This is a genomic window from Arthrospiribacter ruber, assembly GCF_019343195.1.
Lineage (GTDB): Bacteria > Bacteroidota > Bacteroidia > Cytophagales > Cyclobacteriaceae > Arthrospiribacter > Arthrospiribacter ruber.
In genome coordinates this window covers 115343-173013 of the sequence record NZ_RPHB01000001.1, presented here as the reverse complement: position 1 = coordinate 173013, position 57671 = coordinate 115343, and the positions used below count along the sequence as shown (strand labels likewise).

The 57671-nt window shown below is 39.5% G+C and carries 49 protein-coding genes (2 of these 49 running past the window's edge); 23 read left to right on the top strand and 26 right to left on the bottom strand.

Going from position 1 to position 57671, the window contains the following annotated elements; genetic code table 11:
- Positions 1-1153 carry the 3' portion of a M24 family metallopeptidase gene (locus tag EGN73_RS00730; RefSeq protein ID WP_219286118.1) on the top strand. Its footprint begins 191 nt before the window's first position, so the window shows 1153 of its 1344 coding nt (coding positions 192-1344); its start codon lies off the left edge, out of view; its stop codon occupies positions 1151-1153.
- 71 nt (positions 1154-1224) lie between these two features.
- Here EGN73_RS00730 and EGN73_RS00725 read toward each other — a convergent pair whose 3' ends face one another.
- Positions 1225-3156 (bottom strand): transglutaminase family protein, encoded by a 1932-nt coding sequence (locus tag EGN73_RS00725; RefSeq protein WP_219286117.1) that lies wholly within the window; start codon positions 3154-3156, stop codon positions 1225-1227.
- Between the two features lies 1 nt (position 3157).
- A complete protein-coding gene (locus tag EGN73_RS00720) occupies positions 3158-4981 on the bottom strand; it encodes a transglutaminase domain-containing protein (protein ID WP_219286116.1) in 1824 nt (607 codons plus the stop codon).
- Positions 4982-5142: 161 nt separating this feature from the next.
- Here EGN73_RS00720 and EGN73_RS00715 point away from each other — a divergent pair, with 161 nt between their 5' ends.
- On the top strand, positions 5143-6222 hold the full coding sequence (locus tag EGN73_RS00715) for an endonuclease/exonuclease/phosphatase family protein (RefSeq protein ID WP_219286115.1): 1080 nt from the start codon (positions 5143-5145) through the stop codon (positions 6220-6222).
- Here EGN73_RS00715 and EGN73_RS00710 read toward each other — a convergent pair.
- Positions 6216-8486 carry an efflux RND transporter permease subunit gene (locus tag EGN73_RS00710; RefSeq protein WP_246611407.1) on the bottom strand — a complete coding sequence of 757 codons (2271 nt, stop codon included), beginning with the start codon at positions 8484-8486 and terminating at the stop codon, positions 6216-6218. The two genes, EGN73_RS00715 and EGN73_RS00710, sit on opposite strands and share 7 nt — an antisense overlap.
- A 149-nt stretch (positions 8487-8635) precedes the next feature.
- Here EGN73_RS00710 and EGN73_RS00705 point away from each other — a divergent pair, with 149 nt between their 5' ends.
- A complete protein-coding gene (locus EGN73_RS00705) occupies positions 8636-9430 on the top strand; it encodes a thymidylate synthase (RefSeq protein ID WP_219286114.1) in 795 nt (264 codons plus the stop codon).
- Between the two features lies 1 nt (position 9431).
- Here EGN73_RS00705 and EGN73_RS00700 read toward each other — a convergent pair whose 3' ends face one another.
- A complete protein-coding gene (locus EGN73_RS00700) occupies positions 9432-10265 on the bottom strand; it encodes an aminotransferase class IV (RefSeq protein WP_219286113.1) in 834 nt (277 codons plus the stop codon).
- A gap of 153 nt (positions 10266-10418) precedes the next feature.
- On the opposite strand from EGN73_RS00700, the gene sdaAB reads away from it, so the two are divergent.
- The 3 genes from sdaAB to EGN73_RS00685 are packed head-to-tail and all read left to right on the top strand — an operon-like array spanning position 10419 to position 13752.
- The gene (gene sdaAB / locus EGN73_RS00695; protein ID WP_219286112.1) at positions 10419-11096 is read left to right on the top strand and encodes an L-serine ammonia-lyase, iron-sulfur-dependent subunit beta; all 678 of its coding nucleotides are present in this window, start codon (positions 10419-10421) and stop codon (positions 11094-11096) included.
- 2 nt (positions 11097-11098) lie between these two features.
- Positions 11099-12442 (top strand): TolC family protein, encoded by a 1344-nt coding sequence (locus tag EGN73_RS00690; protein WP_219286111.1) that lies wholly within the window; start codon positions 11099-11101, stop codon positions 12440-12442.
- Between the two features lie 8 nt (positions 12443-12450).
- The gene (locus EGN73_RS00685) at positions 12451-13752 is read left to right on the top strand and encodes an efflux RND transporter periplasmic adaptor subunit (protein ID WP_219286110.1); all 1302 of its coding nucleotides are present in this window, start codon (positions 12451-12453) and stop codon (positions 13750-13752) included.
- Positions 13753-13823: 71 nt separating this feature from the next.
- Here the strand turns inward: EGN73_RS00685 and EGN73_RS00680 are convergent, their stop codons facing one another.
- Positions 13824-14477 carry an AAA family ATPase gene (locus EGN73_RS00680; protein WP_219286109.1) on the bottom strand — a complete coding sequence of 218 codons (654 nt, stop codon included), beginning with the start codon at positions 14475-14477 and terminating at the stop codon, positions 13824-13826.
- A 383-nt stretch (positions 14478-14860) separates the two neighbouring features.
- On the opposite strand from EGN73_RS00680, the gene EGN73_RS00675 reads away from it, so the two are divergent.
- The 4 genes from EGN73_RS00675 (at position 14861) to EGN73_RS00660 (ending at position 17587) form a co-directional block, all read left to right on the top strand.
- Positions 14861-15691, top strand: coding sequence for a beta-keto acid cleavage family enzyme (locus EGN73_RS00675; protein ID WP_219286108.1), 831 nt, complete (start codon positions 14861-14863; stop codon positions 15689-15691).
- Positions 15688-16335, top strand: coding sequence for an acetyltransferase (locus tag EGN73_RS00670; RefSeq protein ID WP_009033466.1), 648 nt, complete (start codon positions 15688-15690; stop codon positions 16333-16335). The genes EGN73_RS00675 and EGN73_RS00670 overlap by 4 nt, the downstream gene beginning before the upstream one ends.
- Before the next feature lies 1 nt (position 16336).
- On the top strand, positions 16337-17182 hold the full coding sequence (locus EGN73_RS00665) for a glycosyltransferase (RefSeq protein WP_219286107.1): 846 nt from the start codon (positions 16337-16339) through the stop codon (positions 17180-17182).
- A 162-nt stretch (positions 17183-17344) separates the two neighbouring features.
- The gene (locus EGN73_RS00660) at positions 17345-17587 is read left to right on the top strand and encodes a WYL domain-containing protein (RefSeq protein ID WP_343207061.1); all 243 of its coding nucleotides are present in this window, start codon (positions 17345-17347) and stop codon (positions 17585-17587) included.
- Positions 17588-17616: 29 nt separating this feature from the next.
- On the opposite strand, the gene EGN73_RS00655 is transcribed toward EGN73_RS00660, so the two are convergent.
- The 3 genes from EGN73_RS00655 to acnA all read right to left on the bottom strand — a co-directional run bounded on the left by EGN73_RS00655 (position 17617) and on the right by acnA (position 21824).
- Entirely contained in the window at positions 17617-18366 is a 750-nt protein-coding gene (locus tag EGN73_RS00655) for an EcsC family protein (RefSeq protein WP_219286106.1), read from the bottom strand.
- Positions 18367-18413: 47 nt separating this feature from the next.
- Positions 18414-18821: a DUF2116 family Zn-ribbon domain-containing protein gene (locus EGN73_RS00650; protein ID WP_219286105.1), complete on the bottom strand. Its 408-nt coding sequence runs from the start codon at positions 18819-18821 to the stop codon at positions 18414-18416.
- A gap of 228 nt (positions 18822-19049) precedes the next feature.
- Complete coding sequence (gene acnA / locus EGN73_RS00645; protein WP_219286104.1) at positions 19050-21824, bottom strand: aconitate hydratase AcnA; 2775 nt, start codon at positions 21822-21824, stop codon at positions 19050-19052.
- A 118-nt stretch (positions 21825-21942) separates the two neighbouring features.
- Here acnA and EGN73_RS00640 point away from each other — a divergent pair, with 118 nt between their 5' ends.
- Entirely contained in the window at positions 21943-22995 is a 1053-nt protein-coding gene (locus EGN73_RS00640) for an endonuclease/exonuclease/phosphatase family protein (RefSeq protein WP_246611406.1), read from the top strand.
- A gap of 43 nt (positions 22996-23038) precedes the next feature.
- Here EGN73_RS00640 and EGN73_RS00635 read toward each other — a convergent pair whose 3' ends face one another.
- From EGN73_RS00635 to EGN73_RS00620, 4 genes are read right to left on the bottom strand one after another with little or no spacing between them, the layout of a single operon-like run.
- Positions 23039-24007 carry an MlaD family protein gene (locus EGN73_RS00635; protein ID WP_219286103.1) on the bottom strand — a complete coding sequence of 323 codons (969 nt, stop codon included), beginning with the start codon at positions 24005-24007 and terminating at the stop codon, positions 23039-23041.
- A complete protein-coding gene (locus tag EGN73_RS00630; RefSeq protein WP_219286102.1) occupies positions 24007-24768 on the bottom strand; it encodes an ABC transporter ATP-binding protein in 762 nt (253 codons plus the stop codon). Before EGN73_RS00630 ends, EGN73_RS00635 begins: the two co-directional genes overlap by 1 nt.
- Positions 24761-25558: an MlaE family ABC transporter permease gene (locus tag EGN73_RS00625; RefSeq protein WP_219286101.1), complete on the bottom strand. Its 798-nt coding sequence runs from the start codon at positions 25556-25558 to the stop codon at positions 24761-24763. The genes EGN73_RS00630 and EGN73_RS00625 overlap by 8 nt, the downstream gene beginning before the upstream one ends.
- A gap of 20 nt (positions 25559-25578) precedes the next feature.
- Positions 25579-25944 carry a response regulator gene (locus EGN73_RS00620; RefSeq protein ID WP_246611405.1) on the bottom strand — a complete coding sequence of 122 codons (366 nt, stop codon included), beginning with the start codon at positions 25942-25944 and terminating at the stop codon, positions 25579-25581.
- A 493-nt stretch (positions 25945-26437) separates the two neighbouring features.
- On the opposite strand from EGN73_RS00620, the gene EGN73_RS00615 reads away from it, so the two are divergent.
- Positions 26438-27814 carry a TIGR00341 family protein gene (locus tag EGN73_RS00615; protein WP_219286100.1) on the top strand — a complete coding sequence of 459 codons (1377 nt, stop codon included), beginning with the start codon at positions 26438-26440 and terminating at the stop codon, positions 27812-27814.
- A 134-nt stretch (positions 27815-27948) separates the two neighbouring features.
- On the opposite strand, the gene floA is transcribed toward EGN73_RS00615, so the two are convergent.
- The 3 genes from floA to proS form a co-directional block, all read right to left on the bottom strand.
- Positions 27949-28968, bottom strand: a complete 1020-nt coding sequence (floA, locus tag EGN73_RS00610) for a flotillin-like protein FloA (RefSeq protein ID WP_281422207.1) — start codon at positions 28966-28968, stop codon at positions 27949-27951.
- 3 nt (positions 28969-28971) lie between these two features.
- Positions 28972-29433, bottom strand: coding sequence for an NfeD family protein (locus EGN73_RS00605; RefSeq protein WP_219286099.1), 462 nt, complete (start codon positions 29431-29433; stop codon positions 28972-28974).
- A gap of 337 nt (positions 29434-29770) precedes the next feature.
- A complete protein-coding gene (gene proS / locus EGN73_RS00600; protein WP_219286098.1) occupies positions 29771-31252 on the bottom strand; it encodes a proline--tRNA ligase in 1482 nt (493 codons plus the stop codon).
- Between the two features lie 128 nt (positions 31253-31380).
- Here proS and EGN73_RS00595 point away from each other — a divergent pair, with 128 nt between their 5' ends.
- From EGN73_RS00595 to EGN73_RS00585, 3 genes are all read left to right on the top strand, one after another.
- Positions 31381-32808, top strand: coding sequence for a hypothetical protein (locus EGN73_RS00595; protein ID WP_219286097.1), 1428 nt, complete (start codon positions 31381-31383; stop codon positions 32806-32808).
- 83 nt (positions 32809-32891) lie between these two features.
- Positions 32892-34382: an OmpP1/FadL family transporter gene (locus EGN73_RS00590; RefSeq protein ID WP_219286096.1), complete on the top strand. Its 1491-nt coding sequence runs from the start codon at positions 32892-32894 to the stop codon at positions 34380-34382.
- Positions 34383-34837: 455 nt separating this feature from the next.
- Positions 34838-36433, top strand: a complete 1596-nt coding sequence (locus EGN73_RS00585) for a hypothetical protein (protein ID WP_219286095.1) — start codon at positions 34838-34840, stop codon at positions 36431-36433.
- Positions 36434-36446: 13 nt separating this feature from the next.
- Here the strand turns inward: EGN73_RS00585 and EGN73_RS00580 are convergent, their stop codons facing one another.
- The 3 genes from EGN73_RS00580 to EGN73_RS00570 are packed head-to-tail and all read right to left on the bottom strand — an operon-like array spanning position 36447 to position 38615.
- Positions 36447-36974 carry a shikimate kinase gene (locus EGN73_RS00580; protein ID WP_219286094.1) on the bottom strand — a complete coding sequence of 176 codons (528 nt, stop codon included), beginning with the start codon at positions 36972-36974 and terminating at the stop codon, positions 36447-36449.
- A 2-nt stretch (positions 36975-36976) separates the two neighbouring features.
- Positions 36977-38077 (bottom strand): BT_3928 family protein, encoded by a 1101-nt coding sequence (locus EGN73_RS00575; protein ID WP_219286093.1) that lies wholly within the window; start codon positions 38075-38077, stop codon positions 36977-36979.
- Positions 38070-38615, bottom strand: a complete 546-nt coding sequence (locus EGN73_RS00570) for a DUF1599 domain-containing protein (RefSeq protein ID WP_219286092.1) — start codon at positions 38613-38615, stop codon at positions 38070-38072. The genes EGN73_RS00575 and EGN73_RS00570 overlap by 8 nt, the downstream gene beginning before the upstream one ends.
- Positions 38616-38629: 14 nt before the next feature.
- Between EGN73_RS00570 and folP the strand changes: the two genes are divergently transcribed.
- Together folP and cdaA are read left to right on the top strand one after the other, a co-directional pair.
- The gene (folP, locus tag EGN73_RS00565) at positions 38630-39514 is read left to right on the top strand and encodes a dihydropteroate synthase (protein ID WP_219286091.1); all 885 of its coding nucleotides are present in this window, start codon (positions 38630-38632) and stop codon (positions 39512-39514) included.
- The gene (gene cdaA / locus EGN73_RS00560; protein WP_219286090.1) at positions 39511-40392 is read left to right on the top strand and encodes a diadenylate cyclase CdaA; all 882 of its coding nucleotides are present in this window, start codon (positions 39511-39513) and stop codon (positions 40390-40392) included. Before folP ends, cdaA begins: the two co-directional genes overlap by 4 nt.
- A gap of 40 nt (positions 40393-40432) precedes the next feature.
- Here the strand turns inward: cdaA and EGN73_RS00555 are convergent, their stop codons facing one another.
- Genes EGN73_RS00555 through EGN73_RS00540 form a run of 3 tightly spaced genes read right to left on the bottom strand, consistent with a single transcriptional unit; the run spans position 40433 to position 46050 of the window.
- Entirely contained in the window at positions 40433-41311 is an 879-nt protein-coding gene (locus tag EGN73_RS00555) for a YicC/YloC family endoribonuclease (protein WP_219286089.1), read from the bottom strand.
- A gap of 17 nt (positions 41312-41328) precedes the next feature.
- The gene (locus EGN73_RS22450) at positions 41329-44958 is read right to left on the bottom strand and encodes a biopolymer transporter Tol (RefSeq protein WP_246611404.1); all 3630 of its coding nucleotides are present in this window, start codon (positions 44956-44958) and stop codon (positions 41329-41331) included.
- A 48-nt stretch (positions 44959-45006) separates the two neighbouring features.
- Positions 45007-46050 (bottom strand): NAD(P)/FAD-dependent oxidoreductase, encoded by a 1044-nt coding sequence (locus EGN73_RS00540; RefSeq protein ID WP_219286088.1) that lies wholly within the window; start codon positions 46048-46050, stop codon positions 45007-45009.
- A gap of 53 nt (positions 46051-46103) precedes the next feature.
- Between EGN73_RS00540 and EGN73_RS00535 the strand changes: the two genes are divergently transcribed.
- From EGN73_RS00535 to EGN73_RS00515, 5 genes are read left to right on the top strand one after another with little or no spacing between them, the layout of a single operon-like run.
- Entirely contained in the window at positions 46104-46757 is a 654-nt protein-coding gene (locus tag EGN73_RS00535; protein WP_219286087.1) for an MBL fold metallo-hydrolase, read from the top strand.
- On the top strand, positions 46754-47449 hold the full coding sequence (pssA, locus tag EGN73_RS00530; RefSeq protein ID WP_219286086.1) for a CDP-diacylglycerol--serine O-phosphatidyltransferase: 696 nt from the start codon (positions 46754-46756) through the stop codon (positions 47447-47449). The genes EGN73_RS00535 and pssA overlap by 4 nt, the downstream gene beginning before the upstream one ends.
- Complete coding sequence (porU, locus tag EGN73_RS00525; RefSeq protein ID WP_246611403.1) at positions 47442-50702, top strand: type IX secretion system sortase PorU; 3261 nt, start codon at positions 47442-47444, stop codon at positions 50700-50702. The genes pssA and porU overlap by 8 nt, the downstream gene beginning before the upstream one ends.
- Complete coding sequence (gene porV, locus EGN73_RS00520) at positions 50699-51916, top strand: type IX secretion system outer membrane channel protein PorV (protein WP_219286085.1); 1218 nt, start codon at positions 50699-50701, stop codon at positions 51914-51916. Before porU ends, porV begins: the two co-directional genes overlap by 4 nt.
- Positions 51913-53184 carry a M16 family metallopeptidase gene (locus EGN73_RS00515; protein WP_219286084.1) on the top strand — a complete coding sequence of 424 codons (1272 nt, stop codon included), beginning with the start codon at positions 51913-51915 and terminating at the stop codon, positions 53182-53184. The genes porV and EGN73_RS00515 overlap by 4 nt, the downstream gene beginning before the upstream one ends.
- Before the next feature lie 32 nt (positions 53185-53216).
- Here the strand turns inward: EGN73_RS00515 and EGN73_RS00510 are convergent, their stop codons facing one another.
- The 3 genes from EGN73_RS00510 to EGN73_RS00500 are packed head-to-tail and all read right to left on the bottom strand — an operon-like array spanning position 53217 to position 55499.
- The gene (locus EGN73_RS00510) at positions 53217-54197 is read right to left on the bottom strand and encodes a glycosyltransferase family 2 protein (protein ID WP_219286083.1); all 981 of its coding nucleotides are present in this window, start codon (positions 54195-54197) and stop codon (positions 53217-53219) included.
- On the bottom strand, positions 54179-55105 hold the full coding sequence (locus tag EGN73_RS00505) for a hypothetical protein (RefSeq protein ID WP_246611402.1): 927 nt from the start codon (positions 55103-55105) through the stop codon (positions 54179-54181). The genes EGN73_RS00510 and EGN73_RS00505 overlap by 19 nt, the downstream gene beginning before the upstream one ends.
- Positions 55083-55499: a sugar 3,4-ketoisomerase gene (locus EGN73_RS00500; protein ID WP_219286082.1), complete on the bottom strand. Its 417-nt coding sequence runs from the start codon at positions 55497-55499 to the stop codon at positions 55083-55085. The genes EGN73_RS00505 and EGN73_RS00500 overlap by 23 nt, the downstream gene beginning before the upstream one ends.
- A 102-nt stretch (positions 55500-55601) precedes the next feature.
- On the opposite strand from EGN73_RS00500, the gene EGN73_RS00495 reads away from it, so the two are divergent.
- On the top strand, positions 55602-56207 hold the full coding sequence (locus EGN73_RS00495) for an IMPACT family protein (protein ID WP_219286081.1): 606 nt from the start codon (positions 55602-55604) through the stop codon (positions 56205-56207).
- Here EGN73_RS00495 and EGN73_RS00490 read toward each other — a convergent pair whose 3' ends face one another.
- Together EGN73_RS00490 and nhaC are read right to left on the bottom strand one after the other, a co-directional pair.
- Positions 56208-56810 carry a 3'-5' exonuclease gene (locus EGN73_RS00490; protein WP_219286080.1) on the bottom strand — a complete coding sequence of 201 codons (603 nt, stop codon included), beginning with the start codon at positions 56808-56810 and terminating at the stop codon, positions 56208-56210.
- Positions 56807-57671: the 3' portion of a Na+/H+ antiporter NhaC gene (gene nhaC, locus EGN73_RS00485; RefSeq protein ID WP_219286079.1), read on the bottom strand. It continues 617 nt past the right edge of the window; the window shows 865 of its 1482 coding nt (coding positions 618-1482); the start codon falls outside the window, past its right edge; the stop codon is at positions 56807-56809. The genes EGN73_RS00490 and nhaC overlap by 4 nt, the downstream gene beginning before the upstream one ends.

Here is a 57671-nt window from a genome sequence, read left to right as displayed (position 1 = left end):
AGTAGATGCCTGGGTGATCATTTGTCGGGAAAACAACAATGATCCCATTGCCCACCATATTGGAGGAGAGAATGCCGGAGGAACGGCCATGTTTCTTTTTTATCTCGAAAATGAAAAAGTCATATCCAAAGTCTTTTCACCTGTAGGTGAAGCTACGGCTCTTTCCGAACTGAAAATCCATGATGAAGTGATTCCCATTGAAAGGGGAAAATCGGCTGTGCTTCAAGGAGCAGAATATATCAAAGAAAAAAACTTCGGTAAAATTGCCATCAACAGCTCTTATGATGAGCTATTGGCTGATGGACTTAGCTATACCCAGAGAAAAACTCTCGAAGAAGCCTTGGGAAATCAAGCTGGAAAATTGGTTTCAGCAGAAGAATTGATCTATGAATGGCTGGCTGTGAAGCTCCCGGCTGAGGTGGAAATCATGACCAAAGCAGCAGAACTTACGGCTAAGTGGCAGGAGGAGGCCTATGCACAGGTGGTTCCGGGAAAAACAACTGATGCGGATGTAGCCAAATTCCTGAAAAAGAAAATGGAAGAGTATGGTGTTAAGGATGGTTGGTCTCCTGACCAAAACCCAAGTGTGAACTCTGGCCCTGATCGAGGTCACTCCCATCCAACAGATAAGGTGATCATGCCAGGGGATGTTATCCAGACAGATTTTGGAATCCGTGTTTATGACATGTGGGTATCGGATATTCAGCGCTTCGCTTACGTCCTGCGAGAAGGCGAAACCCAGGCACCTGATTCAGTGCAGTTCTACTTTGAGTCCTCCATAGGGGGTAATAGGATAGCATTGGCAGCCATGAAGCCCGGTGTTTTAGGTTATCAGGTTGACAAAGCTCAAAGAGATTGGATGGATGAAAGAGGGTCTGAGTATGTGATGTGGAGTACCGGACATCCTGTTGGCTATGTAGCCCATGATATTGGTCCTAACCTTGGAGCTGGAAATTTACCTGACCCATCAGTCCGCCCAGCTGCGATGAAACCTTTGAAAGAAGGAATGCTGTTTGCATTTGATGGATTTCATGCCTGGAAATTACCTGAAGGAGGCACCAAAACCATGTCAGTAGAAGAAACAGCCGTAGTGACCAGCGATGGAGCGCGGTATCTGATCAAACCTCAGGAGGAATTGATATTGATCAAATAATTCAATCGAAAAACAGCCACTTTATTCGGTGGCTGTTTTTTTACCTAAAAAACATGCTTTCCCCATTATTCCTAATCTGCTACTACTGCTGATTTTTTTAAAATTATAGGTTCCTGCAATTTCGAAGTGATCAAACCAAAGAAATATTTGAGTTCCGGGTAGAATCCCGCTGGAATTAAGGAATGTTTGAAATTGATGCTACTGCTCACTTTGATGGTTCCGCCCATAGGCTCCACTTTGTACGAAAATGCAGCTATATTACCCGGGACCATTACTTCTATTGGTTCAGGAAAATCATCAAGTTCATAACCATCTGGAATTTCTATTACAGTAGAATACATGTCATTAAATACATACAGCATATCAATGGGAAAAGTCCGGTAATCTGCTTTTAGTGGATTTTCTGACCAACGTACATAATTAAAAGGAGATACCATCAACAAGTCTTGGCCTAATTCCAGCTCTTGTCCAAGGACACTTATATCCATAATTCTTTTAGGTTCATATTTTTCAGTGATTTTCACCTCAAAAAATTCTCCCGTTTTATTAAAAACTTCCTTTTTAAAATCATCATCTCCAAGCTTTACTTTTGAAATTGCCTGACTGATGGCATCATATTCCGAAAACCTTAAATGAATTTGGGACTGCAACTTTCCACTTTCATTGACTTTAATGTTTCCAACCTGATTGATCCCAGAACGATGCTGTTGCGTCACCGGAACCAATCCAGAATTCTTATCTCTTAAAGCATATCCTTGGCTAACATGAAAGTAAAGAGGCAAATAACCAAATGGATAATTCTCATTGGAAGCGTCAAGGAAATACTCCTTTCCTTCGATTTCCGTTAATACCACCAACTGGTTAAACTGATCCAAAAACGGAGAGTCCAATAAATGAGATCGCCCATTCCCTTTACTGCTTATCATAAATGGAACTGCTGAGATGCCATTTGCCCTTAGCTGAGCCAAAAGCAAAAGATTAATATCTGCTCTGGAACCTTGCTTCTTTTCCAATAAAGACTTCAAATCCTGTGTAGGATAGTAACCCTGCCAATTGTTGAATTTGATTGAGTTCTGGACGTAGCTGTATACAGCTTTGGCCTTAGATAATTTATCTGAATTTTCGGTAGCATTGTAAAACAAACCACTAAGTGATTTGGAAGGCTTCAAGTAACTGCCAAATCGCTCCGATTCAAAAATAAAATCACTGAGTTCTTGCCAATTTGTGTATGTCTCTTTGAAACTTCTTCCTCCGCCCAAAGCAGAACTGGAAGAAACATATCCGGCCAATTGAAAGTCAAGTTTTTCGAGGTAATCCTGGTAATTGGTCATAAAAGGTTCCTCTTTTATGCTATGGAGGTCATTTAAAGTCCATTTGTATACTCCATCGTACTGCTTAGCTGTGGTTTTTAGGATCTGCTCACCCTGGGACATAAGTCTGTAATTCAGGTAGGATGGTATGCTGATACTATAGGTCGATTTTAGGGTTGGGATGTGGTTTTGAAAAATCCAGCTGTCCAGAAAAGTAATACCCTTGTCCTGCATGTTGTACTCAAATTCCAAAATAGACCCTGGTCTTACATCAGGGAAAGTAAACCTGACCTCTTTCCAACCGTTTTCTCCGTCAACATAAAAAAAATCAGCTTTTGAAAGCTTGGTTACTTCTTCATTATCTCCATCAAAATTGACCAGTTGGGCCGAAATTTTGTTGATATTTTGTATCCCATTATTCCCGGAAAAATACCGTATTCTTACGTTTCCGTTTTCCACTCCGCTTTCCTTGAGGATTTTCACTCTTTTGTGATAATGATTGTGAAGTACTCCTCCGTTGAAAATGTTAAAGGAATTTTCTTCCAAAACCACCGCATCTGCATCCGGTTCGAAAGCAACAAAAGTCAATTCCTTTTCAGCTTTTGTGATTTTACCATACTTCATATCCTGTGCATTTGTCTGCAATGAAATGACAAGTAAAAAAATCAGGTTTGCAATTAATTTCCTTTCCATATTAAAGCTTTTTCAGGATTATAGATCTTTTGGTTTGTTTGTGTATTTCAGCCAGAGTCTTGGCCTTTAGTTCTTTTTCAGCATCCTTTGGCAATGTCACTTCAAGTCTGTTCTTTACCATTATCTTCTGATTTTCGTGTCTCGCCTCTATTAAAAAAGTAAAGAATTCATGTTCGACATACTGTTCTCCTCCCCCTGATTCTATTTCAAAAGGTAGCTCCAAATTGATTTCAAGTGATTCTTCTGAACTGAAACTGCCGTTTTTGAGCATATCCAGATCCAGATGTAGAAAATTACCAGGCAGGATCATCCTTTTACCTGTTTGCTGCACATATTTCTGATAAAACCCTTCGAAATCAGCATATACCCTAGGAAGATTTCTAATATTTTCCCTTTCGGACTTGATACTGCTCAAGAATAAGTTATTTGCATTCAACGCTTCAATTAAATTTATCTTAAGCTCCTTTTCTCCCGCATAAAACATGGATTCTACAAAAGGTATTGCTGGAAATCCATCAAAGCGTGTTTTGCCTATTATTTGTCCATCCCCCATCTGATTGATCGCGATGGAATAATCACCTTGATAAGCATTGAACCTGGATTCTGCAAAGTCAGGGGTATGGTCCAGTACACCTCCTTCAGGTGTAATCACCAATACCTTCCTGTCTTTAGTGAAATTTCCTGAGAAACCAGGGGGCATAGTTCTGCTGGTAGATTCTACCCAGAATACTTCATCCTTAATCGGCACCCTAAGAAATGCATGATTAAACAAGTTTTGAGGAAATTCCTCATCCAGTTCCCGGTGATTTTCCCCTGCATATACCAGAGTGTACTGCGAGGGTATCCCCACTTCTTCCAACATGGCTTTCATCAAGGTAGTCAGCGCCTTACATTCCCCATATTTTGTATTGATAACATCTTCCGCAAATCTCGGCTCCCAGCCTCCAACGCCTAAGGTAATGGCAACATACCTGTAGTTTTCCTGAAGATATTTATAGAGAATAGATAGTTTTTCGAATTCATCGTCGACCCCTTCGACCATCTGATGCACTATTGTCTTAAATCTCGCAGGCAGCACTCCTTTACCTTCATTCAACATATTGATAAAAGATCCTAGCTTTTCCCAAGTTTCCATTCGGGAATAATATTTGTCGAGCCTGAACTGATCTGGCACCAAAATGACGGCAGGATTGGTTTTATCAAACAATTGCTGGGCTTCAAAATTCCCATAAGTCCAGCTTATTTTGGTAATTGAGTCCCCTTCTTCTACAATCGCTTCATCAATTATGTCAGTGATCTTGTACCGTAAACCTATTTGATTGGGATAAATGACTTCTAAATGTGCATGGGATACCTTTTGATAATAATATTCTACAATATTCCAGGGAGAGATAAAAAAATTATCTTTTGATGTCTTATGGATTTTATATTCTATTTCAAAAGGTGTTGAAATTCCTGAGGGTATAAATGAATTAATCTTTGTGTCTGAGTACAAATTTATTCCGTCGAGATGCGTTTTTTCTTTTAAGTCTTTGGCCTTGAATTTTTTAATAACTTTACCGGTAAGAGGATCCTTGACAATTGCCTCAAAATCCACCAACTTCATTCTCGGAGTAACTTCAATATTCTTAATAGCATGGCTCCAGCCTTCAGAATGGAGAACCCTCAATTTTTCTTGGATGTGGTAATCAACAGAATAATCTTCATTGATGATTACTTTGTGGTCTTTACTTATTGTTGAATAAAATTTATTTTCATCCTGAGAAAAAGATTCAGAACCAAGACTGAAAGCTACGGCCAAGAGAAGGCCAAAAAACTTGTTCATTTGCGCCGGGATTAGTGCAGTAAATGTATTCATTTAGTTCAATAAAAAAACTAGCCCAACTAAAATTTAACATCAAATTCTTTTACCCTATTTATCGCCATATTGCACGTTATTTGTTTAAAAAGCGTTTAAGACATAATTTCGCCACAAATAGCTCCTAAATGGTAAGATTTATCACTTCCTTATTTTTCATTTTTTCACTGACTTTATTTTACAGTGTATATATTTCTCCTGCATTTTTTCCGTATATCGGATTGATCACACTTACTATCCCTGTTCTTTTGGTCATCAATGCTTTTTTGTTTATAAGTCTATTATTTTCAAAAAGGTGGCTTTCAATTCTTCCTCTTATCGCCTTGGTGTTAGGATGGAAATTTGTAGGCGTCACTTTTCAGGTACCTTCCCAGAATAACGCAATCTCTGAAGATGGCCTTTCTGTACTGAGTTATAATGTGGCTCTTTTCGCATTCAAACGGGATAAAGACACACCCGCCAACCCACAAAATGTACTCAAATGGTTACAGGATCATGAAGCTGATATCAAATGCATTCAGGAGTTTTATCAGGATTATTCCACTCCCTCCCGTAATGCCATTAAAATCCTTGGTACTGAATCCGGTTATGAACACACCTATCAGATCATAGAAGGCAACCCAAGGAATAAATCTTATGGAATGGCAATATTCAGCAGGTACCCAATTGTAAATGAAGGGCGGGTATTTGACACCAAAAGAAATAATGGAGTAATATTCGCAGATATCAAAGTGGACAAAGATACCATTCGCATATACAATGCTCACCTTGAATCCATGAGCATCCAATCCGAAACGCTCAACAACCTAGACGGCATTAAGGAAAACTACAGGGAAACGCTAGGGAAACTGAAACGGGGCCAGGTGACCAGGGCCTCTCAGTTAGGGATTTTGGAAGAGCATATGAAAAACAGCCCCTATGTGAATATTCTTGTTGGAGATTTTAATGATGTCCCATATAGCTATACCTATTTCACTTTGAGAAAATTCATGGAAAATGCCTTCGAGTCAGCTGGCAGTGGATTTGGCTTTACTTACAACAAGGTCCTTTTTTTCCTTAGAATCGATAATATTTTTTATGAAAAACCGCTCAAAGCGCTAAGATTCAAAACCCACAAAGAGGTAGATTATTCAGACCACTACCCCATTTCTGCTATGTTTGACTGGCAAAAACCTTTAAGAAAAAAACAAGACCCAGAAGATCAATGATTCTTTTTATCCCATATTTTCTTGAGCGGTATCAGCATCAATGGCAGCAATAAAAGATCAGCCAAAAGCGCAAAAACCAAAGCCAGACTTATCAGAAGTCCAGAATAATAGGTCACACCAAATTGACTCAGTGTGAGCACAGAAAAACCAGTACCAAGTATCAATGTTGTCAATATGATTGCTTTCCCGGTCTCTAGGTAAGTGCGCTTGAGTGCGTATAACCAAGACTTTCCTTTTGCCAGTTCGATTCTCATCTTGGACATAAAGTGAATGCTATCATCCACCACAATTCCAAATGCTACAGTAAATATGATGGCAGTAGTCAGTTTGAGCTCTATACCCAAAAGCCAGATCACTCCGCACATCCACAACAGAGGGATTATATTAGGTAATAAAACAACCATTGAAATCCTCCAAGACCGAAAAAGAAATCCAGCTACCACTGCCACGATCAAGAATGCCACTCCTAATCCCCTTGCCATTTGTCTTGTTACACTTTCATGGCTAATGTCAATCAAATGGGAAGTTCCAGTAAGCCTTACTTCTACCAGATTTTCATCAATCTCCTCCACCAAAAATCTGTATAAATTTTCATTGAGCACATTACTTTTAAGACTACCCATGTCTGCAGTCCGCGTTGACATCCTTCCCTCTTTAGATTCATGGGAAAGTATTTGAACAGGACTTTGCTCCAAAGCCTGAGGTACAAATTCTCTAACCCTTTCAAACTGCCCCTGTGAAGGTAGCCGAAAAGCATTTTCACTCCCTGAATTAAGCGCTTTATTGATTCCTTTGACTGCGCTCAAAGGAGATAGGATTACAGCACTTTCATAGTTTTCCCTTACGAAATTTTCTAACTTTTCAAGTTCCAAAAGTACTTCCTTTTCCAGCAAATTATCGGCCTTTTCGCCAACTTTTAAAGAAAGCTCCAAAGGTTTGGATCCACCGAATTTTTCATCAAAAAACTCAAACTCCTTTACCAGTTCATGGTTTCGTGGAAGATTGTCCAAAATGTATCCATTGATCCTGAGGTCAGTCAATGCCAGTCCGGAAAGCAATGAAAGAGAAACAAAAACACATACTATTGTTATTCTTTTTTTGGTAACTGAGAGAAAGGCACTTCTCATCCCTATTCTCCAGAGGGTTCTAAGGCTGTCACTTTGGGCGGATTTCATTGCCGGAACCAAATAAAGCAATCCCGGAGCAATGGTGACCACTGCCAAGAACATGATCATTACACCCACTCCAGTATATAAACCAAACAACCTGAGACTGGGAACTGAAGTAAAAAACAAACTTAGAAATCCCAGTGCTGTAGTCAATGCAGTGAGAAAAACAGCTATTGACAACTCTGAGAAGGACTCTTTGACTGCTACATCACGGGCATCTCCATCACGCAACATATTGAGATAATGGTTGAAAAAATGGACCAAGGCAGCAAGGCCAATTACAGATAGGATAGTCGGCTGCATGACGGACATTACATCCAATGGCTTGCCGAAATAAAGTGAAAATGCCATTGCCCACAAAATCCCTATGGTCAATACCAGAAGAGGAATCACGACACCCCAAAAGCTTCTGAAAATTACGAGAAGCAATACAATGATCAATCCAAAGGAAATGCTGAGAAAAAAGGCAAATTCTTCTTGAAGCAATTCCACAAATTCACCCTGGGCTTTGATTTTACCCGCAGTCTTGATGTCATTAATCCCGCTCTCTGACAAAATTTCAGAAATTTCTGCGTATAATTCATCGCCGGCTTCTTTGGAAATCTGATTTTTGTTGTTGACTATAATAAGCAGGTAATCTGCCTCACTGTCCAGTAAGTTACCTGACCATTGTGGTGAATTCATTAATTTTTCTGCCTGCTTAGAAAGGTCTCCTTCAAGATCCAAAGTCTGTCTATTTCTGACTCCAAAAGGCCCTATGACAGGCTCTTTCATGTCCAGCAAAGACACCGTCCCCTCTACCAATTCAAGCCCTTTAAGCTTTTCATTGACAGCAGTGGCCTTTTCCAGAAATGTTTTTTCAAAAATATCCTCTGCCCCTAAAGCTACAAGCAAATAATCGTTATCATTTCCGAATTGCTCACGGAATGCATAGAAATACGCCAACTCTTCATCATCTTGCGGGAAGAAACTTTCAAAATCATAATCGAATGTGATTTTGGGAGGAAAACAAAACATCAATATTGTGGCAGACAATGCCACTCCCAAAGCCCAAAAAGAAAACTTTTTATCAAACATATCCTGTGAAAGATACATCCTCAGGTTAAATTTGTTTACAAAAGGCTAAATTTATTATAACATTTTGCCATTGTATAGCATTGACTTTTCAGTTTAATTTTGGATTGATGATTCTAATTCTTAGATATCTTTGATAAATTGCCCCAAATAAAAAATTCAAAAGAACGATGAAGCAATACCATGACTTGATGCAGCATATTTTGGATAATGGAGTCAAAAAAGAAGACCGTACAGGAACAGGTACAATAAGTGTATTTGGACACCAAATGCGCTTTGACCTGAGTGAGGGTTTTCCTTTGGTCACTACCAAAAAGCTGCACCTCAGATCTATCATAATAGAATTGCTTTGGTTTTTGAACGGCGACAGCAATATTAAATACCTGAATGAAAACAAAGTAACTATATGGGACGAATGGGCGGATGAAAATGGAGATTTAGGCCCTGTGTATGGTTACCAATGGAGGCATTGGCCCGACGGAAAAGGCGGGGAAATCGATCAGATCAAAAACCTTATAGAGGGCATAAAAAACAAGCCTGACAGCAGAAGACACATTGTGTCAGCATGGAATGTAACAGATGTGGATCATATGGCCCTACCTCCTTGCCACACCTTGTTTCAGTTTTATGTAGCAGATGGAAAATTATCCTGCCAGCTTTACCAAAGAAGTGCTGATGTATTTCTCGGGGTTCCTTTCAATATCGCATCCTATGCACTTTTTACCATGATGGTGGCCCAAGTATGCGATCTGGAGCCAGGAGATTTTGTGCATACTTTTGGAGATGCACACCTTTACAGCAATCATTTGGATCAGGCAAGGCTTCAGTTAAGTCGGGACATCAGACCACTTCCTACCATGAAAATCAATCCTGAAGTAAAGGATATCTTTGGATTTAAATTCGAAGATTTTGAACTGATCAATTATGACCCCCACCCACATATCAAAGCAGCGGTGGCGGTTTGATTTATATTTCAAATTCTTTTGTCAATTCCGGAGGCAGTGCATTAATATCTAATGTGCTGCCTTCAATTTTTTCTACCAAACTCAACCCGGTCACATTGGATGTAAAAACCCTATCTGCTTGAAGCAATTCCTGTGGAAGATATAACCCTTCCCGGACTTCAATTTCCATTTTCTCCAATTTTTCAATGATTACCCTTCGGCTTACACCCTCGACACAAGCCGATTTTAAGCTTGGGGTGTAAAAAACACCGTCTTTTTCCCAAAAAATATTGGAAGAAGCTCCTTCGGAAATAAATCCCTCTTGGCTGAGAAGGATGACGTCATCCAAGCCTTTTTGCTTCCTCTCGATATTGGCCATGACATAGGGAAGTGCATTTAGTGTTTTGCAGCTGCTCCATCTAGAATGCATCAGCCTCACTGAAGAGCAATAGGCAAGGTTCCTTTTCACAGGAACAGCAGGCACAAATTCACTGACCATCAGAGTAGCCGAAATACTGTCATTTTCCGGAGTATATTTCCCAAAGCCTGACCTGTACACATTCCACCTTACCCTCCATGTCCCACTTTCAAACCCGTTTTCACGCAAAAACACTTGAATTTGTTTGATATCGGAAAGATCCTGCTTGTCCAAAAACAAGGTCTCGCAACCTTTCAAAATCCTTTCTTGATGAAAATTGCCAAACCTAATAAATCCATCCCTTAAGACCATGGTCTCAAACAATCCATCACCAAATAGAAAAGCTCTGTTGTGAAAAGTAGGCTCCTTTTCTTCCCAAAACTTACCCGGGTTTTTATAAGTAAAATATGTATCGTTTTCGGACATATTGAAGTTCATAAATGGACACCTTAATAAGCTGTTCCAGGTAACAGCGGTTAAAAATAATTAAATCTTTAAGAAATTATCTTCTAAATCACCCGATTCGTCGATTATCATCACTCTGATTGAAAATACTTGCTACTTTAGCACATTAATTGGAAACTTAAAAATATGGGTACAAAAAGCAGTGTATTTGATATGATAGGTCCTGTAATGATCGGCCCGTCCTCTTCACATACGGCCGGTGTTGTCCGAATAGCAAGATCCAGCATAAAAATCCTTGGAGGAATCCCAGATGAAGCGCTTATCACTTTTTATAATTCCTTTGCCAGAACCTATGAAGGCCATGGCAGTGATCTGGCGATTTTGGGAGGATTACTGGATATGAAAACTGATGATGCCAACATCAAAAAATCCTTCGAAAAGGCAAAAGAAAATGGCTTAAAGTACACGTTCAAGTCCATAGGAAATGCTTCGGTATACCATCCGAATACCATCAAACTCAATCTGACCCGTGGAGACCGTAAAATTGAAGTGATTGGGGAAAGCCTTGGAGGTGGGATCATAAATATTGCGGAGGTGGATGGATTTCATGCCAACTTCTCGGCCCAGTCCCATACCTTGATTATCAAAGCCCAGGACATTTCCGGCGCAATCGCATTTATTTCTTCTGTCATCGCGCAGGAAAAAACCAATATTGCCACCATGTCTGTTTCCAGAAAAGGAAAACATGACCTAGCCTGCCATGTAATAGAAATGGATTCCGGACTTCAGCCGATCACCATTGAATACCTAAAAAGCCTTCCATGGGTCAAAGAACTCATTTACATACCTGATATTGATTTATAACTATGAGAAAAATTTACTTTTGTGGACTATTTCTAGCACTCTTTTGTGTCTTTGAATCCTCCGGTCAGGTTACTGACTATGGTGCAATGGACCTGGAAGGAGTTATAGAAACAGCACTGGAAAACAACCTGCAGCTCCAACGTAGCCAAGTGAATCTTGCTACTCAGGAAGCCAACCTTATCGGAAACGTCGGACAGAGAATCCCTACTTTTTCTACAGGTGGAAGTACAGGGTACCGTTGGGGTAGATCCATCAACCCAGTTACCAACCTGTTTGAAAATAACCGGATAGGAAACGTCAACTTATTTGCAAATGCCAATATGACTATTTTTGCGGGGCAACAAATCGACAACTCCATCAGACAAAACAGGGTTGACATAGAGGCTGCTCAGTACAATGTATTGGCAACCGAAAACAACATCACACTAAATGTCATCAACCTTTTTATCAATGTGGTTTTTTCCAAAGAGCAACTCCGCATAGCTGAAAACCAACTTAAGACCACCCAAGAGCAGCTTCAAAACACAATTAGACTGGTAGATGCAGGTTCACTGCCATTGGCCAATAGGCTGGATATAGAAGCGCAAAATGCCACCAACGAACTTGAAGTGGTCAATGCCCAAAACAACCTCAGGATTGCCAAACTTAACCTGGCGCAGGCCATGCAGATACCTTTCAGAGAGGATATGGATGTGGTGGCACCGGAACTTGAACCTGACAACTTTGCCCTGACCGATCGAAGCGTTGACGAAATCTTTGACGTGGCCTTGGATCTTATGCCGGAAATCAGGGCTGCGGAATTGGGGATAGAAAGTGCTGATTATGGAGTAAGAATTGCCAAAGGAGGATATTACCCTACTTTAGGCATAGGAGCCAGTGCATTTTCCAACTACATTGACCAGTTTTTCTTGGGAGAAAGGTTAGATTTCGGAACTCAGATAAGAAACAACTTCTCCAATTCTGCCAACATACAACTAAACATTCCAATACTTTCTAATTTTAGGAACAGGGCAAATGTTCAGCGTGCAAGATTGCAAAGAAGGCTTTCAGAAATTCAGGAAGTGGAGACCAGAAACCAGTTGAGACAGGACATTGAGTCCGCCTATACCAATGCAAATGCAGCCAGGCAATCCTACAGAGCCTCCCAAATAAGAGTATCCTCATTAGAAGAAGCTTTCAGGATCTCAGAACAGCGATTCAATGCCGGAGCCATTAATTTTGCGGACTACCAATTGGCACAAAACAACTTCTTTAATGCCCAGGCAGATCTCATTACCTCCAAATACACATACATTTTCAGGGTAAAGGTGCTGGACTTTTACTTAGGCAACTCACTTAAATTATAATTATCAACATGGCAAAGAAAAAATCAAATAAACTGATTTATATCTTACTGGGAGTATTGGGAGCAATCGTCCTTTTTGTGATCATTGGGAAATCTGCCGGTTGGATCGGTGGAGAAAAAGAAGTAAGTGTAGAAGCCAAAAAAGCTTCAAAACTCTCCATTACTGAAAAAGTGAGTGCATCCGGAGTGGTAGAACCCGAAACTGAAGTTAAAATGAGTCCTGATGTGGCCGGTGAAATCATCGAGCTGAATGTCATGGAAGGTGATTCAGTCAAAGTTGGGGACCTTTTGGTAAAAATCCGTCCTGATAATTTTATCTCTGCATTGGATCGGGCACGTGCCAACCTCAACCAAAATCAAGCACAATTGGCACAATCCAAAGCAAACCTAAAAAGGGCGGAAGCACAATTTGTAAGGGCAGAACTTGAATACAAGCGGAATGAAAAACTTTACAAGGATAAGGTAATTTCAGATGCAGATTGGGAGCAAATCCAGTCTACCTTCCTTACAGCACAAAATGATCTTGACGCAGCAGAGCAATCAGTATTGGCAGCTGAATACATCATCAAATCTGCCCAAGCCACCGTCAATGAGGCCGCAGAAAACCTTAGACTAACGAATGTATATTCTCCGGTCAATGGTATTGTTTCTAAACTTTTGGTAGAAAAAGGCGAAAGAGTGGTAGGTACACAGCAGATGGCAGGTACAGAAATGTTGAGACTTGCCGACCTTTCCAGAATGGAAGTTAGGGTCAATGTCAACGAAAACGACATCATCAGACTGAGCCTAGGGGATACGACGATCATCGATGTAGACTCATACAGTGCATCCAGCAAGAAATTCAAAGGGGTGGTCACCTCTATTGCCAATTCTGCCAATGAAAAGGCGAGCTCTGATGCGGTGACTGAGTTTGAAGTAAAGATCCGTATCCTGAATGATTCTTATGCTGAACTGGTAACGGAAAGAAACAGATTTCCTTTCCGTCCAGGAATGACAGCAAGTGTGGACATCATCACGCAGAAGAAAGAAAATGTACTTGCAGTACCATTGGCTGCTGTCACTACCCGGGAAGACCAAACCACTACTTCTTCAGATGGAACTACGAGGCCAAAGGAACTGGTCTTTGTCAATGATAATGGAAGGGCAAAACTGGTTGAGATTAAATCCGGAATTTCTGACTTTGACAATATCGAAGTGCTTGAAGGAATAGAAGAAGGACAGGAAATCATCTCAGGGCCCTACTTTGTAGTCAGCAGACAACTGAAAGATGGAGACCTTATCAAAGTCACCAAAGAGGAGAAAAAAGATTAATATATCAGTATTTAGATAAAGCCCTGCCAGGATTTCTGGCAGGGCTTTTTTTTTGATCAGATGTTAAAAATCTAAAACCCAATTTTTTTCACTTCATGTGGTTTATTAAAATCTCTTTCTTTCAAATTATAAATCTCAGAAACAGACATCGGGCGATCGATTTGAATTTCCAGTCCTAATCTTTCAGAAAGTTTTTTGGCTTTTTCAATCTCCAAATCCTTAAACTCATAATTGGCAATTAATCTTCCTTTCCTGACCAAAGCTTTATCAATATTGGTAATCTCAGTATTGAATGAACATATCACCTGTATATTTAGAAAATCTGAAAGTAAGCCATCTGAAATATTCAATAAAGATGAGACTGCTGAGGTCCCAGAATTTTCTCTGTTGGTAATTATATTCTCAGCATCTTCAATGACCAAAATGGTATTGGGATTTGATATAAGAAATTGAACAAAGTCTGGCTGAACGATCTGTGAAGCTAGATTGGGCGGGAAAAATATTATATTCTTCTTGATTGAGTTTATAAGGTATCTTAAGTAGGTCGTTTTTCCTGTTCCTGGTTTTCCATGAAGCAATAATATCCCCTTATCATTTTTTTTATTGAGCCTTTTCTTTATTTGATTGTGAACGTCAGGGAAATCAGGATTATAATTATCTAGAATTTCCAGTTTAGGTTTTAAAATGGGCATTTGTTTCAGCTTAAAGCCTTCGTCTGTCTTCATCAAGATAGAAATTGTTGACTTTCTCCTCTTTACTATTTTAAACTTCAGTAGCCTTTCCCTGTAACTATTCACCATATTATCATCAGAATACTTATAATAAATCCTACAGATATCTCTTAAGCAATCAAGGTTAATCATGATGTCCTGTTCCAAAAAATCAAAAAGGATCAGAGAGACACACAAACGAAATTTAAAAACTTAAGGACTCAAGCCATCAAACATAGCTTAATTAATAATATTTATTAATTAAATTTAATTTTCATCAAGTAATTATTAGTTAATTTAAAATGGAAGTCAATACATCTTCTTTTTGTTTAAATATATTAATAAGGTCCTTATATTAGATTTTCGATTCAAATAAATCCAAAATTTTCAAAAATTAAATGAATTCAAAAATTATAATAAATTTTTGCCCGACGGGTATGGTTCCCACCAAACAAACAACGGCTAATGTACCCATTTCCCCTCAAGAAATTATTGAACAAACCCATGAGGCATATGAGCTTGGAGTAACCATTGCTCATTTGCATGCCAGACAAGATGATGGGGTTCCGACGTACCAGAAAAATGTATACCAGGAAATATTCGAAGGAGTTCGAAAACATTGCCCGGAATTGATTATTTGTGGTAGCACTTCAGGGCGAAATTTCCCTGAATTTGAAAAAAGATCTGCTGTAATTGAGCTTCAACCTGACATGTGTTCGCTTACCCTTTCTTCGCTAAATTTTGCTAATCAGGCGTCAATGAATACACCTGAAATGATAAAACGATTGGCAGAAAAAATGCAACAATACGGTGTTGTGCCAGAGTTGGAATGTTTTGATATGGGGATGATTAACTTTGGTCATTACCTAATCAAGAAGGGGCTCGTCGAAGGGCCTTTCTATTGGAACATTCTTTTTGGAAACATCGCAGGCCTTCAGCCAAAATTTAGCCAAATTGGAATGGCTATCAATGAAATTCCAAATGAACATTATATTGCAATGGCTGGCCTAGGTAGCCATCAATTATCTGTAAATGCAGCGGCCATTGCTCTTGGTTACGGTGTTAGGGTAGGCATAGAGGATAATATCTGGTGGGACCATAACCGCAGTAGACATTGTACCAATTTAGAATTGGTAAAGAGAATTCACCAGCTTATCGAAATTCATGGAAAAGAATTTTATCACCCGAAAGACTTTGGAAATAAAGGTTTTTACAATAGAAAACGATGAAATCTACCAAACTACTAGGTATATCTAAGGATACCAGCACGATCCTTTTTGATATGTTTCAAGAGATTTATGGTATTTCAAGATTTGAATTCTTTATCAATCAGGAGCAGTATTTAGAACCTTTTATGCCTGTTCTTCAATATTCTTATGAAGCTCATCCGATGAATTCATACTCGGAAATTTCAGGTGCTGTCTTTTTTGGAACATCAGGAGCTTCTAATAAGAGAGCTATTTTTGATTACTTCTTTTCTGAATTTCAGGTTGATAAAGAAAGATATCAACAATTGGTTCACCCTACAAGCTATTTGGCACTTTCATCAAAATTGGAAAAAGGAGTACTTATTGAACCAAAAACTGTAATAGGATCTCAATCTTCGATAGGATTTGGGGTATTTGTAAAAAGAGGGGCCTCAATTGGCCATCATAATTCCATTGGGGATTTTACCGATATTAACCCAGGAGCCGTTCTATCAGGAAAGGTTAATGTCGGTCCGGGCTGCACTATAGGGTCGGGAGCAGTTATCAAAGACAATATAAATATTGGAGCAAACACAGTTATCGGTATTGGAAGTGTGGTTACCAAAGACATTCCTGCTAATTGCATAGCTTTTGGAAACCCTTGTAAAGTAGTCAAAGAAATTTAACATGGAATATCTTGGGTCCGATAAGCCAATATCTAAAATCCAACCTACTGTATCTGTTTTAGTTTCGACTTTTCAACATGTAGATTTCATATCAACCTGTCTTGATAGCATTCTCAGCCAAAAGACTAATTTCGCATTCGAAATTATTGTAGGAGAAGATGCCAGCACTGATGGAACCCGTGCGATATGTATTGAATATGCAGAAAAATACCCAGATAAAATTCGTCTTTTTTTAAGAAAAGAAGAGGATAAAATCTTCATAAAAGGAAAAAAGGTTGGCAGATTTAACCATTTAGAAAATTTCAAGTGTGCTAGAGGCAAGTACTTAGCCTACTGCGATGGAGATGATTATTGGATAGATGAAAACAAGCTTCAGCTTCAATTTGATTTGATGGAAAAAAATCCTGAAGCGAACTTATGTCTGACAAACACTTTACTAGAGAAATCCTCTGGGGAAAGTGCAAAACCGTTGGTTGACACCTTTTCCATTAAATCCCCAAAGGAACTTAGGAATGTTGCCTATCTCGGACATATTTCAAGCTGGTTTTTTAAAAATGATATGAATGATTTTTTAAATAATAAGATAACTAGAAAGGCTCCTGTAATGGATGTAATATTGTTTGTTTATCTAAAAAACCGTGGCAAAGTAATATCAACACCTGAAACCACCTCATTCTACAGGTATAATAGAAATGGTTTATATCGGCTTAAATCAGTAAAGAAAGTTCACATGGAAAGGTTTACCCTCAATTGGCTGATCTTTATTTACCTTCATAGGAACCCTGCTCTATTTCTAAGAAACTTCACTTATCTCCTCTGGCGATATTATTTGAACTTTATGAAGTGAACACATTAGTAAACTCCATGCTACCCCCAATTCTAATAATCAAGTATTATTGTAAATTACAAAACTCAACCTATTGGGATATTAAAAGACTGTCGTTAATCATTTGGGTTTTATTTCAGATCCATTAGCAACATCAACACGCCAAACAATCCAGTTGAAGAAGTGATCCTAACTTTCACAGAATTCAAAGGTCGCTATATCAAATCCTTACCTTGGCATACAAGTCAGGAGATCTTGGTTGATGACGGCAATATCCTCACCATCCGACTCCGTGTGAAAATCGAGTATGAACTGATCTCCGAGATCCTTTCCCATGGTGACGAAGTCAGGGTCGATGCTCCGGAGAGGTTAAGGGATATTATTAAGGAGAAGGCTAGGAATAATGTGGGGGGAGTATTAGGCTAAACACTTAGTATTTTAATATCAATCAAACTCTACACTTCCCACCGAAAATACCTCACCCTATAGCACTGAAGCGCGGTTTCTCCCAGCTTACCACTCAATTGGTAATTGGCAACAGCACCAACTCCGGCACCGATGACTGGAATAAGCTGCGCCAACTTGGCCAAATCCATATAATCTCTATACTCCAATTGAAAAGAGCGCCAATCAAAATCATTGACCGTTTCCGGAAGATCTGATGCGTCATTCTCCCAATCTTCAATAAGCTTGACCGTCTGATTCCTGGTCTCTTGGCTAGAGAATGCCAGTTTGAAGATATAAAGCATAAACAAACGCTCTCTGAAATCGCTGACATCCTTGCCATAGGCTGCAGCGATTTCAAAAAGCATTTTCATCTTAATGGTCAAAAAGGCCGGAAAATCAGCTATTCCCATAAGAATCCCCCCTGCTCCTGTGATCGCACCTTCAGCTGAAGCGGTATTCTTATAAAACTTGATGATTTTCCGAACTTTCTTTTCTCTTTCCTGAAGTGAAACCCCATCAAGAGCCTTAGGAGTTATGAAACGGGTACCGAACAAAACACCTTTCACCATATTTTCAATGGCAAAAGTAACGGCCTTGTGAAACCTCTCAGGTAGAATCTGATTGATGGTTTTTTGGGTCCCCTTTGTAATGAAATTGATCAAAGAAGGCCTTTGATGGTTTTTGGCAAGCCAAGCTGACATCTCCGCAAAAGCCAATTCTTCATAGAAATCATCATTTAGATCGGGGCTGTTATCCATAATTTTTTCAGGCTAATCGAATATACGTATTGCCTGAAAAAACGATGTCAAAGGTCTCCACCAATCCTTTTAAGATTTTCCAGATAACCTTCTCCCATATCCCTGACAACCAGCACCCAGCCGTCCCAATAATCCAGAATCCCATAATCAAAATTAAACCAAAAAAACTTATTGGGAGAATGGGCAAAATGATGGGTATGGTACTTAAAGTTAAATCCCATTTGAGAAAGTCGCTCTTTAGGCACTTTTACACTTTCTACTCCGTCTTTCAATACCATCATCAGAATTTTACGGTTTGCCTTTTGGATATACTGGATGGACTTTACTTCATCTACCACTTCATCTTTATGCTGATTGTTGTGGCTGCTTCTGCACTTATCATCGCAAAATTTCTTGTCTGACCTCCCGTGAATAATCGACCCACAATAGAGGCATCGTTTTCTTTTTAACTCCATAAAATTAATTTTTTAAAGTTTGAAGAAACCCCGGAGGGGAACTAAATCTACTGTTGAAATTAACAATTCGATAATATTGAAGCAATACCCAATTTTGGGTATTTTTTCATCTAAAAAAGGCAAAAAATTCACACTTACCTTAAAAATATACAAAAAAGGCCGGATATAGCCGGCCTTCATAGTCATTCAGATCTCAAGATTTTGAAAATCAAAACCCCGAATAAAAGATCATTTCTTTAGAAAATCTCTCAGTACATAATGTAAGATCCCCCCATTCTTGTAATACTCTACTTCAATGGCAGAATCCAGACGACAAAGCACCTCAAATTCTATTTTTTTGCCTTCCTCTTTTTTTGCTGTAACCTTTAGTTTTTTCATGGGTTTCAAATTATCTGCGATACCCGTAATACTGAAAGATTCTTTTCCAGTCAATCCTAAACTATCAGCGGTCTGACCTTCTTCATATTGTAATGGCAAAACACCCATACCGACAAGGTTACTTCTGTGTATCCTTTCGTAACTCTCAGCGATTACAGCTTTGATACCCAGAAGATTGGTACCCTTTGCAGCCCAGTCTCTGGAAGAGCCACTACCATATTCCTTACCGGCCAATACCAACAGCGGGATATTTTCTGACCTGTATTTTTGTGCGGCGTCGAACACGCTCATTTCTTCCCCTGAAGGAATGTGTAGGGTATAACCACCTTCCCTTTCGGCAAGCTTGTTTTTGATCCTTACATTGGCAAAAGTCCCTCTGACCATCACTTCATCATTGCCTCTTCGAGAGCCATAGGAATTAAAATCCTTTCTCTCTACTCCCCTATTGACCAAATACTGTCCAGCAGGACTGGACTCAGCAAAAGAACCTGCCGGAGAAATATGATCTGTAGTAATGGAATCACCCAACTTCAGAAGTACATGCGCTTCCGAAATATCATTGGGTTCACCTACCTTTTCTGATATTCCTTCAAAAAACGGCGCTTCCTTAATATAAGTACTCTCAGATGACCATTGGTACACTTTATCCTTTGGAGCCTCGAGCTGCTTCCACATGTCATTACCTTCAAATATTTCCCCATAACTCTTTGCATAATCTCCAGGAGACAAGACCTGGCTCATCACATCATTGATTTCTTCATTGGAAGGCCAAATATCTTTCAGGTAAACAGGCTCTAAGTTTGGATCATAACCCAAAGGTTCATTCAAAAGGTCAATATCCACTCTACCCGCTAATGCAAATGCCACTACAAGCATAGGCGACATCAGGTAATTCATTTTTACCTGTGGATGCACCCTAGCTTCAAAATTCCTATTGCCGGAAAGGACGGAACTTACCACAAGGTCATTGTCCTCTACGGCGCTGGCAATATGCCTTGGCAAAGGCCCCGAATTACCAATACAGGAAGTACAACCGTACCCAACCACATGAAACCTCAAAGCTTCAAGATCATCCAACAAGCCTGATTTTTCCAAATAATCCGTCACCACCTTCGAACCTGGAGCCAAAGAGGTCTTTACCCAAGGCTTGACATCAAGACCTCTTTCACGTGCCTTTTTGGCTACCAAACCTGCTCCAAGCATTACCGAAGGATTAGAGGTATTGGTACATGAAGTGATGGCTGCAATGACTATTGACCCATCATGCAAAGCGAATTTTTCATTGTGCAGTTTAACCACCACAGTTTTGAGTCCATTTTTTACCTTAGTCTCATACTCCACACCATCTGCATCCCCTCCTCTGTTTTCTCCAGGCTGACTGCCTCCTTCAGCGTGCCATCTCCCTACGTCTCTTTTATCAATTGGTATATACTCCCTACCATGGACATCCTGAAGGAGCTCACCGAATTTACTTTTGAATTCTTTCAATAGAATTTTATCCTGAGGTCTTTTTGGACCGGAAACGGTGGGTTCTACGCTACTTAAATCAAGCTCTAGTACCGAACTGTAGTTGATTTTATCTTCATTTTCTCTCCAAAGCATATTGTTCTTACAATATTGCCTTACCAGGTCAATCTGATCTTCGCTCCTGTTGGTTTTGCCCATGTAGTCGAGCGTTCGGTCATCAATTGGGAAATAGGTGACCGTACATCCAAATTCTGGAGACATATTGGAGATCGTAGCCCTATCTGGCACTGATAAGTTGTCTAACCCGGGACCGAAAACTTCTACAAATTTACCTACTACACCATGCTTCCTCAGCAATTCAGTAATGGTCAATACCATGTCAGTGGCGGTAATTCCCAATGGTAGCTTACCTGTAAGTTTCAGCCCTACTACTTCTGGCATAATGAAATAGATAGGCTGACCTAAAATGGCAGCCTCGGCTTCTATACCACCTACACCCCAAGCTACAACGCCTATACCATTGACCATTGGAGTGTGGGAATCTGTACCCACTAAGGTATCTGGGAATACATTACCATCCCTAGCTATCACTCCCTGTGCCAGATATTCAAGATTCACCTGATGACAGATCCCCATCCCGGGAGGCACCACCGAAAAATTATCAAATGCCTTCTGCGCCCATTTCAAAAACTGATACCTTTCCCCGTTTCTCTCATACTCGACCTCTACATTTTTCTTGTAAGAATAATTGGTTCCAAAAAAATCCACCTGAACAGAATGGTCAATCACCAAATCCACTGGAATCAAAGGATTTATTTTTTCAGGATCCTTTCCCTTACGAACGGCTTCAGCCCTAAGTGAAGCGATATCCACTACCGCAGGCACTCCTGTAAAATCCTGCATCAATACCCTGGCTGGCTTAAATGGAATATCTTTATCCGAGGGTTCCGGTGACCATGTGGCAAGGGTTTCTATATGTTCTTGGGTGATGCCGAAATCATCAAAATTCCTAAGGGCATTTTCCAACAAAATCCTTATCGAAAAGGGCAATTTATCTACCGAATACCCTGCATCCTGAAGTGATTGCAAGCTCCAATAAGTCAGTTTACCTGATTTTAAATCTAAATGTTTTTTGGTTTCGTGTGGATGTATTTTCATAACATATAGTTTTTATTAAAAAGATGATTCGTAATATTAACTGCAATTCAAAGATTTTAATTCTCAATTTAATTAATTTATACCCATTAAAACCTTTTAAGTTTGTTTTTTTAGACCTATGGATGATATTATTATGCATGTATTTCTTTTGATTTTAAGCTGCATTTTGATTTTAGCTACATTTATCCCAGCTGTAAAAAAGGATCACTGGACCTTCCGGGTTTTTGATTATCCGAGATTTCAAAAACTGCTCCTTTGCCTTACAGTATTGATTCTTTGGCCAGTAATTGGATTGGATAATGTAATACTTTATTGGACTTTCTTTATCCTATTGGGATTTAGTACAGTTTTCCTCATGTATCAAGTTTTTCCTTTCACTGTTTTTTCGAAAAAAATGGTTCAGGACAGCAAGTATAAAGGCAACAAAATGCTTTCTGTGATGGTGATCAATGTCTATCAGCATAATGATTCTTACCAAAAAGTCATCAATCTGATAAATGAGGAGCAACCAGATCTTTTTGTTTTGGTAGAAACTGACCAAAAATGGGCTGACCAGATATCTCATTTCAAATCAGATTTTCCTTACCATATCGAAATTCCAAAAGATAATACGTACGGAATGCTTTTCTATTCAAAAATAAAAGTAAAAAGCCATTCCGTCAGGTATCTTGTAGAAGAAGATGTTCCTTCAATTGAGGTGGTTTTGGACTGTGATGAGCTTGGGGAAGTTACCTTATTTGCCCTGCACCCAGCCCCACCAGTACCGAGCGAAAATCCTCAAAGTACAGAAAGGGACGCTGAAATTTTGTTGGTAGGGAAAATGGTTGCCAAAATGAACAGCCCGGTGCTCGTCCTAGGCGATCTGAACGATGTGGGCTGGTCATATACCAGCGAACTTTTCCTGAAGATTAGCGGCATGCTGGATCCTAGAAGAGGCCGAGGAATGTTCAATACCTTTCACGCCAAATATTTTTTTATGCGCTGGCCTTTGGATCATATTTTTGTCAGCAGGCATTTCACCCTTCAAAAACTCAAAGTCCACAGGTATGTGGGATCAGATCATTTCCCTATCAGCGGGTATTTCACATTGGATCCTGACAATAATAACAAAGGACTCAAAGCAACTCTAAGCGAAAAACTTGAAGCAAAAGAAAAAATAAGAAAAGCATAAAAAAAGCCGACTTTTGCCGGCTTCCATTGATTCTAAATATCCTTTAATTTTCATTGGCCCTTTCCATTCGACGGAACCCTCTTCTGAAAGGCCAGGTATATTCCAATGCTTCCAAACCTCTGTTCAAATTCATTGCGGAACTGTCAGCATAAATCAATGTCTGCTTGAGCCTTTCTGCAAATTCAGGATCATTGATAATCATTCCAAGGGTATTATCCTTCTCGTTAAGCTTTTGGGTAACCGTATTCAGGTTTTGGGTCATTTCATTGGCATTGGAAGCCGTGGATTGCAGCTCAGCAATAGACTCCCTAAGATTTTTATATAATTCCTGGTCGGTAGAAAGGTCATGAAAAAGGTTTCCTTCTTTATTCAGGTTTTGGGCAAACTTGTTCATCTCCGCAACCATCCTATTACTATTAACAGAAGCTATTTCAAGATTTTTAAGGGTGTTTTTGAAATTTTCTCCCAACAGACTATCCGTCATCACAGTACCTACAATCCCCTGACCTTCTGCTATCTTGGAAGTAAGCACTTTGAGATTTTCTGTGATGGTCACCAAATTGAGATTATTCTCCTGTAATGTCTCCATCATCCTGTCGGTATCAAGAGGCATTTCGGCTTGTAATCTATCCCCACTTTCCACAGAAGGAGCCTGGGTGGTTCCTCCATAAATAACTATGATTTTGTTACCTATAAGACCATCAGATCCAATAGTAGCTTTGGAATCTTTCCGGATATACTCCCTTACTTTCTCCTCCACATTCATCACTATTTCAACCTGAGAATCCCCATAAAAGTTGATCCTCCTAACAGTCCCGATTTTCACTCCTGAAAACCAAACGTTATTACCTACCTGCAACCCGGCCACATCATCAAATACGGCATTGAGGGAGATGCTTTTTACAAATTTTTTCTGCTGCCCGCCCATGGTCATGATACCGGCCACGAGGATAGCAATACCTATCAGGACAAATATCCCGACAATGACAGATTTCTTATTATCGTTTCTCATTATTTAATGAAGTTATAGTCATAGAATGATTTCACACGCTGATCACTTGCCTGAGCAAAGACCTCCTCAAAAGTACCGGTAGCCTTAAACTGACCGTCCAACAAGACAGTCATTCTGTCCCCTGTTTCTTTGGCGCAAGTCAAGTCATGGGTGATCACAATAGAAGAAGTATTGAACTGCTCCCGAACCTGATTGATCAATTTATTGATATCCATACAGGTGATGGGATCCAAACCTGCGGTAGGTTCATCATAAAGCATAATTTCCGGATTGAGAATCAGGGTACGGGCGACTCCTATCCGCTTTTTTTGTCCACCGGAAAGTTCCGAAGGCATTTGATTGACTGATTGTGGCAATCCTACTGCATCCAGCAATTCATCCACCCTTTTGTCAATTTCTTTTCTGGACAAGCCTTTAATATTTCTTGTCAAGGGAAATTCCAGATTTTCCTTGACCGTCATACTGTCGTATAAAGCCGAATGCTGGAATGAAAAACCAATTTTTAACCTGAGCTTATTGAGTTCTTTTAATGTCAAACCATCTGTGTCCGTCCCAAGAATTCTTATACTTCCTTCATCTTGCTTCAGCAGACCGACCATAATCTTGATCAAAACAGATTTACCTGAACCAGATTTCCCCAAAACAACCAAGTTTTCTCCTTTATATAAATCCAAGTCCACACCCATCAGGACATGGTTGTCATCGAAGGATTTCTTCAATCCCCTAATTTCAACTACCTTTCCTCTATCCTGATTAAGCATATCTGATGGCGTTTACGATTTGCAATGCTAATAACTCTTCGATAAATATCAGAAACATGGCCATAACTACTGAGGAGTTGGCGGCTTTTCCGACTCCTTCAGTTCCTTTAGAGGAATTATAGCCTTTGTAACATCCTACTATCCCAATGGTAAACCCGAACACCAAAGATTTGATCAGGGAAGAAAAAAGATCCAGAAATGAAATGGCTTCAAAAACCTGCACAAAAAAAGTGGACAGGCTGACCAGCTCATTTTGATTTACATTGATAAAAGATCCCATCAAGGCCACAAAATCTGTATACATTACCAAAATTGGGATCATAAGAGTAGTAGCCACTGTTCTGGTCACTACCAAGTATTTGAATGGATTGATCGCGGATACCTCCATAGCATCAATCTGCTCTGTCACTTTCATTGAACCTATTTCCGCACCTATACTGGAACCTACTTTACCTGCGGCAATCAATGCAGTAACTAATGGACCCATGGCCCTCACCACGGCAATGGAAATCAATGCAGGAAGCCAGCTGGTGGCTCCAAATTCTGATAAAGAAGGTCGGGACTGGTTGGTAAAAACTATCCCAACGATAAATCCTGTCAATGAAATCAAAGGCAAAGACCTATACCCTATTTCATAACATTGCCTGATGATTTCCTTGAATTCAAAAGGCGGTTTGAAAACCTCCTGAAAGAACATTTTGACAAAAGAAAAAGCACTGGCTAGCCCAATAAAAAAACGGTCAATTTTTTTACTGATTAAAGGCTTTTTCTCATGGTTTATTTTTGACATAGTATTCTGTTGAGATACATTTAATTTTCAATGCCGAGGATTTCAGCCATTATTTCATTTTTGAGTGGCTTCACCAGAAATCCTGACACCATCTCGTAATCCATGCTCATCTGAATGTCTTCCGGATCCATTGAGGAAGTGAGCATTTTTACCTCAATTGTCCTGCCTCTACTTTTAAGTAAATCCAAAAAATCCCAACCCCTCATTTCAGGCATATTCACATCAAGTATCAATAAATCGGCATCGTTTTCTTCCAACCAATTCAATGCATTGTTCGGATTTTCAAAGAAGAAAAGCTCCAGCTCAGGATTTAACTTTAGCAGATTTTTTTTGTTTATCATGTGCTGGATGGTATCATCATCTACAAATAATATTCTTCTGATCATCTTACGAATTTTACTTTTTACAAATTCAAAAAAACAAGTATTCACAGCAATAGTCTTACAATTCTGCAAATTCCATGCAAGCTCCACATCATGAAGTGACACAAATATAAAAACAAATGATAGCCATAAAGGAAATTAATATACGGAATTGAAATTAAGTTATGACTAATTTTTTTAGTCATAACTAATTAAGTCTTGACTAAATGAATTATAATTCATTACCAATCAATCAATTAAGCAAAAACAAACGCAACACGCTTTAAGAATATATTAGGAAGAATTTTATACTTATTTAAGAAAAAAAACTGGGCAAGAGAAACCCTTTTCACCGAAAAAAGCAGGAAAAACCCTCCAATTCATCTTGGTTTTTACCCTTATTTTGGTATTGTGAGCATTTAAAATACGCCTCATTGGCACAAAATAAATTTGAAAAACCGCTGCAATTGTTTTTCATTGTATTACCGAACGACAAGTATTTTATTATTAGCTGTTAATGAAAGCACCCAACAAAGCCCTCAATCTGAGAAAAAAAATCCTCGAATTATTGCTTTTTTTCAAAGATAGGTTTGACCTGCATGAAGGCAAAGAAGATGAACTGGAGACCATTGATTACATCAGAAAAAACGTAGAGTTCAAAGGAGCCAATCTCTGGATCTTGATCTTTGCAATTTTTGTGGCATCGGTAGGACTCAACGTCAACTCCACTGCCGTCATCATAGGTGCCATGTTGATTTCCCCCCTAATGGGTCCTATTATGGGAATCGGGTTGGCTGCAGGAATCAATGACTTTGAACTGCTGAAAAAATCAATGAAAAACCTGGGGATTGCCGTCCTAATCTCCATATTGACCAGCACCATTTATTTTTCCTTTACGCCACTTAATGATGCGCAATCGGAACTCCTAGCCAGGACCGAACCGACCATTTGGGATGTATTGATTGCTCTCTTCGGAGGACTTGCAGGGATCGTCGCAGGATCAAGGAAGGAAAAGAGCAATGCCATACCGGGAGTGGCAATTGCCACTGCTTTGATGCCGCCACTTTGTACCGCTGGATATGGACTCGCCACAGCCAACTTGTATTACTTCTTTGGAGCATTCTACCTATTCTTTATCAACTCTGTATTTATCAGCCTTTCCACCTATCTGATTGTACGGTTTATGAAATTTCCTAAAAAAGAATTCATGGACCCAAAACGTGAAAAAACGGTCAAAACATATATTACAGTATTCACTATCCTGACCATAGTCCCATCTATTTATCTGGCTTATAACATTGTCAAAAGGACTATCTGGGAAAAAGCCGCAAGTCAGTTCGTAACCACAGAAATGGAATTCCCCAGAACTCAGGTAATTTCGTCTAACTTGATTTATGATGGAGATTCGGCTGTTATCGATATTAGTCTCATAGGTGAAAGGATCAGTGATGAAGAAATCAGCATTCTTCGGAGGAAACTCGAAGCTTTCAACCTTAAAAATACTTATCTGAATGTGAAGCAAAGCGGAGATGGCAGCCCTGACCTGAATATACTCCGCTCTGATGTACTAAAAGATCTTTACGAAAGAAACGAACTCCAACTTCAGGACAAGGACAGAAGAATAGCACTTCTGGAAAGGGAGCTGGAAGAATACAGCAAGAGCAATAGGGAGGTGCTGGACATTGGTAGAGAGGCCAAGGTAAACCATAGCAATCTTCAGAATTTTTCTATCAATAGATCCGTAATTGCCAACTTGTCGGAAAACAAACAAGATACAATTTTGATGGCTTATGCTAAATTCAGGCAGCTTCCATCAAGGCAAGAATTGAACAGGTTTGAACAATGGCTGAAAATAAGGACAAAGGCAGATTCACTCACCTTAATTGTCGATTAAGCTGTTGATTTCAGTAGCTCAGCCTTACTCAAAATAACAAAAGAAAAAGCCGGAAAGATGCTTTCCGGCTTTTGTTTTTATTTGATTAATCAGAACCTTTGAACGTATAACATATTTGGAATAAATATAACCGGTTATTTTTTGTCTCCCGACTTACCTTTGCCTGCAGATGAACCCGAAGAACCTTGATCCGTTCCGGCTATAGAAGACCTCATGTCTGTATCTGATTTGATATTTTCCATTCTGTAGTAATCCATCACTCCCAACTTCCCTGATCTGAATGCTTCAGAAATGGCTTTAGGCACTTCTGTCTCTGCTTCGATAACCTTAGCTCTCATCTCTACTGTTTTGGCTTTCATTTCCTGCTCCAATGCAACTGCCATTGCCCTTCTTTCTTCAGCTTTGGCTTCAGCCACTTTCAGATCGGCAGAGGCCTGATCTATCTGTAGCTTGGCTCCGATATTGGTACCTACGTCAATATCGGCAATATCAATAGAAAGGATTTCAAATGCAGTCCCTGCATCCAGCCCCCTTTCCAGTACCAGCTTGGATATTTTGTCAGGATTCTCCAATACACTCTTGTGATTTTGAGCAGAACCAATAGAAGTCACAATACCTTCCCCTACCCTTGCCAAAATGGTATCTTCACCTGCTCCACCTACCAATTGGGCAATGTTGGCCCTTACGGTCACTCTTGCTTTGGCGATCAACTGTATTCCATCAGCAGCTACTGCAGCCACATTTGGCGTATTGATCACTTTTGGATTCACGGATATCTGTACCGCTTCAAACACATCCCTACCTGCCAGGTCAATGGCTGTGGCCTGCTTGAAACTGAGTTTGATGTTGGCTTTATCTGCCGAAATCAAAGCCCGGATTACATTGGGCACATTTCCACCTGCAAGGTAGTGTGTCTCCAGCTCATTTGTAGTAAGGTCCAGCCCTGCTTTGGTAGCTGTGATAAGGGAATTGACTATGACGCTGGGGGGCACTTTCCTGATCCGCATACCTATCAGTTCTCCGATACCTACTTTTACATTGGCAAATATCGCAGTGATCCAAAGGTTGACTGGGACAAAATAAAGAAAGATAAACAGGAGTATCAGCCCGGCAAAAGCTGCAAATAATATAAATGCCGAATTGGTCATTTCCATAGACTAAGATTTAACGATGATTTTATTGTCTTCCAATTTAGTAATAAATACTGTTGAACCTACCCGGATAAAGCCCGAATCGGATTTTACTTCATAAATTAGGTCTCCAAACTCTGCTTTCCCTATTGGCTTAATGTCTGATACTGCTTTGCCTTCCTGCCCCTTTTCCAAACCCAAAAGCCTGTCATCAAAAGAACGGGATGTAATGGCATCTTTAAGGGCAAACTTGGTCCAGACACCCGAATGGAAGCCATAGAACAGCAAAGCAAAATTAACTGTAAAGGTGGTTGCCAGAATCCACCAGCCAAGTTCATTGCCAAATGCCAGAAAGCCATAGTAAATGCCAGCTACCGAAAAAAGCAACCCTAAAATACCGATCAATGTTGTCCCTGGTACAAAAATTATTTCGGTCAAAACCAAAATAACTCCGACCAAAATCAAGGAGATCAAAATAAACCAAGTCATAGGATAAGTTTAAAGGATAAATCAAATCTAGTAAAATCAGAACTAAAACAGGCATAAAAAAACCTCCATTGTGGAGGTTTTTTTATATTTAGTTCATTTTATTAACTCTTTAGATGGGAAGCACATAGATTTTTACTTTTTTTTCGTAGTCCTAGTTTGTCATATTAACAGATCAGGTTAATCAAGCCGGGTTTACAAATCAAAACACCTTAAATTTTTATCGTTCCAAAAAGAAAACTGACAGCTTTTTTCTTGTCATTTTATAACTGGACAAAGTAATGTAAACTATTAAAATGAGTTCTGTGACCAAACTATCCCATTCCCGTTTATTCTGAATTTAATATGCTTTGGCAAACAAAACCCTTCCTTTTGAAGGCTTGCCTGAAAACACACATTGGCCATCTTCATCCTCACGATCAATAGGGATACACCTGATAGTAGCTTTTGTAAGTTCCTTGATTTTGTCTTCGGTTTCCCCGGTACCGTCCCAATGGGCAGAAATAAATCCACCTTTGCTTTCCAAAATTTCCTTAAACTCCTCCCAGGAATTCACCTCGGTGGTCATTTCTTTTCTAAAGCTAAGTGCCTTTGTGTAAATTGAATTCTGTATTTCCTCCAATTTATCAAAGATATAATCTTCCAAATTCACCTCAGAAAGATTCACAGTTTCTTTGCTCAAAGTATCTCTTCTGGCCAGCTCAATGGTATTGTTTTCCAAGTCCCTCGGTCCCATGGCAATTCTCAAAGGCACACCTTTCAATTCATATTCGGCAAATTTCCATCCTGGTTTATGCGTATCTCTGTTATCAAAGTGAACGGTAATACCTTTTGACCTTAGCTTGGTCATGATTTCTTTGGCTTTTTCTGAAATTTTAGCCAGTTCCTCATCTCCTCTATAGATAGGCACTATCACCACTTGATTGGGAGCAAGTTTGGGAGGAAGCACGAGTCCATTGTCATCTGAGTGGGCCATGATCAAAGCCCCCATCAAACGCGTACTTACACCCCAGGATGTTCCCCAAACGTATTCCAGTCCTCCTTCTTTAGTGGCGAATTTCACGTCAAAAGCTTTGGCAAAATTCTGACCAAGAAAATGGGAAGTCCCTGCCTGAAGTGCCTTACCATCCTGCATCAGCGCCTCGATACAATAGGTATCTTCAGCTCCAGCAAACCTTTCATTTTCGCTTTTGATACCTCTTACTACAGGCACAGCCATATACTGTTCGGCAAACGCCGCATACACTTCCATCATCTGAACTGCTTCATCCACTGCCTCCTGTTTGGTAGCATGGGCAGTGTGTCCTTCTTGCCATAAAAACTCCGCAGTTCTAAGGAATAGCCGAGTTCTCATTTCCCACCTTACCACATTGGCCCACTGATTGACCAATAGAGGCAAGTCTCTGTAAGACTGTATCCAATTTTTATACGTACTCCAAATGACGGTTTCCGATGTAGGTCTAATAATAAGTTCTTCTTCCAGCTTAGCGTCAGGATCTATTACTACTTCCTTTCCATCCTCAGAGTTTTTGAGACGGTAATGGGTCACCACCGCACATTCTTTGGCAAACCCCTCTACATGGCTTGCTTCTTTGGAAAGATATGACTTTGGAATAAAAAGCGGGAAATATGCGTTCTGATGTCCAGTCTCTTTGAACATCTTGTCCAGTTGGGCCTGCATTTTTTCCCAGATAGAAAAACCATAGGGCTTAATGACCATACAACCCCTTACCGGAGAATTTTCAGCCAGATCTGCTCTTTTAACTAACTCATTATACCATAAAGAGTAATCTTCACTTCTTTTTGGCAATCCTTTGCTCATAGTGTTTTTGTTGAATTCAAAAATCTAGTTATCTTCGCTCAATACTGCGGGAGGCAAATATAATTTAAAATTTAATAACCCTCTCTTATATGGTCCGTATAAAGTAGTAGTCAGTAAAACCAATCACAATGAAAAACCTCAATCACATCCTCACACTTGGAACTGGAGCTATGCTTCTGCTAGCATCCTGTAGCACCAGCTACAATGCTATGAGAGGTGGCGAAACAGATGACCTGTATTTTATGGCATCTGATGCTCAAGTCGCTACAGAATTTGCAGTTTCAAACAACAACCCTCAAAATTTCCAAAGTTTAAGTACAATTTCATCTGATGAATTTGATCAGGAAAACTTTTCTGCAAGAAATGTAAACCCTGAATACTTGGCCAGATACCAGTCTACTACTTCCAACCAAGAAGAAGGAACTGTATATTTTGACGAAAGTCAGGGTGAGGAAAATAATCCGAACATCAACGTTTACAATAATTTCTACGGATCAGGCGCAGGTCTACCTGGACAAGGCTTCAACCAAAGCAGATTCAACCTTAATTTAGGTTTCGGGATGGGTTTTGGTGCACCGATGTGGGGTTGGGGAGGCCCTATGATGGGAATGGGTTTTGGAAATCCATGGATGATGGGAGGTTTTTATGACCCATTCTGGGATCCTTTCTGGGGACCTAGCATGATGGGTTGGGGTATGAGACCAGGTTTTGGCTGGGGCATGGGTCCTAGATGGGGCATGGGATGGAACTCCATGTGGGGCATGAACATGGGCTTCGGCTGGGGCGGTGGCTTCGGTTGGGGTATGGGCATGCCTATGATGGGCGGCTGGGGCATGGGTCCCGGTTGGGGATGGGGCGGAAGACCTATCTTCGTCACTCCAGGTTATCCGGGTGAAGCAGGAAGGCAAATCGTAAGAGGAGCCAGACCTACCAGAGGTGCAGGTACTGCTGTAGGTACTAGTGGATTGGCCTCTTCCAATTATCCCGCTACAACAAGAGCTGCAAGAAGAGATGCGGCAAATACTGCCACTTCTACAGGCAGATCAGGATTAGTTCCTTCTACCAGTAGAAATGCCAATAGAGATTTTGGGACTTCCCAAAATGAATACGTAAGACAAAATAGTAGAATTGCAAACACTTCTGCCAGTCCGGGTGTTAGGAATACAGGCTCTGCTGCTGCAACAAGACCTAGTTCAAGAACTGGGATCAACAATGCGAGGCCTGCGTATAACACTAACACTAGACAGAATGCTAGAAGTGCATATACAGCTCCTTCAAGAGCAAATACGCAAAGAAGTACAATGGGTACCAGAAGTACAAGTCCTTCTTACAATAGAAGCAATGCCGGTACTTACAACAATAACAGAATGGCTCCATCAAGAAGCATGAGCCCTTCAAGAAATCAGATGAGCTCTCCGAGCAGGAGCAGTTCTCCAGCCATGAGAAGCGCGCCAAGTAGAGGCAGCAGTGGTGGAGGTTTCAGCAGCGGCGGCGCTAGCCGTGGCGGCGGAGGCGGAATGAGCTCCGGAGGATCACGAGGAGGAAGGGGGAATTAATTCCCCCTTTTTTTTGCCAACTTATTACCTTAAAGGCATATTATTTGAGAAAACATATACTCAGTCAACAATTCTGATTTTATATGATATCAACCAAAAAGCTATTATTTGCTACATCCTTTTTTCTATTGTCTGCGGGTTTTTCTTTGGCCCAGACAAGTTATTTCGAGGATGCTTTAAGATTTAGTAAATATTATTCAACAGGTTCTGCTAGAATTTTAGGATTAGGGGGTACACAAATATCACTCGGAGGGGATATTTCTAATATACATTCCAATCCAGCCGGATTAGGATTTTTTCGGAAATCAGAGTTCAGCCTGTCACCTTCTTATAGCATTGCTCAATCTCAAACAACCTTTTTAGGACAACTGCAAAACGACAGAACTCCAAATTTTTCATTACCAAATCTTAGTTTAGCCTTGAGTAGTCCTAAAGGACCACTTGAAGCTGGATCTTTTCGAGGTGGAACCTTTGGTATAAGTTTTAATCGCATTGCTAATTTTAATAATCAGTTCGGTCATTTCTCAACTCAAAACAATCAGAGCTCACTGCTTGATTTTTACATAAGTCAATATAATGCATTTGGAGAACCCCCTCTTGGTGCTACCGATGGATTAGTCCTTGATATTGAACTAGTTCAAGGAAATGAAACAGATGGTTTTTTCAGAGATCCATTGTACGCAATAGGACAGCCATTAAGTGATGAAATAATAATTACTGAAGGTGGAATTTCGCAGACATCAATATCTTACGGAGCCAATTTTGACAACAAACTTTTTATAGGTGGAGGTATAGGGTTACAATCAGTCAACTTTTTTCAAAATAGGATTTTTGGTGAAGAATTTAGAGATTCTGATGGGATTCGATCCTTAATTTATTCCATTGAAGATAACACTCAAATTAATGGCTTTGGAGCAAATATAAATTTGGGATTAATTTACAAACCAATTGAAACTATTAATTTAGGATTGAATTTCAAAAGTCCAACCTGGCATAGACTTAATAAAGAAGTGGATGCTAATATTATTGGGGAATTTTATGATTTAAATGGTCAACTAGAATTTTCAGAAAGAGAGTTTAGCAATATAGAATTGAGTACGAATAGTTTAAGAACCCCAATTTTTGTAAGTGGTGGGGCGACTTATTTCTTTGGTAAAAATGGCTTCATTAGTGCTGATATAGATTATATTGATTATAGCCAAAATCGAATTAATTCTAGAGATTTTGATCCTACAATAGATAATTTTGAAATTTCAAATTCTCTCGGACAAACAATAAATTACAGAATAGGAGGTGAATATAGGTTAAATTTTTGGAGACTAAGGGCGGGCTATGCTTTTTATGGAGACCCTACGATTGACCAAAATTTTGATAGAAGCCTAATACAATTCTCAGGTGGTTTAGGAGTTAAATTAGAGAAGTTTTACGTGGATTTCGCATTAATTAATTCGACTTCTGAAAATCCATATTTTTCATATTCGTTATTTAATAATTTGGGAAATAATATTGGACCTTTAAGTACAATAAGAAGGAATGTAAATCAAGGATTATTGACTATTGGTTTTAATTTCTAATTGAACAAAATAAATAGATATTAAGAAGTCTATTCATTATGAGAATTTAATGAATAGGCTTTTTTTTTTTGCAAAATTACCTTGCATAACGTATTCAATTCTTAAAAGAGTTTTTAAATCCAATTTTTTCAAGATTGAATATTCCTCTATCAAGAAATTGAATTAATTTATTCTATATCAAAAAAATCATTTGAAATGCAACAATTTGCTTTTCATTTTTCAGAAAAAATTTAAAAAAAATAATTCCCTTGTCATTTTTCGATAAATCAGCTTCAAAAAGCTAATTCTTTTTAATTAATTATTATTTTCAACATATTTTATAGTTTGAAATAAAAAAATCATTATGTGTAACATAATAAAAATCAATAATTATAATTTTATTATTATTTAAAATTACTTTAGTTATATTTAATATGTTTTTTTAACTTTACAGCTATTAAAAACATTAATTTATTATGAAAAAATTATCTAAAATCATTCTAATTGCAGTAGCACTATTCACGCTTTCATGCGAACAAGATTACTCAGACAACACGGAGTTTAAGAAAAAAGAAATTCAAATTAATGAAAAAGAAGCTAAAATAACATTTGCACTGGCACTTAGAAATGCAATTTTCAACGAACCAGAGTTAAGGAATCTCATAAAGGAGGAAGCATTAAAGATGTTTAATGGTGATTATGATATTCTTTATCATACCTTCAAAGAAACTTTAATGAAATCAGGTAAAAGTGTGCATGAGACAATTTTAGATTATTCTGAAAATAGAGAAAAAACAAATTCAGCCATCCAAAACCTTCCTTTACTTACAATTCTAGTCCCTGACTTAATAGATTTTACCGCTTTTGATTGGGACTCAGAAAATGAACTTGTAGACATAGCTATAGATGATGTTAATGATAGAAAAACAGCTATTACTGCAATTAGTAGCGATGGAGAAAAGTATGAAATACCCAGAGGGTACCAACCTGCATATCCAATCATAGTAATCAAAAACAATGAGAGAATTATCTCATCAAGTGATACTCAAATAAAAAACTATAATAATCTAGGTGATTTAGTATTAAATTTAAATGGTGAATCTTATTTCATAACAGACAATAACTATAAAACTAAAGATATTAATCACAACTATGAAAATGAAGCCATTTCAAGAATAGAAACAAATTCAAGTTATTTTAGAGTCGGTTTACTTTCTGATTATTCGCATATTATTAATGCAATTGAATCAGAAGTAGAGTGGCAACGCGACAATATTTACTATGGCCTAGACGCTTCCCAAAATATAACAAGAGGCCCTTTGAATAGAAAATACATGGAGGTCATAACAGGCATGAGATTCAATTTTCCACCTGCGGATTTTAATTTTATAAGCAATAGCCCAGAGGACCCATCTCCAACTGGAAATGACCAAATGATAAATATACTACCAGAATGGACTGACGGCTATTTTGATTTTGAGATAAATGTCTTAATTACGACCCCAACAGGTCAAGAAAAATATGTTAGATCTTTTTCCTTAAAGCCATATGAATTATTTAATATTAAATACCGAATTGAAAATGGTGGAAGAGGTCGAACATTTAGAATATTTGAAGGTATAAGCGAAGAAGCTCCCACTGTATCTTTAAATATTCCTATAGAAGATTGGAATTTTGAAAGATATGGAAATACTTGGAAGTTTGTTATAATTGAAAAAGACCCTGATATAAAAACTACAATAACGACAACCAATCAAACGAAAATTGGAACTAATTTTGAATTCGGGGAAAAAGTCGGGTTTAAATTCGGTGCAACAGGGGAAATCACTGAATCGGAATCTTTTGCAATAGAAACGACTCAATCTTCAGATTTATTAGGTGAAGCAAGATTACATTTTGAAGACCCTATCTTTCTTAACTACACGATCAGCAATGGAAACTGGCCAATTGGATGCGGTGGACGTAATAGTCCTCCATGTGAATTAATAAATACCCAAATAATTACATACGAACCTTATACAGTGACGACAGGTAGATTACACCTTATAGTAGAACCTATCGAGCTTAGATAAATTTAAAAATCTTTTATCTAAAAAACGACATCAGTTCAGATATCAAAAGCTCAGTGGAAATATCATCTCCGCTGAGCTTTATTTTTGCTTTCAAATAGTAAGCTTCTCTCTGGGCCAAAAGATTTTTGATTTTAAGGATCATTTCACCTTCATCCATTCCGGCAAACATAGGCCGTTTCCCAGCTTGATCTTTAAGAAGCCTTTTTAAGAGTTCCTCATTGGTAACTTCTAAATACACTGACACGGACTTTTCATTAATCAAGTCCATATTATCGTTGAAACAAGGAGTTCCTCCACCAGTGGAAAGCACAAAACCTTCAACTCCATCGAGTACTTTTTCAAGGTAGTCGGTTTCTAATTCCCTAAACCTGCCCTCTCCCTCTATTTCAAAAATTTCCCTTATGGATTTGCTCTCTTCATTTTCAATGGCCTCATCCAGATCTACAAAGGCGAAGTTCAGCTGTCTTGCCAATGCTTTACCAAAGGTTGACTTGCCGCTTCCCGGCATTCCTACCAATACTATTTTGAGGGGCGTTCTCATCCTCATTGGGCATAGACCCCTATCACTTCCTCAGTATCCGGGGTATTCCTAAAATGATATTTCCTCAAGACTTTACCATCATCCAAAAGCATCAGGCCAGGATTGGACCTCATGATGGTCTTGATAACTGTAGCATCCGCTTGGTAGCCTCGTAGATCCCATCCACGCTGCTGAATAAAACCGTTGATTTCTTCTTGGGACGATGCCGCTACTACCAGTAGTTCAATTGGGCTTCCATTAAGGCCGGCTACCAAATCATCGTAATTATCCAATTGAGTGGTATTCATTTTCGAAATTGAGGTAATAAGTATCACGGCCTTTCTACCCATTAGAATTTCATCTGTAAAATCACCATCCTCATTCCAAACAGCAAAATCAGAGATTTTGGGAAGAGCATCTTCATTGATGAGCCGCATTTCCTTAAACTCATAAGAATCGTCCGAAGGATATTGGGTAAACACAAATTCCTCACCGTCTTTGGTCATCACATATTCATATTCCAAAGGAGCAGATGGCTGCATGGCTTCAGGAATATTTACTCCCTCTTTATACGCCCGGAAATCAATGAAAGGAAGATTTCTAATAGCAGTAATTGCCAAAGCTACCGAAAGCACCAAACTTATTCTGACAGACCATTTGGCCCAAGAAGGGCCCTCATTTGAAAAAGTATTCCTATATACAAATAAAACCCCTATAAGCACCAAGAGAATCACATCCTTGATAAATGACTCCCAAGGAGTAAGCTTGATCGCATCTCCAAAACAACCACAATCAGTGACCTTATTGAAATATGCCGAATAAAAAGTCAGAAATGTAAAAAACAATATCATCAAGCCCAAGGCCCAGACAGTAAATCTAAGCCTGACACCTAATATGAGCATTACCCCTAAGACTACTTCAGCCACCACCAAAAACACCGCTAAAGGCAGTGCTATATCCTTAAAAACATAAAAGAAAGAGGCTATATCATTGCTGAATACATCAAAATACTCCTCCAGCTTGATGGCTGTACCCACAGGGTCATTGACCTTAATCAATCCCGAGAAAATAAACAATCCCCCTACAAAGAGGCGGATAATAAACAGAACAGATTGTCTAAACATTACTTTTCAATTTGATTAAGCAGAATACGGCATAATTGATCATGTCCTGATAATTGGCTTCAATACCCTCTGACACGATTGTCTTACCCTGATTGTCTTCGATTTGTTTTACCCGGTAAAGTTTCATGAGAATTATATCGGTCATGGAAGACACCCTCATATCCCTCCACGCTTCACCATAATCGTGGTTTTTATTTTCTAATAGCCCTCTGGTCAAATCAACCCAACGATCATACAAAGGTTCGAGTTCTTCATAGGGAAGCTCAAGGCGATCATCTTCCTGCAAGGAAAGCTGTATCAAAGCAATGATACAATAATTGATGATCCCGATAAATTCATCTGCAATGGGGTCATTTACCTTTTGATTTCCCTTTTCCTGAATGGAACGGATACGCTGCGCTTTGATAAAAATCTGGTCCGTAATCGAAGGCAACCTTAGAATTCTCCAGGCTGTTCCATAATCTAATGTTTTCTTCTTAAAAAGTTCTTTACAAAGGCTGATAACTTCATTATATTCGCCTACCGTTTGCGTTTTCAAAGCTTCTTTATTTAATGTCTGGTCTTTTCAATAATTCTTCGGATTTCGAAGATATAGTATTTCCCCCAAAAAAAACACTCACTTGTAGAGGAAAGCTCGTTTTCTTGGATAAGCCCAAGATAATGGGAATTCTCAATGTGACACCTGACTCCTTCTATCAAGAAAGCAGGCTGGACAAAAATACTGATTTGGTCAAAAGACAAGCCAATAAAATGGTCCAAGAAGGTGCTGACATCCTTGATATTGGCGGCTACAGCAGCCGGCCGGGTGCTGATGAAGTAAGCCTACAAGAAGAATTGGACAGGGTAATCCCTGCGATTGAGGCTATCAGGGAAAGTCACCCAGACGTTCTTTTATCTATTGATACATTCAGAAGTCAGGTAGCAATAGAGGCAATTGCTTCCGGAGGAGATATGGTCAATGACATTTCAGCTGGACAGCTGGACCCTGATATGATACCTGCCGTAGGCCATCTTTCCGTCCCCTACATTGCCATGCACATGAGAGGCAATCCAAAGAGCATGCAAGAGCAGACTGAGTACGGAGACATCTTATTGGAAATCAGTAAATATTTTTCGGAGAAAGTTGAAGTCTGCTATAAAGCTGGCATAAAAGATGTAATAATTGATCCAGGCTTCGGTTTTTCCAAAACTTTGGAACAAAACTATTGGATTCTCAAAAATTTATCTTATTTTAAGAATATTCATACGCCGATTTTAGTAGGATTATCTAGAAAGTCAATGATATATAAAAAACTGGATTTGACACCTAAGGAATCGCTGAATGGAACTACAGCCCTAAATATGTTTTCTTTGATTCAAGGAGCGAACATTTTAAGGGTTCATGACGTGAAAGAAGCTAAACAAACCTTAACGCTATACAAACAACTTTACCCTTGAATTTACTCTTCAAAATAGGATTTTTAGATATTTCCATCGTGAATCTGATAGATATCACTTTGGTGAGTATCCTTATTTATCAGGTATATAAACTTTTGAGGGGAAGTGTAGCGATAAAAATCTTCCTTGGCTTTCTATCCATTTATTTGATTTACCTCATGGTAAGTGCATTGAGGATGGAATTACTTTCTATCATTTTGGGCCAGTTTATGGGGGTCGGTGTGATCGCCGCCATCATTATTTTTGCTCCTGAAATCAGAAAATTCCTTCTGATCATAGGAAGGTCATCTTTTCTGTCAAATGACAATATCTTGCAGGAATTATTGTTTTGGCGAAAAAGAGAAACCCAAGCTTTCAATATCAACCCTATTATAGAAGCGGCAAAAAGTCTGTCCGGGACAAACACTGGAGCTCTAATGGTCATTTCCAGTAATTCGGAACTGAAATTCTATGCAGAAAGTGGTGACATTCTTGACGCATTGGTATCTAAAAGGTTGCTCATTTCTATTTTCAACAAATACAGCCCACTTCATGATGGAGCCGTAATCATACACAACGGAAAGGTAAAAGCAGCAAGGTGTATCCTCCCTGTCACGGAACGCGATGTACCAGCCCAATTCGGTCTTAGACACAGGGCTGCCATCGGAATGTCTGAAGCCACAGAAACCCTTGTCTTGATCATTTCTGAGGAGACAGGGCAAGTTTCACTGGCAAAAAACGGAAAAATATTGCATAACCTTTCTTTTCAGGAAGTACGGGAGTTTATCAATGATTATCTCACAGGAGTAGATATTGACGACAAGTTTGAGCCTATCTCGGCCTACGAAAGGAGGCAACTTAAAAAGCGTTCAGGCACAGGAAGCACCACTAATGTTTAAAAAAAGCAGGCAATAAACTTTATTGCCTGCTTTTTTAATTTTAAAGGATATTTAAAGATTGTTCCTTGATCTTTTCCAGTTCATCTTTCATCACAACTACAAACTGCTGCATTTTGGCATCATTGGCCTTTGAGCCAATGGTATTGATTTCCCTTCCAATTTCCTGAGAAATAAAGCCTAGCTTTTTTCCTTGGGCATTTCCCTCTTCCATATTTTTAAGAAAATAATCCAGGTGTGCTCCTAGCCTTACAATTTCTTCGGTGATATCTATTTTTTCGAAGTAATAAATCAACTCTTGCTCAAATCGGTTTTTGTCAAATTCATTTTCTTCCAACCAATCTTTGAAATTTGAGCTGATTCTTTCTCTGATTCTTTCTTTCCTAACTGGATCGAGCCTTTTTATTTCTTCCAAACCATTTTGAATTACATCTAGGTTTTCGCGAAACTTGCCAAGAAGGACATTTCCTTCATCCATCCTGAATGCGTCACAATTCACCAGGGCTTCTTCTATGACTTTTTTGATTAAATCCCAGTTGCCGGTATCAGACTTCTTCTCCACCACATTAGTGACCACATTGGCAGATTGTATGGCTAATTTGAAAAGATCTGCTACCTCTATCCCTACTTTATCAGCTAGGTTTTGGTACTTAAGGATATACGCTTCAAAAAGCTCCTCATTGATCTGAACAGGTAGGTCTTGACCTGATTTGTCCAAGTATTCAATGTTGAGATTCACCTTTCCCCTATCCAAAACCTTGGATACCAGATTTCGGATTTCTAATTCCTTTTCTGAAAGTTGCTTGGGGCTTCTGATATTGAGGTCTAAAAATTTAGAATTGAGAGTTTTGACTTCTACGCTTATTAGAACGTCTTCATCCTCATAACTGGCAGACCCATATCCTGTCATAGATTTGATCATGTCTTTTTAAGTAAAATTTAGAAATTATAGCCCAAGGTAACATAAAACCTTAAATCTTCCCTAGTATAATTTCGGACGGGCTGGGCCAAATCAAATTTGAAATAGTAATTAAGCAGAACTGTTCTTAATCCCGCTCCATAGCTTTGAAGCCAAGGGTTATTAAAATTATTTATCGTAATGGTAAATGGTGACCCAGGTGTAGTAATCACTTCTGTATTCTGGTCATTGACCCGTTCCCATGGCGCTGCATCATTCCAAGCAGATCCTATATCATAAAATCCAACCAACTGGAAGTTTTTGATAAAATTGGAGGTAATGTTCCCTCTGGACAGGTAAGAGAACAGTGGAATCCTCAGTTCTGTAGTGAAGGTCATCACATTTCTTCCCCGGATCTCATCAAAAGAGTATCCTCTCAAGTCCACAAATTCCGCAAAAAGAATATTGGAGTTTTCTACGGCATTTGGGTTGCGGACAGGAGACTCTTCAGGTCTGTTGGCCGGTGGGGAATAGAATTGGTTAAACAACCAATTGTCCATGCCACCAACAAGATAATTTTGAGGATTATTCCCAAAGAAGGAACCCGCATATAGCCTTGAAGCTAAGATGATATTTTTATGTATTTTTTGGTAGTTTCTTACATCTAAGTAAAAATTGGAAAAGGACCTGTCTCCCCTATTCAATCCCTGAAAGTGCGCATACCCAACTTTTCCTTTGAATCCTTGCTGCATGAACAATCCCAACTGATCGGTTTTGTCGATGACGAATTCCGCTCTACCACCTGCATATTGGACATCCAATCTGTTTTGCTCAGGAATGACTCCTCGGATGATGGAATCTGCGTTGAGATTAAAGAATTGGGTTCTCGCGATAAACGGTGCTACAGTAATTCGGGAATGCACATTCAATGGATAGGAAAGACCTAATTCGGCCTTATTCAACACATATCTTTGATTGAGATCCGGAGAAGTAAATACAATTGCCCTTCTATCAAACCTAAATCTGGCATCAATTCTTTGCTTTAGGTATTCATACTCGAAAAATATATCACTTCCCGATCTGAAATCAAGCGGGAACATCAAGCCTCCCTGAAAGGAATGGTTATCCAAAAGATCCGTCATTTTACCGGACAGCGACAAGCCAAACCCTCTCAATGGATCTACCACCCAGTCATTGCTCAAGCTGGTTGTGATAAATTGAGGCGTCATACGCCTTGGACCTGTCACTCGCTTTTGGGCACTTTGCCTTCGGAAATTCTCCAAAAGGTTACTTCTGGTTCCCAGTACTCCTTGTGTCCTACCTGTTTGTTGAGGCTGTGGACTCACAACAGGAATAGTATCAAAGGTGTAGTTATCTGTATCTACCCCAGCTCTCCTCTCAAACCGAAGCCTTTCTATATTGATACTTCCTGTCAGGCTTTGTGGCTGAGGAACAGTATCCTGTACGGATTCCTGTTCTGGAAGCCTTGGAGAAGGTGCTGGACTCGGAGATGTTGGCTGTTGGGTTCTAGGTGCCGGCGCGGACGCGGGGGGAATTCCCAACATCAAGTCCTCCAGTCTGATTTGCACTGTAGTATCTCTTGCAAGCTCTTGGGATTCTCCAGCAAGCTGTTCCAATCTCTCTTCTTGCCCTTCTATTTCTTCCTGTAGCTCTGATTCTGTAGAAAGCTCTTCCAGCTCTTCCTCGCTTAACAGCTCTTCCAATTGTTCTTCACTTTCAACTTCTTCTTGACCTTCCTCTGTTGCAGTAGCAGGTGTACGAAGTGGCCTTCTCATCCTAAGTTGTTCTATCGCTTCTGCCTGAGACTCCACAGACTCTGGTTCTGCCTGTGTTTGCGTTGGTTGCTCAGCTCTTCTTGTTGAAATTCTTTCACTTAAATTTTTGGCTTGCGTTAGCTGAACCCTTGGAGTACTCGGGGTAAACTGATCTGCATTGGAAAAAGACTCTATAATCAACCTGCTTTGGGATCCATCTCGCACAGCAAAAGCGATTCTATTAGTGGTAGATGAGTAATCAAACACCTCTATACTTCTGTTCCATGCTGAGACCTGACTTGCGATTCCATTGGAAATGGTGAGTCTCATGAGGTTATTGATACCACTTTGATCGCTAATCATCAACACGTTGTTAGAATTCAAGACCCTTGGTTTGACATTCCTGGTATTGAGGTTTGTAAGTTTTGTGGTTTTCAGGGAATCCAGAAGATCTACCTTGAACAAGTTGAAATAATTTGGCAACAGATTTACATCCGGAGTTCTGGTAAGAAGTGTGTCGGCAATTTCAGTGAAATTAGAGGAATAGATAACCGTAGAATCATTTAAAAAAACGGGATGAAGATTATCAAAAACATCATTGGTAAGCCTTCTGCCCTGTCCTCTGGTATTGAGTGTGAAAACATCTGATTTCCCATTGGCTATGGCTGACAACACCATATTTCTACCTGTAGAGTTAAAATCCAGACTTAAGATCTGGGTTATATTTCTAAGAAAAATCCTATCCTGAAAAGAACCATCTATCGCCCGTACCCTCAAAGCAGTGGTTCCTCTTCTGTTTGTTGCCAAGGCTAGGTTAAGGGTATCTCTCCAAGCAATTACTGGCCCTACAGTGTTGACAGGTAAATCATTGGTCCTTGAACCACCTGAAAAAAGAGTCCTCTCCGTACCAGAGGACATCTCCCTGATCTGAACCTTATATTTACCTCCATTATTAATTACATAGGCAAGATGTTTGGAATCAGGGCTGAACTTAATATCAGTAATTACACCGAAATGACTTGGGACAGTACTGGCAATTTCATTGGAAAAATTAACATCCTTGAATGTAGTAAATACCGGTTCGCTAGTAGATTCATAGAATAATCGCCACTGTTCGGTGAATGATTTATAATTTAATCCTATGGTATTGGCAATGCTGTTTTCTTCATTTCTATTTATTCTACTCAGGTTAAGTATACTGGACACATATCTTCTACCGTATTTCTCTACTATAAAATTCCAGATGGATTGACCCATCAGACTTGCCTCAATACCTTTGAGTCTGTGGATTTTTATGTTCTTATTGTTTTTGAAGTAGTGTCTTACATAATCATCCATCTCTCTGCTCCAACCATAAGCGAGATACCTGGCTGCTCCATCAATATACCATTCAGGGAAACTGTTGATCAGGTTAGATTGAAAAGCATCAGCTATGGTAGAGCCATAAAGCATTTCTTCAATGATGACCCTGGAAGTAGTATAGATCAAATCCTCCTTAAACTGATCCCAATTACCAGGGAACGCAACCTCTCCCAATAGTCTACTGAAAAATGTCTGGCCATCTATGGTAAACTCATCTTTATTGAGATTGAGATTGCTCTGTCTAATTTCATCTTTTGAGTTATAAATAAAAATCTTAGGCTTGGTATAAGCCACATAGCCTATCATCTGGGTAAGCCGGTCAAACTCGGCCTCCAGAAAATCTATCGCCATCCGGGCATTGTTGATTCCACCGTCATAATAATAAACCTCAAAATTATTGGAGGTATAGTGATACCACTCTATGTTTTTGTGCTGAACCCTGTTTTTACCAAAGCGCTCTCTCTCAAATTGCCCGAAAACCTGACCCATAGCCAAGATTAAAAATCCGATGATGAGGTAAATCCTACTTTTCATTCTTAGTATCCACTTGGATTTAAATATACTGAAAAATACTTTTTATGTTCATTTATACCGATTAATGTTTACTTCTTTTTGGGGTTCATTTCCATTAAGGAGCAAGTCAATCATCATTTTACTGAAATATGGTGCTAAAGAAACTCCTTTTGCACCCAGACCATTGAAGAGATAAACGCTGTGATGCTCAGGATGTTTTCCCAATAAAGGTCTTCTGTCTTTAGTAGCTGGTCTGATTCCTGATTTATGATGAATTATTTCAACACTTTTTTCCGGAATTAGCTTATCTAACTTTTCCATTAACTCATTTTTACCCCTTTCTGTTGGGCCAATATCCAAATCATGCCAAGAATATGTTGAGCCTACCCTTTTCAGACCATTTTCCAATGATATACGAAACACGCCTCTGTTTATGATGGATTCGGGTGAAAAATCTTGCTCCAAATCCAAAATTTCTCCTTTTACCGGTGCAAAAGGCATACTCTCAAAAAATCTGCTTTCCATCGCTCCAAGTCCGTTGCAGTAAACAACCCCTTTTGCCAGTACATCTCCATAACTTACACCATTCTGTTCAATTATAAGATTTTCTTCAAGGAACCTTTCTTGACGCAAAGCATTTTGCGACAGCAAATAATGCGAATAAGCATCCAAAAGAGCATTTATATCCAAAAATCCGGAGTTTTTCAAAAGTACTCCTCCATAAGGATTATATACATCTTCATATAGAGGACTGGTAAGTATCTTCTCTATGTAAGCTCCCATTCCAGGGTCTCCGCTGTGTCCCATCCATTCGTTTTGCTCTTCAATACTGAGAAATGGCCTGTAAATGTTCCTTTTGTGTAAGAGCTTAGTCTTTAGTAGTTTTTCTAATTTTTCATAAAAAAACTCAATCTCAGGAAAAAGCAGATCCGCCATCCAGGTCTTGACCATTTTCTTACCTGTTACCGGATTGTACAGTCCTGCTGCTATCCTACTGCTTTTATTTTGGGCAGGTGTATCCAAGACCAAAACCGATTTGCCCGCTTCCAATAGTCTGAAAGATAAAACCGTCCCGGCCAATCCTTGTCCAATGAGTAAAAAATCTACTTCCATGCCCAAAAATATATTCTTTCTTCGTTATTTTGACCCAAACAACTCATTTCAGTATGCTGCATTTGAAAACTTTTACATTTAACCCTTTCATGGAAAACACTTACATACTGTATAACAACAGTAAGGAGGCCATAATTTTTGATCCGGGTTGTTATGAAAATCACGAGAAAAAAGAATTGGACGATTTCATCAGCCAGGAAAAGCTCCTCGTGCGGATGCTGATCAATACCCATTGCCATATAGACCATGTCCTGGGAAATGCCTATGTCAAAAGAAAGTACAAGGTTCCATTCCTGATTCATAAAAAAGAACTTCCTGTACTGAAGTCAGTTTTCACTTATGCTTCAAATTACGGATTCCCTGCCTATGAGGAAGCGGAACCTGATGATTTTTTGGACGAAAACACAGATCTTTTGCTGGGCACTGCTATCATAAAAATGCTTTTTGTTCCGGGACATGCACCTGGCCATTTGGTATTTTACCATGAAAATTCAAAAATCTGCATTGCTGGTGACACGCTTTTTCAAGGCAGTATTGGAAGAACTGACCTACCCGGAGGAGATCATCAGACACTGCTGAATGCTATAAAGAAAGAAATGTTTTCGCTTCCTGAAGACACTAAGATCTATCCAGGTCATGGTCCAATGACCACCATAGGTTATGAAAAAGAGTACAATCCTTTTGTGGGTAAAAGAGCCGGATTTTGAATATCAAAAAACATATACCTAATACGCTTACTTCCCTCAACCTACTTTGCGGTATGGTAGGGATTGTTTTCGTTTTGGACGGAGACATTTCTTGGGGTGCATACTTGATTTTTTTGGCTGCTTTGTTTGATTTTCTGGATGGATTTGTAGCGAGAATCCTGCAGGTTCATTCCGAAATAGGCAAACAACTTGACTCATTGGCTGATCTGGTGACATTCGGGGTACTTCCTTCATTTATACTATTCCAGATGGTTTCGGAAAATACGGATTCTGAAATACTTCCTTATATCACCTTAGTGGTGGGTATTTTCTCAGCTTTAAGACTCGCAAAGTTCAATATAGATACCCGACAATCTGACAAATTCATAGGAGTTCCAACCCCTGCCAATGCATTATTGATCAGCACCTTGCCTTTTTTAATAGATAGGTTTGAAACTTTAGGGGAATTCCTATCCAAACCGGAAGTTCTGATAGCTTTAAGCATTGTGATGTCTCTTCTTTTGGTTGCAGAATTACCATTGATTGCACTGAAATTCAAAAGTTATGGCATCAAGGACAACCTTTACCGTTACCTGACTTTGGTTATTGGCCTTGTCTGTGTTTTAGCATTTGGATTGGCAGGTATTCCGCTTCTGATTATTTCTTATATTGGGCTGTCGGTAGTGGAGGGTTTGAATTCTAAAAATGCATAGTTTCCGTTCACATCTTTGGGTGGGTTTAGTCCTTTTTTTTCAAAGTCAGTTGCTCTTTCATACAGCTACTGCCCAACAGAATTTTTTTAAATTTCCAATCCAGTCAGAGGGGGTCTATAGTATCAGCCTCAATGAAATTAATACTCTTGGCTTTTCCAGTGTTGAAGAAGTATCCATATATGGTAATCACGGGATGCTCCCTCAAAAAATTGACAGTACTATTTTTGAATTACAGGAAATCCCTTCCAAAATTTCAGGTGATCAGATACTTTTTTATGCAAGCGGACCACATGTGGTCAGCCTCTTGGAAGATAATTTTCAGTATTCCCATCACCATTATTCCGACACCTTATTTTACATTATTGGACCCAAATCAAAAGGAAAATCAATAGGGCCTGAACAAGCTTCGGTCACATCCGGAATCGAGGCATCACTTTACAGGGTCTGGAGCAAAAAATGGGAAAATATCAACCTACTAAATTCAGGAAGGCAATGGTACTCCAACCCCATCCCAAACAATGGACAATTGGAATTTCACGTAGAAATCCCCACGGGAAACCTTGAAAATGCCTTTTTCCAAGCCAAAGTAATGGCACAGTCATTTACATCCTCAGCCTTTGCCTTTTCAAATGGTAGTCAAAACTTAGGATCAATTGATTTACCAGCCATCCCCAACACCACTTACGGAATTAAAGGACGGGAAGAAGTTTTCTCAGGCATGCTCACAAATCCCGGAGGCAACACTACCATACGTTCAACTTATTCCACAGGCGATGCAAATGGAAGTGGTTATGTGGATTATATGCTTCTGGCGGTTCCTTATCCTGTAAACCGATTATCTGAGGGTGTATATTTTAATCTGACTGAAAAAGCAATTATCAATTATTCAGGCGAATTGGAATTGTGGAAAAAAAGCAATTCAGGCAATATCAGTCAAATAAAAAATCAGGGCAATCTGGAAAAAGGTGATCTTTTGATAGTCTTTAACCCATCAAGCACCTCGACAATCAGTGATTTCAAAAGAATTGATATCAGTGCCAGAACGCAGTCTATCAGCAGTCCTTTGGTCATCATTTCATCCCCCCTGCTGCTCAATCAAGCAAGGAGATTGGCAGCACACAAGCAGGGCATGGGAATTAACACTACTGTACTTACACCAGAGGAAATCTTCGATGCTTTTGGATATGGAAACAAAGACGTAAGTGCTATCCGGAATTACCTTGCTTTTCATTTCCACAATAGTTCCTCGCTTAAAAATGTACTTCTGTTTGGTAAAGGCACTTTTGACTTCAAATCCAAACTGGGAGGAAGACCTAACCTTGTCTATACTTACACCAGCAGAAACAGCCTAAATCCACTTACCACTTACAGTTCTGATGACTTTTTTGGTTTTTTGGAACTCGGCAAAGGGGAATGGATAGAAAATGCTGAAGGAGACGAAGTGATGGACATAGGTGTAGGGAGAATTCCTGCGATAACACCGGCCGAAGCGCGAATAGCCGTAGACAAAATCATCAAATATGAAACACCGGGGAATATCCCTGGTAATTGGAAAAGAAATCTTGCCTTCCTGGCCGATGACGGAGACAACAACATCCACCTCAATGATGCTGAATCCCATGCCCAGCATATTCAGGAGAATTTTCCTGAATTTGAAATCAGAAAATTATACCTGGACCGCTTCGAACAAGTACGGACGGCAGGAATACAGACTTCCCCAGCTGCTAGGGAAGCTTTAAGAACAAATCTAGATGAAGGTCTTTTGATCCTTAACTACATTGGACATGGGAATGAAACAACCCTGACAGCGGAGAGGGTCTTCACTGTGAGTGATCTGGCAGATTTTCCTGACAATCCCTACCTACCATTGTTTGTCACAGCTACTTGTGAATTTGGCAGACAGGATAGCCCTTTTATCCGATCCGGGGCAGAGGAACTCCTTCTTGCTGAAAACAAAGGGGCCATCGCCCTGCTCACTACAGGTAGACCTGTATTCAGCAGTGTCAATTTCCGGCTTAACAGTGCATTTATAGCAAATGTATTTCAGCGGGAAAACGGTGAAATCAGAAATTTGGGAAGTATTTTCAAGGAAACAAAAAACAACAGCTTGAATGGTCCTTTCAACAGAAATTTTTCCCTGATCGGAGATCCTTCTCTGAAGCTTGCTGTCCCTGAATTACAGACCCAAATCGGAAAAATCCTCAGGATTGATACAGAAATGGAAACCGACACTCTTAAAGCCCAAAAAGCTATTAGGATCAAAGGGGAAATCAAGGATCCCATTTCCGGCTCCCTCATGGCCAATATGAACGGAACCTTTGAAATCAACATATTCGACAAATCACAATTGCAGAAAACACTTGGTGATGAAAGCAGTCCTGTGGAGTTCAAAGAACTAACTTCTATAGTCTTTCAGGGTAAGGGAGAGGTAAAAAATGGTGAGTTCGAGTCGGAGGCATTTATTCCCTCCCAAATTGACTATGCAGATGGGACAGGCACCATCCGGTTTTTTGCCACGCTTCAGGATGGTAAAGAGGAAGCTTTTGGAGCACAGAATATTCCCATTGGAGGCAGTGTGGAAAATCCCCCAAATGACTCGGAAGGACCGATCATAAGAGTGCTTTTTGGAGAAAATCAAGAAGCCCAACCAGATCCGATCAATAGCAGCAGCATTCCTATATACATTTCTCTGGAGGACCAAAGTGGCATCAACATATCATCAGCCGGTATAGGCCAAGATATCACCCTAACTGTAAATGAAGAAAGTCCCAAAGTCCTCAACAGGTTTTATTCAGCCTTGGAAGGATCTTTCAAAAAGGGCCAGGTAATTACGCAAATCCGGGATTTACAGGAAGGAGAAAATCAAATAAGCATAACCGCTTGGGATAACGTCGGGAATGCATCCACATTCGAAACAATTCTGAAAGTCAATGGTATTTCTAATATCCGTATTCTTGAAAGTACCACTTACCCTAACCCGGCAAACAGAAAGAGTTCTTTCAGGATCAGCCACAACAGACCTGGAGAAAATATGAGGTTAAGTTTGAGGATATTTTCTGTATTGGGCAGTGAAATATATTCCATAACTAGGCGTTATGTGGAAGCTAGTCCCGTTTTGGAAGATTTGGAGTGGATTTTTTTCCATGACAAAACCAATTATCCCATAAAAGGAACTTATATTTACGAGTTATCACTTGATTCTGAAAAAGACGGAACTTCAGATCGAAAAAGCGGAAAAATAATCATTCAATGAAAATAGCTTCATCAGCAGTCCTCACAGCGGTCATTTTTTCATGGATTTGTCTTACATCCCTGAGTGCTGTTGCCCAGAATTCTCCGATTATTTCAGGGCAAGATCCAGAGAACAGAGTCATTACGACTGCTGTTCCTTTTCTTAATTTTGCTCCTGATAGCAGGCACTCCGCAATGGGTGATGCCGGGGTGGCTACCAGTCCGGATGCATTTTCTGCCCACTGGAATGCAGGTAAACTTGCATTTGTGGAAAATGACATGGCCTTCTCACTTTCTTATTCTCCTTGGCTGGGCAGGTTGGTAAATGATATGTTTGTCTCTTACCTGACCGGATACAAAAGAATAGATGATGTATCCTCATGGGGATTTGACATAAGGTATTTCAACATGGGAGATATTGAACTTACAGATGGCATAGGAAATCCTCTTGGTGAGTTTACACCAAGAGACCTTGCTATCGGAGGTACTTACTCCAGAAAGCTTTCTGAAAACCTTGGATTGGGAATCTCTGCCAGGTTTATCCATTCCAATCTTTCCGGAAATATCTCATCCGCAGGTGGAGCTGAGAGTAGACCAGGAATCAGTGTGGGAACAGATGTGGGCGTTTATTATTCAAAAGAAGTTTTCCCAGGTGACAAAACCGGGACATTTTCTTGGGGTGCCACCATTACCAATATTGGGCCTAAAATCACTTATAACAGTGCTGAAGACCTTGATTTTATTCCTACGAATCTGAGGTTGGGAACAGCCTATAAAGTAAACTTCAACGACTTTAATTCGATTACATTTGCTTTTGATATTAATAAACTTTTGGTGCCATCCCCTCCTATTTACAGAACTGAAGATGGGGTAATAGTAACCGATCCTGATGGAAATCCGATAATTGAACCCCCAGGAAGAGATCCTAACAGACCTTTGCTTTCCGGAATTTTTGGATCATTTGCAGATGCTCCGGGCGGGTTTAGAGAAGAAATGCAAGAATTAATGTTGTCTTTTGGAATGGAGTATACCTACAACAATGTATTTGCTTTGAGGTCAGGTTATTTCTATGAGAACCCAAACAAAGGAGGCCGAAGGTATTTCACTATGGGTGTAGGGTTTTTGTACAAAGAAACTCTGGCTTTTGACTTCTCCTACCTAGTACCTCAGATACAAAATCATCCATTGGCGGAGACGCTTAGGATCTCCCTTACATACAATATTCCTACAAAATGAGTGTAGACAGAACCACGGCCCCGGCATTTCAGATTCCGGAGCAGATTTCATTTCCTTCCCCAAGCAAAAGGACTCTTCAAAACGGAGTCCATTTGTATTTTATGTCTACACCTGAAATAAGTGCTGTCAAACTTGAGATCAATGCTGATTCCAACAGGGTGACAGGTTTGGAAGAAAAGAAACTGGTCGCCTCCTTTGCCCTTCATTTGCTTACAGAGGGTACCCATACCAAAAACAGCGATGAGTTAGATGCTTTTTTCGACACTTTTGCATCAGAAGTAGAAGTTATCAGCAATTTTGAGCACAATGGAATCGGTCTCCTTACTACGAAAAAACATTTTTTAAAGGTGCTCCCTGTGTTCAGAGAGTTGATGACTGAGGCTGTTTTCCCTGAAAAAGAACTGGCCAAAAGAAAATCCCAAAAGGCACTGAGCATAAGTATTCAGCGGGAACAAAACGGGAACCGCGCCAGTCACCTGTTCAGACAACAGCTTTTTGGAGCTTCACATCCTTTTGGTCAGATATCAGATGAAAAAGATGTCGCTGCCATAGAAAAGAGTGACCTCGAAGAATTTTACAAAGAAAAACTCTGGGCAAACCCGGAGGTATTCCTAGCTGGGAATCTTAGCGATGACGAAGTAGAACAGGTTTGTCAGCTATTGGGAACACTTCCTGTAATCAACACTTTAAGTGGTCATACCCATTTCGAAAACATATCAAAATCCAGATTAGAAGAGAGAAAAGAAAGCTCTCTTCAATCAAGCCTGAGAATAGGCTGTCACCTTATTCCCAAAACCCACCCAGATTATTTTGGTTTATGGGTTTTCAATGTGTTTTTGGGAGGATATTTCGGCAGCAGACTGATCAAAAACATAAGGGAAGAAAAAGGCCATACCTATGGGATTTATAGTAGTATAGGCAGCCTGAGAAATGCTGACTACTGGGTTGTAATGGCGGATGTAATCAAGGAACACTCGGAGGCAGTGATTGAGGAGATCTACCTTGAAATTGAAAAACTTGCATTGGAACCCATTCCTGAAGAGGAAATTGAAATTGTTAGAAATTACCTCATAGGCAACCTGCTTTCCAATTTCAGTTCTTCCTTTGACCTGATCAGCAGATTCAAATCCATACATCAAGCAGGACTGGACTTCAGCTTTTATGAAAAGCAATTAGACTACATAAAAACATTCAAACCTGAAGAAATTCAAGCTATTGGGAAGAAATATCTTCAAAGGTCCAATATGGTGGAAGTAATTGTAGGGTAATTATCATCAGGCCGAACAAAAAACTCCTTTATCTACACCGCGAAACTTGAAAGCTTTTGAAAAACAAAGGAAACATCAAGCTTTGTCTTTGTCCAGGATCTGAAAAAAGTGAATTTAGACCCTTTAATCTGCAACTTTTCAGCAAGCTCTAAAAACCCTTCCGCTACTTCAAAATTTGCAGAAAGCAAGGCTTGCCTCCACTCATAAACCACCCTTTTGGACAGTGCTTCGTTTTCTTCTTTATTTCTGTTCATGCTGGCAATTTTCCAACAGACCTTCAAGGTCGAAGGTAATGTTCTGGAATTTCTTGATTTGTATTGCTCTTTTGAAAAAGCCCCTTCATGTCCGTACTTGGCAACTCCAACGTGATTGGAGAAAAACAGCGGAAACTTTCTTGCCATTCTGACCAGGATGTCAAAATCTTCATATTCCAAGGTCTCATCATATTTTCCCAAAACCCTAAAGCTATCTGCATCCATCATCATTGCTGCTGAAAGAACATAATGGGATGAAACCAATCGCTTGAAAATAAAACCTTCTTCCACCGGATGTATCAATTCACCGTTCCCTTTTCTGGGAAAGAAAGTTTTTTTGTCAGTACCGTTGATTAAATAAGCATCAGAAAAAACCGCTGCGGCTTCGGGGTTTTGCTCCATCTTTTGCACCATTTTTTTAAGATGATTAACCAAAAACTGATCATCGGTGGAAAAGTCTACAAAATATTTACCTGTAGCAAGGTCAAATCCCTCATTGAAACTCTTACAGTAGTTGATCCTTTCAGGTCTCAGTATCAAATGAATGGGAACTTGATCCTTAAATCTACCACACCAGTTTGTCAGGAGTTCAGGTGACCGATCCTTACTTCCATTGTCAATCAGGACGATTTCCAAATTGGGATAGTCCTGCTCCAAGATAGACTCCAATGCCTGTGAGAGAAATTTTTCATGATTATAAGAAGTACAAATTACAGAAACCTTTGGCCAATGTAGGTCATCTAAAGCTGCCTTTTCCATGTATATTTGTTTCTTGTGCAGTTGGAAAACTTGGATTTAAAAAATATCAAAGAATGGTTGGGCACCCCTTCCACCTCTGAAGAGCCAAAATCCACAAAGGATGCTTTTTGTTCTACTGCCAACTTGATGAGATTGACCATAATTAGCTCTCCTGCGAGCTTAACTTTAGTCTTTGGATTGATCGCAGAGAGAAAATAATAAATACTTTTGGAGGTCAACTTTACAGCCAAAGCATGTCCGATATAATCGACTCCCTGTATCACACTGATCACAAAATACCTCTCCGGAAATGCAGATACTTGGCTAATGAGCTGGTTTTCGTCAAAGGATATTTTATACCCTCTGGACTGGTTCCATGCCTTTATTTCATTGAGGAAATTAAAACTCTGAATGTTTCCTACACTAACTTTTAATCCATTTTCTTTGAGCTTTTTATTGTATTTAGCAGAAAGGAGCTTCTGCTCAGCCTTTAGCTTTTTCTTTCCTTCAAAAAAGTGATGGTTTTGTGCATGTACCAACTCAAAGCCCTCTTTTTGAAGAAAATATTGTACTGTATCTGAGTGAGGGGAATAAAGACATGAGGCTTGGGTGATTATCAATTCAGTCCCTCCCTTTTCCTTGACAAAAGAAAGTATGGATTTCAGAAAATCCGAAAATACCTCCGAATTCACAATATGATGTATCCAAATCCCACCAAAAGGAGTTTTAGGAAGTGATTGCGCAACTCCGTCGGAATTTAAAGCCACCTGAATTTCGACCAGCAACTGATCTCTTTTATATAACATACACTCATAATAGGAGCAACGTGAATCTGACTTTATCCCAGCCAAAAAATAATCCTTTTCAGAAAGTCCCCCATCTCTGAAAACAATGCTGTACCCCTTGTCAATCGTTAGTTCTGAGCGCATCGAATATTTTTTTATCTCTAATATAATCCGCTTCCGAATACTCTTTATCAGCAAACACCATTAAAATGGGATTGTTGAGAAATTTAATCTGCTGCCAGTGAAGTTTGGGAACAAAAAGTCCTTCCCCTTCTGACTGAAGTCTAAACTCAAACTTTGCCCCTTTCAAATCTTCCAAAAGCACTTCCACCTCTCCTTGCAGACAAACCAGCACCTGATTTTCTTTTCTATGGGCATGTACTCCTCTCACGCTGCCATCGGGCACTTGGGAAATCCAAAAACTCCTCCTATTTGAAAAATTCTCAAGGTTGGGATTTTCCAGAAATGTAATGTTCCCTTTGTGACTGGTCTTATGCTCTAGGGAAAAAAGGGTAGGAAAGTTTGGTAATAAATTCATGAAAGCTAAATTAAGTTTTTGGGCTCAAATTCACCACTTGCTTGCCCTTTTATTAATTTTGAAAAAGAATCAAATATCATTGGCTTAAGAAACTATAATATTTTGAAAGATACATACTTGACCATATCAACACCATCTGAGGGCTTTTATAAGGAGAAAGGGAGCAAGTTTTTGGCATTTGCCTTTCCGGTATCTACTGAAGACCAAATCAAGGATAGCCTGGAAGAGCTCAGAAAAAAATATTATGATGCCAGGCACCATTGTTATGCTTATATGCTGGGCAAAGATATGGAGGTATTCAGAAGCAATGACGATGGGGAACCTAACCATTCCGCCGGAGACCCTATCCTTGGACAAATCCGTTCTGCCAATCTTACGGATGTTCTGATAGTAGTGGTAAGGTATTTTGGAGGTACCAAACTCGGTGTGGGAGGCCTGATTACTGCATACAAAGCCGCTGCTTCTGATGCCATCAGCAACGCCTCGATTCTGGAGAAAATTGTGTACCGGTCTTTGGCTCTTACTGTAGATTATTCAGAAATGAACGAGGTGATGCGCATCATTAAAGAATTTGATCTCAACGTATCCCAACAGGTGATGGAGCTGAAGTGCACTTTCCATCTTGAAGTACGCGAAAATGATTACAATCAGGTGAGAGAAAAGTTTGACCTCCTACAAGCCCTAGGGCAAATAGAAATCATAAACTGATCATTTATTGAAAAGATCATCCAAATAGCCTTGGTATTGGAGCTTCTTGTAAATTTCGAGGCAAACCCAGGCATCAGTAGCTGCATAAACCATCTGCTTATCCGTTAGCTCAGGAGCTTCCCAGTTGGAGACCTGTTCAGACTTAGAAATCCTGATTTCCATTACCATTGCTGATAGGTTTCTTACACCTACATTGTGAAAGCCCACCTTTTTCAATTCTTCATTCAGGTCAAAAAAACTTTTGGGATGGAATCCAGGTGAAATCTTTTTCAAACCTCTCAAATCATCTAAAACAGCAGCACCGATCTTTACAATGTTCTGATTTTCCAAAATGGATTTAATCTGTTTTGGGAGTCCTAACTGATGCAACCTGAATAGGTAGGCTACTTCAGATGTAGCCAGCTGCAATAAAGAAACCTGATATTGTACTCCTTTTCTGAATGAAGGCCGCGTCTCTGTATCAAAACCTATCAGCGTATTATTACCTAGTTCTGATGCTGCCTCCTCTATTTGTTCTTCAGACTCTACTAAAATGATTTCCCCTTCAAACTGGCCCAAAGGAAGTTCGTTTACTTCTTCTTTACTGATTTTCTTTGGAATCATACTGCCAGTTCATTTTTGATTTCTTCCATTTCTTCTTTAGAATAATAATTGATACCAAGCTTCAAATAGCCGAATAGAATGGTCATAAAGGGTGATATAATATTAAAGAAACAATAAGGTGCGTAAGTCAGGGTTGCCACTCCCAAAACTGAAGCTTGAGTGGCCCCACAGGTATTCCAGGGAATCAAAACCGAAGTTACTGTGGCACTATCTTCAAGGGTGCGGCTGAGGTTTTCACCCTTTAGTCCCCTCTTTTTATATATGTCAGCATACATTCTTCCCGGAACCAAGATAGCCAGGTATTGATCTGAGGTAGTCACATTGAAAAACACACACGTAGCTGCTGTGGATGCGATCAAAGATCCAATGCTGTGAACCTTTTCGATAATGGCTTCCGCCAATACCCGCAACATCCCACTTTCTTCCATTATCCCACCAAAAATCATTGCACAAATGATCAGCCAGATGGTATTCAACATTCCGGCCATACCTCCTGTTACAAGCAGTTCATTTACTACTTCGTTGCTGGTTACTATACTAATTTCGCCATAGAGTGCTTTCATTACCGCTTTGTAAGACATATACAGGAAGGAAACATTTTCTTCATTGGCGATGGTCTGAATGATTCCGGGCTGAAATATTACCGCAAATAAGCCTCCCAATAAAGCTCCCGCCAATAAAGCCGGTACTGCAGGCACTTTTTTGACTATCATCAATATGACCAACACAGGTACTATAAACAACCATCCATTGATGTTAAACTGTTCCAGAATCACAGCTGAAATATCCTTTACCTGATCTACAGAACCTTCTGCTCCTGAAGTAAATCCGATTACACCAAAAATGATCAAGGTGATCAAA

Excerpts from the sequence above, each read along its gene's own strand:
- EGN73_RS00725 (WP_219286117.1), bottom strand. The coding sequence starts at position 3,156 with ATGGAAAGGAAATTAATTGCAAACCTGATTTTTTTACTTGTCATTTCA.
- EGN73_RS00720 (WP_219286116.1), bottom strand. The coding sequence starts at position 4,981 with ATGAACAAGTTTTTTGGCCTTCTCTTGGCCGTAGCTTTCAGTCTTGGT.
- EGN73_RS00715 (WP_219286115.1), top strand. The coding sequence starts at position 5,143 with ATGGTAAGATTTATCACTTCCTTATTTTTCATTTTTTCACTGACTTTA.
- EGN73_RS00710 (WP_246611407.1), bottom strand. The coding sequence starts at position 8,486 with ATGTATCTTTCACAGGATATGTTTGATAAAAAGTTTTCTTTTTGGGCT.
- EGN73_RS00705 (WP_219286114.1), top strand. The coding sequence starts at position 8,636 with ATGAAGCAATACCATGACTTGATGCAGCATATTTTGGATAATGGAGTC.
- EGN73_RS00700 (WP_219286113.1), bottom strand. The coding sequence starts at position 10,265 with ATGAACTTCAATATGTCCGAAAACGATACATATTTTACTTATAAAAAC.
- sdaAB (WP_219286112.1), top strand. The coding sequence starts at position 10,419 with ATGGGTACAAAAAGCAGTGTATTTGATATGATAGGTCCTGTAATGATC.
- EGN73_RS00690 (WP_219286111.1), top strand. The coding sequence starts at position 11,099 with ATGAGAAAAATTTACTTTTGTGGACTATTTCTAGCACTCTTTTGTGTC.
- EGN73_RS00685 (WP_219286110.1), top strand. The coding sequence starts at position 12,451 with ATGGCAAAGAAAAAATCAAATAAACTGATTTATATCTTACTGGGAGTA.
- EGN73_RS00680 (WP_219286109.1), bottom strand. The coding sequence starts at position 14,477 with ATGAAGACAGACGAAGGCTTTAAGCTGAAACAAATGCCCATTTTAAAA.
- EGN73_RS00675 (WP_219286108.1), top strand. The coding sequence starts at position 14,861 with ATGAATTCAAAAATTATAATAAATTTTTGCCCGACGGGTATGGTTCCC.
- EGN73_RS00670 (WP_009033466.1), top strand. The coding sequence starts at position 15,688 with ATGAAATCTACCAAACTACTAGGTATATCTAAGGATACCAGCACGATC.
- EGN73_RS00665 (WP_219286107.1), top strand. The coding sequence starts at position 16,337 with ATGGAATATCTTGGGTCCGATAAGCCAATATCTAAAATCCAACCTACT.
- EGN73_RS00655 (WP_219286106.1), bottom strand. The coding sequence starts at position 18,366 with ATGGATAACAGCCCCGATCTAAATGATGATTTCTATGAAGAATTGGCT.
- EGN73_RS00650 (WP_219286105.1), bottom strand. The coding sequence starts at position 18,821 with ATGGAGTTAAAAAGAAAACGATGCCTCTATTGTGGGTCGATTATTCAC.
- acnA (WP_219286104.1), bottom strand. The coding sequence starts at position 21,824 with ATGAAAATACATCCACACGAAACCAAAAAACATTTAGATTTAAAATCA.
- EGN73_RS00640 (WP_246611406.1), top strand. The coding sequence starts at position 21,943 with ATGGATGATATTATTATGCATGTATTTCTTTTGATTTTAAGCTGCATT.
- EGN73_RS00635 (WP_219286103.1), bottom strand. The coding sequence starts at position 24,007 with ATGAGAAACGATAATAAGAAATCTGTCATTGTCGGGATATTTGTCCTG.
- EGN73_RS00630 (WP_219286102.1), bottom strand. The coding sequence starts at position 24,768 with ATGCTTAATCAGGATAGAGGAAAGGTAGTTGAAATTAGGGGATTGAAG.
- EGN73_RS00625 (WP_219286101.1), bottom strand. The coding sequence starts at position 25,558 with ATGTCAAAAATAAACCATGAGAAAAAGCCTTTAATCAGTAAAAAAATT.
- EGN73_RS00620 (WP_246611405.1), bottom strand. The coding sequence starts at position 25,944 with ATGATCAGAAGAATATTATTTGTAGATGATGATACCATCCAGCACATG.
- EGN73_RS00615 (WP_219286100.1), top strand. The coding sequence starts at position 26,438 with ATGAAAGCACCCAACAAAGCCCTCAATCTGAGAAAAAAAATCCTCGAA.
- floA (WP_281422207.1), bottom strand. The coding sequence starts at position 28,968 with ATGGAAATGACCAATTCGGCATTTATATTATTTGCAGCTTTTGCCGGG.
- EGN73_RS00605 (WP_219286099.1), bottom strand. The coding sequence starts at position 29,433 with ATGACTTGGTTTATTTTGATCTCCTTGATTTTGGTCGGAGTTATTTTG.
- proS (WP_219286098.1), bottom strand. The coding sequence starts at position 31,252 with ATGAGCAAAGGATTGCCAAAAAGAAGTGAAGATTACTCTTTATGGTAT.
- EGN73_RS00595 (WP_219286097.1), top strand. The coding sequence starts at position 31,381 with ATGAAAAACCTCAATCACATCCTCACACTTGGAACTGGAGCTATGCTT.
- EGN73_RS00590 (WP_219286096.1), top strand. The coding sequence starts at position 32,892 with ATGATATCAACCAAAAAGCTATTATTTGCTACATCCTTTTTTCTATTG.
- EGN73_RS00585 (WP_219286095.1), top strand. The coding sequence starts at position 34,838 with ATGAAAAAATTATCTAAAATCATTCTAATTGCAGTAGCACTATTCACG.
- EGN73_RS00580 (WP_219286094.1), bottom strand. The coding sequence starts at position 36,974 with ATGAGAACGCCCCTCAAAATAGTATTGGTAGGAATGCCGGGAAGCGGC.
- EGN73_RS00575 (WP_219286093.1), bottom strand. The coding sequence starts at position 38,077 with ATGTTTAGACAATCTGTTCTGTTTATTATCCGCCTCTTTGTAGGGGGA.
- folP (WP_219286091.1), top strand. The coding sequence starts at position 38,630 with ATGTCTGGTCTTTTCAATAATTCTTCGGATTTCGAAGATATAGTATTT.
- EGN73_RS00555 (WP_219286089.1), bottom strand. The coding sequence starts at position 41,311 with ATGATCAAATCTATGACAGGATATGGGTCTGCCAGTTATGAGGATGAA.
- EGN73_RS22450 (WP_246611404.1), bottom strand. The coding sequence starts at position 44,958 with ATGAAAAGTAGGATTTACCTCATCATCGGATTTTTAATCTTGGCTATG.
- EGN73_RS00540 (WP_219286088.1), bottom strand. The coding sequence starts at position 46,050 with ATGGAAGTAGATTTTTTACTCATTGGACAAGGATTGGCCGGGACGGTT.
- EGN73_RS00535 (WP_219286087.1), top strand. The coding sequence starts at position 46,104 with ATGCTGCATTTGAAAACTTTTACATTTAACCCTTTCATGGAAAACACT.
- porU (WP_246611403.1), top strand. The coding sequence starts at position 47,442 with ATGCATAGTTTCCGTTCACATCTTTGGGTGGGTTTAGTCCTTTTTTTT.
- porV (WP_219286085.1), top strand. The coding sequence starts at position 50,699 with ATGAAAATAGCTTCATCAGCAGTCCTCACAGCGGTCATTTTTTCATGG.
- EGN73_RS00515 (WP_219286084.1), top strand. The coding sequence starts at position 51,913 with ATGAGTGTAGACAGAACCACGGCCCCGGCATTTCAGATTCCGGAGCAG.
- EGN73_RS00510 (WP_219286083.1), bottom strand. The coding sequence starts at position 54,197 with ATGGAAAAGGCAGCTTTAGATGACCTACATTGGCCAAAGGTTTCTGTA.
- EGN73_RS00505 (WP_246611402.1), bottom strand. The coding sequence starts at position 55,105 with ATGCGCTCAGAACTAACGATTGACAAGGGGTACAGCATTGTTTTCAGA.
- EGN73_RS00500 (WP_219286082.1), bottom strand. The coding sequence starts at position 55,499 with ATGAATTTATTACCAAACTTTCCTACCCTTTTTTCCCTAGAGCATAAG.
- EGN73_RS00490 (WP_219286080.1), bottom strand. The coding sequence starts at position 56,810 with ATGATTCCAAAGAAAATCAGTAAAGAAGAAGTAAACGAACTTCCTTTG.